36 protein-coding genes and 3 pseudogenes are annotated in these 54,023 nt (G+C 39.9%); 16 read left to right on the top strand and 23 right to left on the bottom strand.

Going from position 1 to position 54,023, the window contains the following annotated elements; translation table 11 throughout:
• Window positions 1-9,487, bottom strand: a 9,487-nt coding sequence (locus AACV00_RS14680) for a hemagglutinin repeat-containing protein (protein ID WP_161737338.1), incomplete at its 3' end; no start/stop codon positions are given.
• Between the two features lie 75 nt (window positions 9,488-9,562).
• Window positions 9,563-11,323 carry a ShlB/FhaC/HecB family hemolysin secretion/activation protein gene (locus tag AACV00_RS14685; protein WP_226889021.1) on the bottom strand — a complete coding sequence of 587 codons (1,761 nt, stop codon included), beginning with the start codon at window positions 11,321-11,323 and terminating at the stop codon, window positions 9,563-9,565.
• A 696-nt stretch (window positions 11,324-12,019) separates the two neighbouring features.
• Here AACV00_RS14685 and AACV00_RS14690 point away from each other — a divergent pair.
• On the top strand, window positions 12,020-14,878 hold the full coding sequence (locus tag AACV00_RS14690) for a tetratricopeptide repeat protein (protein ID WP_070486922.1): 2,859 nt from the start codon (window positions 12,020-12,022) through the stop codon (window positions 14,876-14,878).
• Between the two features lie 116 nt (window positions 14,879-14,994).
• Here AACV00_RS14690 and AACV00_RS14695 read toward each other — a convergent pair whose 3' ends face one another.
• Entirely contained in the window at window positions 14,995-15,702 is a 708-nt protein-coding gene (locus tag AACV00_RS14695; RefSeq protein ID WP_161680405.1) for a fimbrial protein, read from the bottom strand.
• Window positions 15,703-16,207: 505 nt separating this feature from the next.
• On the opposite strand from AACV00_RS14695, the gene AACV00_RS14700 reads away from it, so the two are divergent.
• Window positions 16,208-17,242, top strand: coding sequence for a hypothetical protein (locus AACV00_RS14700; protein WP_226888985.1), 1,035 nt, complete (start codon window positions 16,208-16,210; stop codon window positions 17,240-17,242).
• A gap of 204 nt (window positions 17,243-17,446) precedes the next feature.
• On the opposite strand, the gene AACV00_RS14705 is transcribed toward AACV00_RS14700, so the two are convergent.
• Together AACV00_RS14705 and AACV00_RS14710 are read right to left on the bottom strand one after the other, a co-directional pair.
• A complete protein-coding gene (locus AACV00_RS14705; RefSeq protein WP_012368155.1) occupies window positions 17,447-18,142 on the bottom strand; it encodes a fimbrial protein in 696 nt (231 codons plus the stop codon).
• 618 nt (window positions 18,143-18,760) lie between these two features.
• On the bottom strand, window positions 18,761-20,095 hold the full coding sequence (locus tag AACV00_RS14710; RefSeq protein WP_004250434.1) for an aminotransferase-like domain-containing protein: 1,335 nt from the start codon (window positions 20,093-20,095) through the stop codon (window positions 18,761-18,763).
• Between the two features lie 104 nt (window positions 20,096-20,199).
• Between AACV00_RS14710 and AACV00_RS14715 the strand changes: the two genes are divergently transcribed.
• The 4 genes from AACV00_RS14715 to AACV00_RS17665 all read left to right on the top strand — a co-directional run bounded on the left by AACV00_RS14715 (window position 20,200) and on the right by AACV00_RS17665 (window position 22,496).
• The gene (locus AACV00_RS14715; RefSeq protein WP_161680407.1) at window positions 20,200-21,090 is read left to right on the top strand and encodes a DMT family transporter; all 891 of its coding nucleotides are present in this window, start codon (window positions 20,200-20,202) and stop codon (window positions 21,088-21,090) included.
• 342 nt (window positions 21,091-21,432) lie between these two features.
• On the top strand, window positions 21,433-21,741 hold the full coding sequence (locus AACV00_RS14720) for a nucleotidyltransferase domain-containing protein (RefSeq protein ID WP_226888986.1): 309 nt from the start codon (window positions 21,433-21,435) through the stop codon (window positions 21,739-21,741).
• A 346-nt stretch (window positions 21,742-22,087) separates the two neighbouring features.
• The gene (locus AACV00_RS14725; protein WP_323131668.1) at window positions 22,088-22,189 is read left to right on the top strand and encodes a hypothetical protein; all 102 of its coding nucleotides are present in this window, start codon (window positions 22,088-22,090) and stop codon (window positions 22,187-22,189) included.
• A gap of 184 nt (window positions 22,190-22,373) precedes the next feature.
• On the top strand, window positions 22,374-22,496 hold the full coding sequence (locus AACV00_RS17665; protein WP_223304315.1) for a bacteriocin immunity protein: 123 nt from the start codon (window positions 22,374-22,376) through the stop codon (window positions 22,494-22,496).
• Between the two features lie 209 nt (window positions 22,497-22,705).
• On the opposite strand, the gene AACV00_RS14735 is transcribed toward AACV00_RS17665, so the two are convergent.
• Genes AACV00_RS14735 through AACV00_RS14760 form a run of 6 tightly spaced genes read right to left on the bottom strand, consistent with a single transcriptional unit; the run spans window position 22,706 to window position 33,817 of the window.
• Complete coding sequence (locus AACV00_RS14735) at window positions 22,706-23,419, bottom strand: M48 family metallopeptidase (protein ID WP_036900449.1); 714 nt, start codon at window positions 23,417-23,419, stop codon at window positions 22,706-22,708.
• A complete protein-coding gene (locus AACV00_RS14740; RefSeq protein WP_110706571.1) occupies window positions 23,419-26,511 on the bottom strand; it encodes a type I restriction endonuclease subunit R in 3,093 nt (1,030 codons plus the stop codon). The genes AACV00_RS14735 and AACV00_RS14740 overlap by 1 nt, the downstream gene beginning before the upstream one ends.
• Window positions 26,504-28,543, bottom strand: a complete 2,040-nt coding sequence (locus AACV00_RS14745) for a DUF262 domain-containing protein (RefSeq protein ID WP_004250445.1) — start codon at window positions 28,541-28,543, stop codon at window positions 26,504-26,506. Before AACV00_RS14745 ends, AACV00_RS14740 begins: the two co-directional genes overlap by 8 nt.
• Window positions 28,536-30,002 (bottom strand): DUF262 domain-containing protein, encoded by a 1,467-nt coding sequence (locus AACV00_RS14750; RefSeq protein ID WP_004250447.1) that lies wholly within the window; start codon window positions 30,000-30,002, stop codon window positions 28,536-28,538. The genes AACV00_RS14745 and AACV00_RS14750 overlap by 8 nt, the downstream gene beginning before the upstream one ends.
• A 12-nt stretch (window positions 30,003-30,014) precedes the next feature.
• Window positions 30,015-31,400, bottom strand: coding sequence for a restriction endonuclease subunit S (locus tag AACV00_RS14755; RefSeq protein WP_110706572.1), 1,386 nt, complete (start codon window positions 31,398-31,400; stop codon window positions 30,015-30,017).
• Complete coding sequence (locus AACV00_RS14760; RefSeq protein WP_110706573.1) at window positions 31,397-33,817, bottom strand: type I restriction-modification system subunit M; 2,421 nt, start codon at window positions 33,815-33,817, stop codon at window positions 31,397-31,399. Before AACV00_RS14760 ends, AACV00_RS14755 begins: the two co-directional genes overlap by 4 nt.
• A 612-nt stretch (window positions 33,818-34,429) precedes the next feature.
• On the opposite strand from AACV00_RS14760, the gene AACV00_RS14765 reads away from it, so the two are divergent.
• A complete protein-coding gene (locus tag AACV00_RS14765; RefSeq protein WP_237731560.1) occupies window positions 34,430-34,510 on the top strand; it encodes a cloacin immunity family protein in 81 nt (26 codons plus the stop codon).
• 304 nt (window positions 34,511-34,814) lie between these two features.
• Here AACV00_RS14765 and AACV00_RS14770 read toward each other — a convergent pair whose 3' ends face one another.
• Complete coding sequence (locus AACV00_RS14770) at window positions 34,815-36,227, bottom strand: hypothetical protein (protein ID WP_104459232.1); 1,413 nt, start codon at window positions 36,225-36,227, stop codon at window positions 34,815-34,817.
• 294 nt (window positions 36,228-36,521) lie between these two features.
• On the opposite strand from AACV00_RS14770, the gene AACV00_RS14775 reads away from it, so the two are divergent.
• Complete coding sequence (locus AACV00_RS14775) at window positions 36,522-36,974, top strand: NUDIX hydrolase (RefSeq protein ID WP_104459233.1); 453 nt, start codon at window positions 36,522-36,524, stop codon at window positions 36,972-36,974.
• A gap of 49 nt (window positions 36,975-37,023) precedes the next feature.
• Here AACV00_RS14775 and AACV00_RS14780 read toward each other — a convergent pair whose 3' ends face one another.
• The 7 genes from AACV00_RS14780 to AACV00_RS14805 form a co-directional block, all read right to left on the bottom strand.
• Complete coding sequence (locus AACV00_RS14780) at window positions 37,024-37,476, bottom strand: AAA family ATPase (protein ID WP_306470705.1); 453 nt, start codon at window positions 37,474-37,476, stop codon at window positions 37,024-37,026.
• 15 nt (window positions 37,477-37,491) lie between these two features.
• Window positions 37,492-37,584: a hypothetical protein gene (locus AACV00_RS17670; RefSeq protein WP_350407533.1), complete on the bottom strand. Its 93-nt coding sequence runs from the start codon at window positions 37,582-37,584 to the stop codon at window positions 37,492-37,494.
• 1,193 nt (window positions 37,585-38,777) lie between these two features.
• Window positions 38,778-39,149: a hypothetical protein gene (locus tag AACV00_RS14785; RefSeq protein WP_161680409.1), complete on the bottom strand. Its 372-nt coding sequence runs from the start codon at window positions 39,147-39,149 to the stop codon at window positions 38,778-38,780.
• A complete protein-coding gene (locus tag AACV00_RS14790) occupies window positions 39,146-39,514 on the bottom strand; it encodes a hypothetical protein (RefSeq protein ID WP_237584964.1) in 369 nt (122 codons plus the stop codon). Before AACV00_RS14790 ends, AACV00_RS14785 begins: the two co-directional genes overlap by 4 nt.
• 16 nt (window positions 39,515-39,530) lie before the next feature.
• On the bottom strand, window positions 39,531-40,394 hold the full coding sequence (locus AACV00_RS14795) for a hypothetical protein (RefSeq protein ID WP_161680411.1): 864 nt from the start codon (window positions 40,392-40,394) through the stop codon (window positions 39,531-39,533).
• Window positions 40,395-40,535: 141 nt separating this feature from the next.
• Complete coding sequence (locus tag AACV00_RS14800) at window positions 40,536-41,270, bottom strand: outer membrane protein (protein ID WP_150375754.1); 735 nt, start codon at window positions 41,268-41,270, stop codon at window positions 40,536-40,538.
• Between the two features lie 627 nt (window positions 41,271-41,897).
• Entirely contained in the window at window positions 41,898-42,692 is a 795-nt protein-coding gene (locus tag AACV00_RS14805; protein ID WP_442956601.1) for a DUF932 domain-containing protein, read from the bottom strand.
• Window positions 42,693-43,183: 491 nt separating this feature from the next.
• Between AACV00_RS14805 and ltrA the strand changes: the two genes are divergently transcribed.
• Window positions 43,184-44,884, top strand: coding sequence for a group II intron reverse transcriptase/maturase (gene ltrA / locus AACV00_RS14810; protein ID WP_161680413.1), 1,701 nt, complete (start codon window positions 43,184-43,186; stop codon window positions 44,882-44,884).
• Between the two features lie 81 nt (window positions 44,885-44,965).
• Here ltrA and AACV00_RS14815 read toward each other — a convergent pair.
• From AACV00_RS14815 to AACV00_RS14830, 4 genes and pseudogenes are all read right to left on the bottom strand, one after another.
• Window positions 44,966-45,097 (bottom strand): annotated as a pseudogene (locus tag AACV00_RS14815) (DUF932 domain-containing protein); the annotation flags it as partial.
• A gap of 59 nt (window positions 45,098-45,156) precedes the next feature.
• Window positions 45,157-45,582: an antirestriction protein gene (locus tag AACV00_RS14820; protein WP_161680415.1), complete on the bottom strand. Its 426-nt coding sequence runs from the start codon at window positions 45,580-45,582 to the stop codon at window positions 45,157-45,159.
• A gap of 91 nt (window positions 45,583-45,673) precedes the next feature.
• Window positions 45,674-46,546, bottom strand: a complete 873-nt coding sequence (locus AACV00_RS14825; protein WP_161680417.1) for a GTPase family protein — start codon at window positions 46,544-46,546, stop codon at window positions 45,674-45,676.
• Window positions 46,547-46,776: 230 nt separating this feature from the next.
• Window positions 46,777-47,015 (bottom strand): annotated as a pseudogene (locus AACV00_RS14830) (IS6 family transposase); the annotation flags it as partial.
• 560 nt (window positions 47,016-47,575) lie between these two features.
• On the opposite strand from AACV00_RS14830, the gene AACV00_RS14835 reads away from it, so the two are divergent.
• The 7 genes and pseudogenes from AACV00_RS14835 to AACV00_RS14865 all read left to right on the top strand — a co-directional run.
• A complete protein-coding gene (locus AACV00_RS14835; protein WP_237584967.1) occupies window positions 47,576-47,860 on the top strand; it encodes a helix-turn-helix domain-containing protein in 285 nt (94 codons plus the stop codon).
• A 430-nt stretch (window positions 47,861-48,290) separates the two neighbouring features.
• Window positions 48,291-49,067, top strand: a complete 777-nt coding sequence (locus AACV00_RS14840; protein WP_161680419.1) for a fimbria/pilus periplasmic chaperone — start codon at window positions 48,291-48,293, stop codon at window positions 49,065-49,067.
• 5 nt (window positions 49,068-49,072) lie between these two features.
• Window positions 49,073-51,568, top strand: coding sequence for a fimbria/pilus outer membrane usher protein (locus AACV00_RS14845; protein WP_237584968.1), 2,496 nt, complete (start codon window positions 49,073-49,075; stop codon window positions 51,566-51,568).
• 8 nt (window positions 51,569-51,576) lie between these two features.
• Complete coding sequence (gene afaD, locus AACV00_RS14850; RefSeq protein WP_161680422.1) at window positions 51,577-51,993, top strand: AfaD family invasin; 417 nt, start codon at window positions 51,577-51,579, stop codon at window positions 51,991-51,993.
• Window positions 51,994-52,068: 75 nt separating this feature from the next.
• Entirely contained in the window at window positions 52,069-52,587 is a 519-nt protein-coding gene (locus AACV00_RS14855) for a hypothetical protein (RefSeq protein WP_161680424.1), read from the top strand.
• A 37-nt stretch (window positions 52,588-52,624) separates the two neighbouring features.
• Window positions 52,625-53,143 (top strand): hypothetical protein, encoded by a 519-nt coding sequence (locus AACV00_RS14860; RefSeq protein ID WP_161680426.1) that lies wholly within the window; start codon window positions 52,625-52,627, stop codon window positions 53,141-53,143.
• 222 nt (window positions 53,144-53,365) lie between these two features.
• Window positions 53,366-54,023: pseudogene (locus tag AACV00_RS14865) on the top strand (IS5 family transposase); the annotation flags it as partial.

Genomic DNA, 54,023 nt, shown 5'->3' on the forward strand with positions numbered 1-54,023 from the left:
CGGTTGGTGTTTTACCCGCCGTTTCTAGTTGTTTTTTGGCGATGGCTAACGCATCGGGGTCTTTTTGTGCTTTTAGACCCGCAATATCCCCTTCGGTGCGGATGATATCCATCGCCTGATTACCGATTTCACCAATCAACTGGGCTTGTTTTAAGCGGTTTTGCTCTTTTTCTTTATCGAATATCGGGTTAATACTGCCGTTATTGGCGTGCTCAGTATCACGGTTGAGCTCGTTAACATCCTGTTTTTGTTTGTCTTCATTGCGAACAATGACAGTGCCTTCACTGACCGCCGATTGCGTGGTGCCTTCGGCGTGGCCACTGTTATTGGCATTAGAGAGTAACCCGCCTGCGGCATTGGTGAGAAGTTGGCCTCCAATTGGGCCACCCGTTCCCATCGAACCGCCCGTGTGCTCTGCGGTAAAGTCGGCTTTGTTGTCGATATCTTTCCAGCCTAATGTGCCCGTATCAAGGCGGTTTTTATCTTTTTCCGCAGTGGAGGCAATCACCGCACCATCAAGCTGAGTGTGCTCTTTGACGTTGACATCAAAGCCGCCTTTGCCGGCAAAAATACCGGTTTGCTCTTTCACACTGTCGTAGTTACTGTGTATCTTGTTCTTGCTGGCACTGATATTGATGTTTGGCGTACCACCTATCGTGTAACCGCCACCGACGCTGACCTCTTGCTGTTTGGCGTCATAGCGGTCACTGTCTTGCTCACTTTGTAAAGTGAGGTCACGACCGACATTGATGGTGACTTGTTCACCACTAACTTGAGCGCCTTTGAGGGTGGTATCTTGTCCACTGTTTAAGGTGAGTTTATTACCTGCATCCAGAGTGGTTTCAGTGTGGGTGAGGCCATTGCCTTTTTCATGGCCTTTACCTTGGTTGACGGAGGCTGAGATATTGACCCCGTAGCCACCTGCACCCACGCCTACGCCAACCCCGACACTGCTACCTTTACTGCTGTTTTGGCTGGTAGTTTGCTCGGTGTTTTGGGCAGAAACAAGGTTGATATCTTGCGTGGCAGACAGTGATAAGTCTTTACCCGCTTTGAGTTCACTGCCGACGACTGTGATATTACCGCTGTCTGGGTTGCTGTCTTTATTTTTACCCGTTGCGGTAATCGACAGATTTTGTCCGGCATTTAAGGTACTGCCTTGGGATTGGCGACTGTCGGTATGGGTTTCGCTTTTCGACGATTGGCTGCCGTAAGACACGCTGACACCAACTGTATTGGTGGCGCCTTCTTGATAGTCTTTATCGCCCGGTTTGAGGTTGTCGGCAAGGTTGTGCGCATTGGCTGCATCGGTTTTCAGCCCATCTAACTCAACCGCTTGCTGAGCTTGGACGCCGGATAATACTGCCTTGGTGTTTTGCAGAGCACTTAAACGACCGTCACTTTCTTTGCGAGCTTGTTGTGCGGTGCTGACGGCAGTATTGAGGGCGCTACCTGCACTGCCAGAGAGTGCAACACTAAACCCACTTTGTTTGGTTTCAAAGGTTTCAGTGTGAGTCCGTTCATCATAGCCTGGGTCGATTTGGACGCTGTCACCGGTGAGGTTTAAGTCTTTTTGGGCAATCAGGTCAGCGCCACCCACATGCAGTTTGTTGCCAGCGGTGATGTTGACATTACCTTGTGTGCTGCCAATAGTGCTGACACTTTGGCTTTGGGTGGTACCTTTTTCATCCACTTCATGGCGGGAGGATTGTTTACCCACCGTAAAACCGATCCCCCCATCACTAAAGAGACCACTGCGTTTTTTCTCTTCTAATAAATAATGAGAATCTGTTTCTGTGGCCGCTGTAATAGAGACGTTATTACCTGCGTGTAATGACACATCATTTTCAGCAACAACCGAAGAGCCTGTAACTTGAATATCTTTACCCGCTTGAATATTGACTAGCTCTCCACTGACGACGCTACCTTGCTCTCGTGTCACATGATCATTTTGGAGAGTATGAGTCTGACTAGAACTTAAAAATCCTTTACTCTTTGAATGTTCTTCTAAAAACTCCGTATGGGTTTCTGTCGCGGTATTGAGATTAATATTTTGTGTGGCGCTTAAATCAACAGCCCCTTTTTCACTGTGTAAAGTGCTACCTGTTAAATTAATATCACCCTCACGGGCGGTAATCGCAACACCTTGCTGTCCGCTAAAGGTACTTCCAACCACGTTTTCTTGGGCAGTATCCACAAGACGACTGTAACTTTTACGTCCTCCGCCTGAATGCTGATAGTCACTGTCTTCAACCTGTTGTGTGACGGATTGGATATCTACATCTTGAGCACGAACGGTGGTTTTACCTTCGGTGCTATTTACTTGAGCACCTTGTGCTGTCAAGGTATGCCCCACATTTAGGCTGACGCCTTTATCGCCACTCAGTGTACTTAATTGCAAACGCTCTTCTTCACGAGTATTGCTCACAGAGGTGCTTTTACTATTGGCATCAAGGTGGCTTTTGGTTGTGGTACTATCAGCGAGGATATTGAGGTTCTCGCCTGCATTTACGGTCAGTTGTTGATCCGCTTTGACTTGACTGCCTTGCAGTGTGACATCTTTCCCCGCGGTGAGATTAAGGTTACCGCCGGCGTTCAACTCGCTTCCTTGTGCACGTTGCCATTCACCACTGAGATGTGCAAGGCGATGTTCACCTGGTTCTTCTATAAAATTTTCAGTCCGACTACCCATTGAACCCGATATCACATCAAATTCACCAGAATGGGTACTTTTTGCTGTAGTAATAGTTAAATTATCACGTGCATTTAGATTAATGTCTTTTAAGGCATCCAGTTTTGCCCCTTGCAGTTGAATATTATGCCCTTGTAAGGTGATATCTGTTCCACTCATTGTGGCTTGACGCAAGGCATCTTGTAGGTTGGTGCTTAAATGAATGCTATCGGCTTGAACTGTGATATTTTGTGCATGAATATCTCCGCCTTGATGTGTGAATTGGTTGGCCTCAATCTCTAGTCCTTTATTCGCCAATAGTTGCCCTGCATTATCAATGCTTTCTGCGGAAAGATGTAAATTATTACCGCTAACGAGTGCGCCATGGCTTAATAAATCTAACGTTTTATTCGCTAAATAAACTTTTGGTACCAATACCGTTTGAGGGCCTTGGGCGGTTTCTACCGTTTCGCTGACTAACCAAACAATATCTTGTTCTAATGCTGCAATTTGTTCAGGCGTTAAGGCCACGCCAGGACGTAACTGAAAATCACTCGCGACTTTCACACCATTGTTCATAAGATATTGATACTGTGCCATGGCATCGCCTTCATAAAGTGAAGGGCGCCCCGTCAGTTTTAATACTTGCTCACGCACAAGACGTTGTTCGTAGAACCCATCCCCTAAGCGTTTATGCACTTGCGCCGGATCATAACCTACACGATCGAGTAAATAGTCACTGCTAATAAATTTATTACGGTTGGTAAAGCGTTCATCAGTGACAATTAAAAACGGATTATCAGGGGATAAATTTTGTCGAAAGAGGCCGTTATCAGGAAGTTCGGTGATCACATTGCCTAAATGTTGTTTTTCAGTCAGTGCGATTTCAGAAGGTAAAAGCGGACGCGTTAAAGGGGAGGTCGCATCGGTCAGGGGTACATCTGTTTTATCACTGGTTTTTATTTCGGTATTGACGGTTTGTTTCTCCACTCCATCAATATTAAATCCCAGCGGATTACGCTCGAACTCAGCGCGCTCTGCCTTAACTGCGTTTAATGCGGCTTCAATTTCATTAATTTGTGCCGCATTCACCGTGGTATTAGTGATCGATGTTCCGTTGATCGCCACATCGCCATTACCTGAAATAATACTATCAATGGTGGCTAATGCGATGGTTTCATCGTTATCAAAACTTGGATACCAATGTTTAGTATCCTTATCATAGTGATCAACAATATACTCTCGACGGCGTTCATTAATGGAATAGGCGTTATTCTCTATTTTAGCTTTTCCATCAATGGATTGATTTCCCATTGAGGTGATCACACTGGCATCATTAAGCAATAGTCCTGAAATATTAAGGTTCATATTGCCACCTGAAAGGATACGTGCGCCAACTCCTTCAGAAATCAATTTATCCCGAGTCAATGATCCTGAGACTGTTCGTTCACGGAAATTACTATAATCGCTTATGAATTTTAAATCATAACTACTGACATGGATCTCTGGATCCCATTGCTCAATTCGAGGCTGGCCCGTAAATTCTCGCCATACTGTATTATGATAAGGAGTAGGTACACCACCTATCTGTTCAAATCCTGTCGTCTGATAAAAAGTCATATTATAGGTGCCGTCACTATTTGGGATCAGTGATTCGTAATGCACCCATAAGCGCATTGGTGTGTTGTCATTGATGTTTTTAACTAGGACTTGCACCTTTTTGTTAGAAGCATCAATAGCGGTTAATGTGCCGTATTTATTATTAATTGCCTCATTATCATCATTAAATGTTAACTTCTGAGTGGTCGGCGCAAAAGGGGTAGCGTCGGTAATCACATTTGAATTATAAGAACGCCAAAAATAATGGTAACGATGCCAACGATAATCCTTTTTCTCAGCATCTCGCTCAATCTCTAGTCCTTCACGTAAATTACGAAGTTGATCAGCTTTAATAGCCACATCGCCTTCAGCTTCAATAAAACTGGCTTTATTTTCAATCTCTGGGCTGGTAAGCGATAATTTATCACCACTATAAATCAAGGCTCCGTTATGATTTATCAGGTTATTGTTCGCGGTTAAATCGAGTGATTGCGTCATCGCAATAACGGCATTTTTACTGTTGTTATCGATTGATTGTGCGTGAATAACCGCATTATCGCCCATAATAGCGGCGGTATTATCTAGACTTGTGAGATTAAACGTAAAATCATCGGCTTCAAGGCGACCGCGGTTTTTTAATAAGCCTGTATTGAAATTTAATGTACGGCTGACTAACGAACCTGAGTTGATCACATTTTGGCTTTTTATCGTCAGTGAAGCAGGTAATAACCAGTCAGCTAAATTCGTAAATACACCAGAAATAGAAAGGGAAACGGATTGATTGCTACTTAATATATCGCCATTACGTTGAGTATGATCTTGTTTTGCGGTAAGCGTTAAAGCATTTTGGCTTTGTAACGTGCCTCCTTGGTTATTGAAAGTCTGAGTATTAAGTGTGAGTTTATCACCACTTTGAATAACGCCACGCTGATTCAATAATATTAAGGTCGAGGCAAGAGGGGCGTCTTTCGCATTTATCGCAATCGCCCCATTAGCTAAAATATGACCTTTTTGGTTATCTAGTGACGTTAGATTATCTAAGGTCAATGCGCCATGGCTCTGTAAATAGCCTTGGGTATTATCGATATTTTTTGCTGAAATCACATTTTGCGTCGTGCCCCAAATTAAACCATTATCACGGTTATTAAGGTTAGTCGTGATGAGATTTAAACCCGCTTGGCTACTTAAAACACCTTGATTGTGATTATCTAATTGCGTTGTATTGATAGTCAGTGATTGTGTTGAAACCAGTTGACCTTGTTGATTTTGCAGTGTGTCTGCTGTTACGGTTAACCCCTGACCGCTGTGTATTTTACCGCTCTGGTTATTGATTCGCTCAAGGTGGTAATCACTGTTTTGTTGGCTAATCAACAGACCTTGGTCATTATCAAGCTGTGTGGCGTTGACAGTAAGTTCACTTTGGCTACTGATATGACCTTGATGATTTTGAATATCTGAGGCTTGGATGGTCTGATGTTGGTTACTTCTTATTTTACCTGACGTGTTATCCAATAAGTTAGATAAACGCAAATTAATAGCCTGTAGGCTGTCGATTAATCCTGATTGATTTTGCAGTGATTGGGCAGTTAAGGCGAGGTTATCCCCACTTTGGATATTACCTTGTTGGTTATTCAGCTCATTTTTGACAACAAGTTGCATCTGCTTTTGACTATACAGTAACCCTTTTTGTGAGTTATCAATATTCAAAGCGAATAGTTTTAATGTATTCCCCGCTAACCACTGACCTTCATTGTTTTTGATGAGATCTGTTGATTGATTAGAATGAAGACCTTGAGAATAAATTTCTTTTTGTGCGCTGATTTTACCTTGGGTGTTATCAATGCTATTTGCAATATGCAATATAATATTATTACTTGATTGGAAAAGGCCTTTCTCATTATTAAAGGTATTTGTTGTTAAATGTGCGTCTTTTTGACTCTGGATTTGCCCCATTTGATTATTGAATATATTTGTTTTTGCAGACCAAGATCCTAGACTTCCCATCCAACCAGATTCATTTAGAATATCGTTCGCATTTAAATTCTGTGAATATTGACCAAAAAGACGACCATTACGATTATCTAACTGATTAATTAATTGAATATCCAAATTATTTAATGCGTTTATTTCTCCTTGTGTATTAATCAGATTGTTCGTTTTAATCAAAGTGTTTTCATTACTGGTCAGCTTACCGTCTTGATTGAGCAAATCGCCTCTTAATAAGAGTTGTAATGTTTTTTGACTAAATATATTACCTTGCTGTTGATTCGCTAATTGACCGCCATTTAGCGTTAAGGTGCCATTACTCTGTACTTTACCGTTGCGGTTATTAAATTGGCTCGATCCCGTACCTTGCCAATACAAAGCGTTTTGTGCGGCTATTTTTCCCAGTGTATTAATAACATTATGTGTTGTACTGAAAACTAACTCACCACCTGATTGTAATTGTCCTTTTGTATTATCAATGTTTTTTGCGCTGACAGTCATTGATAAACCTGCTTGTGTAACACCTTGTTGGTTGTCCCAATCACGTTGTGTTGTGGCTATGAACTTCTGACCAGCTTCAACTAGACCTTGTCTGTTATTAATAGTTTGATTTGACGTTATATCAAGATCCTTAGTGGCAATAATATTGCCTTGCTGATTATTTAATTTATCAGCAGTGATTGTTAATAATTCCGCATTTATTTCACCTTGCATGTTATCAAGTTTATTTTTGCTATTTATTGTAAATTGTTGGCCTGCAACAATTTTTCCTTGTTCGTTGTGTATGTTTTCTAATGCGACAGTGGAATTTTCACTACTTTGCAAAATACCTTTCTGATTATGAATATCACCCTGCCCAGATACAGTAAGAGTATTATTCGTGAGCAGTTTACCGCGGGTATTATTCAGTAAATTATTAAGGGCGATAGTGAGTTTATCTTGGCCAATTATTTTACCTTCAATATTATTTATTGTATCAGCCTGAATATTGACATTTTTAGCGCTCACATTGCCTTTTTCTGAATATAATGCATTGGTTGTGAGTAAAATGTCTTTTCCAGCCAACAGTTGGCCTTTGTTATTATCAATTTCTTTCGCATGAATATTTGATTGTGTCTCACTTTGCACCGTCCCTTGTTGGCTGTTAACCAAATTTTGCGTAGCGAGAGTGAGTTTATCACCTGAACCAATAAAACCGTTGGCATTATTCACTTGCTGCTGAGCCACAATATCGAGGGTTGTTTGGCTAATCAGTTTACCCAGTGCATTATTGAGATTGTCCGTGGTGACAGCAACTTGCTGGCTATTAATTGTCCCCGATTGGTTGTTCAGCGATTTGCCTGCTTGCAGGTTGACGGCATTTCCCGCCACAAGGTTACCTGCGCTATTATCAATTTGCTCTTTGGCATTCAAAGCCAGTTTAGTTTGGCTTTTAATGGTGCCCGATTGATTATCAATTGAGTTTGCGGTAAGAGTTAAATCGCCATTTGCCCCAACTTCACCTTGTTGATTATTAATGCTATTTTTTATCTGCCAATCTTGTTGGCTTTTGCTTAACGCAACTAATCGGCCTGCTTGGTTATTCAGTGAATCGGCATTGAGCTTAAGGCGGTGGGTTTCAATCGCACCGCCTTGATTATTTAGTTGCCCTTTGAGGGAAAATTGGCTCTCATTCTGCCCTGTTTGTACCCAAGTTCCATTTTGATTAAACAGGTTATTGGCGTTGATATTCCATTGTTGGGCTTGAATTTGAATTTGCTGAGTATGAATATCACGTACACTACTGAGTTTGGCATCACTCACATCAATTTTTGCTTGAGTAAGGGCGATATCCCCTTGTTTAGATGTCAGCGCCAAGTTTGATGCCGCGATTTGTGTTTGGCTTAAATCCAGTGATTTTGCTGTTGCAGTGATATTTTGCTTACTTAGCAATGTGCCACGAGTATCAATTTTTCCCTCACTGGTTAATATGATATTGGCGTTATTAATAATCTTACTTTTATTATCACTGCCCGCGAGCACGTTACCTTGACTGTGGATATCGCCTTTCGCATTGATATTAACGTCTTTGAGGGCAGCAAGTGTCCCCGAGTTGTCCACTGAACCTGTTTGACTTTCTACGTTTAAGACGCCACCACTGTGTAATTTACCTTGATGTATAAGGTTGTCTTTGGCTAATAAGGTAATATCCCCGTTGGCTTGGGTAACGGCTTCTTGTGTTTTTGCTGATTGCCAGACTAACTGCCCATTACTTTTCACCGTTAAGGTTTTATCCGCTTGTATGTGCCCACCTTGATTGCGAACGCCCACACCTTTTTCGGTGCCCACCATGTGGATATAACCGCTGTACATACCACCCATTTGGCCCATGTCGATGGCAAATTCAGGTTGTGCAGTTTGGCTCTTTATCGGAGTGGCTTTATTTTGCGTATCGACCTTATTTTTACCCGCAACGATCGCTATTTTTTCTTTCGCCCACACACCAGAATTGATTTCAACGGCACGGGCGAGCAGATCAACATACTGCGTATCGTGGCGACTATCGGCATTTAATCCTCCACCTTCAACACGAATAACCCCGCGTTCTACTTGATATCCTGCAAGGCTACCGTCTTGATTAAATTGGGGTTTCCCTGTGGTAAGGGTCATACGACCTGCATTGATAGTGCCACAGCCATTACAAATAATTCCCGATGGGTTAGCGACAATCACTTGCGCTTTACCGCCTGCAACTTCCAGAAAGCCTTTAATTTGGCTTGGGTTATTGCTGTTGACTTCATTCAGAATCACGCGCGCAGGAGCTTTGTTTGGGTCAAGATTCGGGTTACCTTGGATCATCCCTGCGGTTTGTGTTGAAGTCATCACCGCCGAGTTATTGAGAATGGCGCCACGGTTATCGACATCAAATTGTTTATATTGGTTATGAGAAATACCGGAGCCATTTGGTGCCGCAATATTGACTTGTGGAAGCCCATTTTGCGTATTGATCACCTCCGGGCGTTGGTTTTGTGGTGCATTGTTATCGGCAATAATGCTGCTCGCCATGGCTGAGGTACCCCACAAGGCTAACCACAGCAGTAATGAGGTGCGGCGTAGAGTGACCCATAGACGATTACCATTTACGCCTCGTGTTTGGCCTGAATCGGTGCTACAGCTTTTCGCCAGTTCCGATACAACACGTAATTCCCCATGAGTGCGGCTAAAAATTAAACGATAACAATGCTTATTCATAATAGAGTTCCTTCAAAAAACAGGGCAAACATGGGTAAAACTAAAAATGTCTATCGGCTATCAAATTAATGGCGATTAAATTTCAAGGTTGAGGCTAAAACCTGCCGTCGCTCCTGACGTATCGAATTTTTTCGGCTTATATAATGGCACGCCAACAAACAGGTCATAGCTCAAACGAGAGAAGAGTGAGCCACGAAGTCCTAATGCGGTACCGGCAAGTTGATGTCCCACAAGGTATTGGGTACTTTGGCCTTCAACACGCCCGTAATCAGCGGCTAAATACAGTTCTTGCCCTTTAGAAAAAACATTCCATGCCAGTTCGTTGCGCCATAACAGGCCTTTTTCACCCGACAGTACTTGCTCTCCGTCAAAACCACGCACGGTATAGCGTCCGCCAATGGACATGCGCTCTTGTGGTGTTAGGGCATGCTGAGTCCATTGACCCCGTAAAGTGGTATTCCAGCGCCAAGACTGTTCGCCCAACGTGAAGGGTTGATTGAAACTGATGTCCCCAAGAAAAATGCCCACGCGGGCACTGCCGCTGTGGGTATCTTCTTCAGGGGCACGGCGTGCGCCGTAGGCGCCTGTACCGCGACGCCAGTTAATATTGGCATCGAGTGTGGCATTGCCTAAGAAGCTGCGCTGATTAAGGCCGATTTCCCACCCTGCGGTACGGCGGCGTTGTTGTTCAATATCAATGTCATTAACGGCGTTACTGGCGGTTTTTCGGTAAGTACGCAGATTAAGGGTGGTTTTGTGGATTTGGTCGCGAAACAGTAACCGTGATAGGGTAAATTGTGCGGTATCGCTCTTACCGCTATAACGTAACACTTCGTTGGCATTGGGAATATTCTGGTGATAATTATATTCATTGTAATTGGCGGCAAAGCCCCAATTGCCAATAGGAATGAAATAGTTCAGGGTGTAAGAACGGTTACCAAAAGGGCCTTTATCAAACAAGTCTTTACTGATATTGGCGTAAAACATATCGTTTTGGGCAAACGGCGCATCAATGGCTAGCGTCGCAGAGCCTAAATAGCGCCCGGTGCTTTTTGAGCCACTATCATCAAGACTGAAGCTTAATCGCACAGGACGCTTTTCTTGCCAACTGACCACTAAGTCACTGGTACCATCAATTGGGCCGGGTTCGATACGAATATCGGCAGTGACATTGGGTACGCGTTTAAAGTTTTCTAGCCCTTGCTCAATATCACGCAGATTCAGAATATCGCCTGAGGCAGCAGGAATGGCATTCCATAAACGCCCACGCCATGAAGTGCCTTCATCAAAACGAATGGCATTAATCCGTCCCGGTTGAAGCGTGAGGACTAACTCACCTTGGTTCAAATCTTGCTCTTGTGCCATCACGCGGGTGGTGACATAACCTTTTTCTAAAATGGCATTTTGGACTTTATTGAGGACTAACAAAATCCCTTGGCTACCCAAGCACTGGCCTTTGGCGTCGTTAACGGCTTTTAATGCCCATTGAAAATCGGCAGCGGACTCACCGTCAAGACGGATAGTGGAAATGGTAAAGCAGGGTTGTTCATTTTGCGGATAATCAGGCAGCGTTAAATCAGGCTGTTGAATACGCGTATCCACAACGGGGTTGTTCTGCTGTTGTAACATGCGCTCTCGTTCTTGCTGGCGTTGTTGCTCGCGGGCATCGATAGAGAGTGCTTGATTGACGGGATCAGCCAATAAGGGGACAGAGATAAAATATAAGCTGAGTAAGCTCCATTTTAATAAACGATGTTGTTTGTCAGTATGATGTGATGTAAGGGAGAATTGTTTTTCTTGCATATTTTTGCCTAATTCATCAATCAATAATTGCATGTGTCTAACTCAATGAATTAAGGCGATGTCAGTAATGAAATATAGATCCGGACATCCTTACTAATGCAGTCACAAATCCGTTGTTACGCAGGTTAAATATAAGTTTAGGGTACGGAATTTAGCGATTAGTTGACTTTCATTGAGAATATTATCTTAAGTCAAATTTGGTGCTGATGTTTACATAAACTGACAAATGAGGCAATAAGTTAAAATCGCATTTTGGATAAATAAGATTTAATACCAATTTGTAAATCATTAATAGACATTTTCTAGTGATTTAAAATGATTTTTTTTATTTTCACGGGATTTAAATTTGATAAAGATTAAATTAATTATGGTTTGTTATAATTATAAATAATAACCTTTTTAGAACCTCTGATTATTATTCAAAAAATGATTAAATATTAATCATATATATTAGTATAGTAAGGTATTTAATTTTGTCAGATGAAAGATTGTAATATTAAAAAGCTTATTTTAGTGATATTTAGACGTGAAGTAGTCAAACTATTTGCTGAATAATACGACACAACGAGGGCTGATTATAGAGTGGAGTATTGAATGTCAATCAATTTTTATAACAAATCTAAATAAATTAATATAAAAATATAAATAAAAGAATAGCAATTATATTGATTTTAATTTTTACTATTGTGCTATATTTATATAAAAATAATGAGCTTTAAAAGGAATGTTATGTCTCGTAAAATTAAAAATATACTTATCTCCATTTTTTTAGTATTTATTGCCTTGGGGCTTTATCTCAATAAAAATCAAATCCAACCAGAGTTAAAGCCAAATGGTTATAGTTATTATCAAAAAGGTGACTATAAAGAGGCGTTTAATTATTTTTCACAACATGCGCAAAGTGATCCGCAAGCGGCATTTAGTTTAGCAATGATGTATTGGGATGGCATAGGGGTTGATAAAAATGCCTTAGCTTCACAAAAATGGTTAATAAAATCAGCAAACTTACAAAATAGAAATGCACTTTATAATTTAGGATATTTACGTAACAAAGGATTAATCCAAAGTCCTACTGATGATGCTCAAGGATTAACGTCATTAACTAAAGCTGCTGATTTAGGCTCTTCAATAGCGAAAGATTTTTTACATGACCTTAATTTTCCTGTGATTTATTATGATCAAAAAGAATATACGCTACTCCCTATTTATGGTGAGCAATCTTGGTCTGAAAAAAAAAGAACACTTGAAGAATTAGAAAAATTAGCAGAAGAAGGTAATAAAGAAGCTGTATATCAATATTTAGAGAATAAGGATTCAGTAAAACAATCAAAAAAGACTAAAAATATGATACGTCCTTTTATTGAAGAAAAAGATCCTAAAATGATGTATTTAAAATATAAGTTAATAAGTCAAGATATTAACTTACTTTTTGATTCAGCATATTTGAACTATCCTGAGGCAACATATCTTCTGTATCAAATCTACAAGGGTGATAAGAAAAACTATCCCCTTCAAGAAAATTCTTTTTTAGCTAATATATATTTAAAAAAATCTGCTGATTTAGCGCATCATGATGGATTAATTAAAATAATAGAGAAATTAAATAATAGTGATACATTATCATCAAATTATTTTAGAAACTTGCTTGAAAAATATATTAATACATTATTATTGAAATATCCAAACTCTCCACAAGCCATGCTAGCGCTCGCTAATGTCTATTTAAAACCAAATAGTAGTTTTTATAATTTTGAAAAAGCACTTAAGCTGGTAGAGAGAGCATATAACATACAGCCATCTCCTGAAAGCAAATTATTATTGGCTAAATTATATTCTAATAGTGAGGGGGTTCATCAGAATATTAGAAAAGCAGTTAGTTTTCTGAAAGAAAACATAACTAATGATAAATTGACAGGTAAAAGCCAAAGAGAATTAGTAAAAATATATTTTGATTTTGGTGCTTCTGATTATCTTAAAAAAGAAGAGATTGTGAATATTTTAAGAGAGAGTGTAATTAAAAATAAATCAGCTGGTACATTTAATCAAAACTATAGCTTAGCTCATTTTTATGCAGATCTTCTTTTAGAAGAAGATGTCGCCAATAATGAAGAATATGCTTTTTCATTATATCAAAAAGCACGAGGTTATGCCTATGAAGCTACTTTTCATCAAGCAATTGCGACTATTAAATATAAAAATATAATAGATGATCAAGCTCTTATTAATATTGTTTCAGAATTGAAAGATGATTTAGAAAGCAGAAGGTTGACAGAAAAAAAACGACAGGAAGGATATAGTATTCTTTTCCGATATGGAATGGATTCACAGTATGTAATTGATTTTATTGTGGAACGTTCGCTATATGATGATAAAATAAGAAAGGCTATTCAACCATTATTAAGTCAAAATACAAATCTTGCATTTCAATATACAATAAAGAATATAATACATGAGAACTCAGCTAACAATATTAATGAAGATAATTTAAAAAAATATTATAAGGATATATTTAAATTAGCTGAAATAGGTTCTATTGATGCAATTAAATTTATTATTACAAAAGAGTATAAAGATAAGAATGCTCGCGATGAAATTTATCAAGACTATTCTTTTGATAAGTTAACTAATATCACTATTAAGGAGCGTTTGGCTTGGCGAAGAAAATGTGCAGATTTAGGTGATTTTATTTGCTTAAAAGAATTAGCTATAATTTATCGAGACGGTAAAGAGGGGGTTAGAAAGAACATTGCGAAAGCATCTGAATATGAACGACGTATTAGCATCAATTCGTCTCACTTTGAGCTGGAATCAGAAAAATATGAAATAGATAGAAGATGGAAGGAAAAAAGAGATAATACACTTGATTATTTACTAAACCAAAAAGAGAGTAGTAAACAACAACTAGAATTAGCAAGATTTTATAGTATTGAAGATAGTGGAAGAAGTTTAATTTATGCCAAAAAAGCATATGATTTAGGAAATAAAGAAGCGGCTGAGTTAATTTATTGGTACTATATGCAAAATATCTGTGAAGATAAAGATAATATCAATAAAGCAGACTACTATCTTAAAGAATGGCTAACAACAGGAGAAGAACCTAGTAAATACAGCTCTTCTAATGAATACAAATATTCTAGTATTAGTATCATTGCTGATTATTATTTAGAGTCACCGTGTTTAGTTGAACGAAACCTTGATAAGGCTATTGAGTGGTATCAATTATCGTTAGATTATCCATATGAAATAAATGATTTTTTGTATTCTGAATTAAATAATATGTATACTAATGCACCAAAATACATAAGTAAGGATCCTTTCGTGAATGTGTATTTATCTACACTAAAAAATCATAACGATTATATTTTAGATATGAATATTCGATTAGGAAAAATGAATTTTGCAATATCTTCTTTTGACAAACTTTATGAAGCACTTCTACTCAAAGGTGATGTGAAAGAAGCATATTATTATGGTTTACTATTAAATTATGATGTGAATAATGTCGCTATGTTTTATTCTTTATCTGACATTGAGCGTAAAAATATTGAATATCGTGTTGCTGATTATTTAAAAGAAATACAAAAATAATTTTATGTTATATGAGAAGTCCTTAATTATATTAAATTTTGAGGGGTTCTTATTGATAGCAAAAGATAATCACAATATAAATTTTAATTATATTGTGATTATCAATTACTTTAAAATTAGACACCAAAGTTAAAAGTGAGAACAGCTTCACCCATAAAATCTAATCCATTAGATAAATCTATTCCTTTTTTACTTAATTCATCTCTAGATAAAATAAAGGTTTGAGTAGGATTACTTTCAATTCCCTGTCTGAAATTTGCTTGGAAAATTTCACCTGAAATTAGAGCCAGAGAGCCTTTATCAACCGATTCTGTCTGTTGTTTTGATGTCCAACCATTGGTTGGCCCTTTATATAGGACATTATAGTAGTTAGTCCCTGTGATAGCAGCATCGTTTGCTCGTGAAATATACGCAGGTTTGCCATCAACAGTCACATTATCCCATGCAAAATAAGCTGCCCCAACCGCAGTTTCAGGATTTGCTTTATCTACTAAATGAAACCAGTCTGACGTATTATTAACGCTTAATTCTGTATTATCATAAGTATCAGACGCAACAAAGGTTAAATATGTTTTTGCATCACATTCAACTGTAACTGTATTTTGAACCATACTGGCAGGATAAGAATAAATTTTCGATTGAGGGATAAGTGTTGGGCTTATGACTCCGTAATCAAAAATAACATCACGCTGTGTCGCCCCATTAATAGTACAAGTTGGTGGCTTAATATCACCGTTGATTTTTAAGTTAGCTACAGGGGATTTAGCCAACACTGGCGTAGATATTATCGCCAGCATAGTAAGGCTAAGTAATAATTTTTTCATATCATTATTCCTTTTTAGAGGATAAATAACAAAGCAATATTATATAATACACCTTTTGTTTATTTATTTAATGATATCTGAATATATTTTTAATATATCTAATTTAGACTTTCTTAAACTGAGTTATTTTAATATCTAATATTATCTAAAAGAGATAATTAAAAATAGACCTTTTATATTGCTAATAGCTGCTTTATTTTTTGTTCTAAGCGCATTTGTGTACAAGTTTTTTCAGAACAATCAATCTATAAGGTGAGAATGCGTGAAATGGAAGAAGCACAGAAAGTGAAAAAAGAACGTAGGATAAAAATCTTAAAATGATGTTTGTTAACAATTCTTAAGATATTATTTTGCTAAAAATAACGAGAGTGATTCTTTTTTGGAATGTTTTTCTTTACTTTATTTTTATTTTAATTCTTATGGTTAGAGATAAAAATCACTAATAGTCATATAATAAATAGTATATATAGATGGTTCTATTTGTCATTATGGTCGGTGGTGAAAATTGAAAACGATAACTATTAAAATCAGTCTTTTTGTATTGTCACTGTTTTTCCCTCTCCTAACAAAAGCACTTGTTATTCCAGATAATGGAACGGGGTATATAGGTGAATTAACACCTCCTCAATCATATATGTCACTTAGTAGTAGTGGTAATACCTATGGAGCGGCTGTAGGTGTTAATAATGTTGTAGATTATTGTAGTAAAAACAGTGCACAATGGCAGAGTTTTTTATTCCCATTCCCAGGAAGTCAAGAGGGGGAGTACGGATTAAAATTATATAATAAAAATGCAAGTGAAGCGGAAAATAGGGAAAATTATTTAGTTGCAGCTATCAATGGAATAGTATCTATCGATGCGGTGTATTATCAGAATGGATTACCTTCCCCGACAAAAATTACTCTGCGTCGAGGAAAAGAGGTTTCTAGAACAGCTGAGTATGCGGATCAATTTGTCTATCGTCACCCAATGTGCTGGTATGGTTATATATCACGTGTAAACAATACTAGTTTGAGAATAAGCTCTTATTCTATTTATGCAGTAGGTCATGTTAAACCTGGTATTTACGATTTTGTAGCTCCGATATATTTTACTACAGCTCAAACTGCAACTGATGCTCCTCCAGATCTATCTTCAGTTCCTTTTTCATTTGGTAATGGTCCTATTCACGTCTTAAAAACATGTAATGTTTCTCCTGCTAGCTCAACAAACATACAATTTGCTATTCAACTAGCACAAAATTTTAAGTCAGCCAAGTTACTTGAGCAAAGTGTCGCTAGTATGCTTGTCTCTTGTCCTCATTCAGGAAATATGTATGTGACATTAAAACCCTATAATGAGCTAGTCAATGGGAGTAAAACTGGGATGACAATGTCTCCAAGTATCCCTTTGAAAAATAAAGAAGTTGCACCTTATATCACGGTATCTGATGCAACTAAAACAATAACTAATGCAGTATGTAATAACAATTCCTCCGAAGCTTTAGAGTTTTATGCAGGACAACCTTCAGGCAAATATAATGGGGGGATCTGTTTATAAGTCATTATCATTCAACCTTTGTGCCAATGGAAATATACCTACGAATACTTATAAAGGAAGTATTGATGTATCGTTCCTGATTGAATGATGTGCTAATTTGATATTCAGAACATTAATAGCGCGCCAAGCACTGTTAAACTTTTAACGTAAAGATAATCACAATATAAAAGTTAATGATATTGTGATTATCAGTTATTTTAAAAATTAGACACCAAAGTTAAAAGTGAGAACAGCTTCACCCATAAAATCTAAGCCATTAGATAAATCTATTCCTTTTTTATTTAATGCATCTTTGGATAAAAGAAAAGAAGGAATTTTATATACATCTTTAAAAACTGCTTGGAAAACTTCACCTGGAATTAGTGCCAGAGATTCTTTACTAACATTGCCTTTTTGTTGTTCTGATGTCCAACCATTGGTTGCGCCTTTGTATAGAACGTTATAGTAATTTGTCTCTGTGATAGTAACATCATTTGCTCGTGAAATGTACGCTGGTTTACTATCAACAGTCACATCCTCCCACAAAAAAGAGGCTGCTCCAACTGCGGTTTCAGGATTTTCTTTATCAACTAAATGAAACTGTGCTAGCGTATTATTAGCTAATTCCGCACTGTCATAAGTGTCAGATGCAACAAAGGTTAAATATGTTTTAGCATCACATTCAATCGTAACTGTATTTTGGACTATACCGTTAGGATATTCGTAGTTTTTCGATTGAGGGATAAGCGTTGGGCTTATGACTCGGTAATCAAAAATCATATCACTTTGTGTCGCCCCATTAATAGTACAAGTTGGTGGCTTAATATCACCATTGATTTTTAAGTTAGCTACAGGAGCTTTAGCCAATACCGGCGTTGATATTACACTCAGCATAGCAAGACTGAGTAATACTTTTTTCATATCATTATTCCTTTATTCTTTTTTAGAGGATAAATAACAAAGCAATATTATATATTACACCTTTTGTTTATTTATTTAATGATAATTGAATATATTTTTAATATATCTAATTTAGACTTTCTTAAACTGATTATATTTTAATATTAGATGTTATCTAAAAAAGATAATTTAAAATGGAGTTTTAATTTTAATTTTAATTTTAATTTTAATTTTAATTTTAATTTTAATTTTTAATAGATATGTAATATTTATATTTAATGGTTGAAATTTATAATGTGATACTCTTATTTAGAGTGTTTTGTGTTTCAATATAAAAACGATAAGATAATAAACGCATTAAAACGCTTTAGTATTTAGGATACGTTTTATACTCTGGAATTAGGTTAGCTAAACCAAGCTTATTAGTCTTCAAAAAATTCTTTTTAATATTTTTAGTGACTCCATCATTCTTGTATTTGGAGTGAGGATACTCAGGCTGACAGCCGTATAGGGGATGGAGCAATCCACAGTAGGAGCTGTTGGTTTATAATTATCGTACCAAGTGTGAAGATCTCATTGCCGATTTTCGTACTGTCAGCCCAGAGCAAAAAACGCATATATCATTAAATGTATAACGGGTTAACGATACTGTTCATACTCCACAGCTTCTCGGACTTTTATCAACGCTTTTTGTAAGCTCTCTATTGTGACAGATCCAAGAGCAATTCTAAGAGCTTGTGGGACAACGAGTGAAGTACAGAAAGGTTCTGCTGTTGAAACGGAAATATTACAGTCCATCAGTTTCTTGGCGACTCGGTCGGCTCTTGTATCATCTGGTAAAGGGAACCAGGCAAAATAAGAGGCAGGATGCGTAATACAGGGCATATCCCCGAGTGTGGATCTTAATACCGCCTGTCGCTGGCGAGCGTCCCGCCGTTTCAGTGTTTCAAAACGGGCAACTGTGCCATCTTGTATCCAATTACATACCAGTGCTGTCATTACAGAGGGGGTATTCCAGGTGGTTGCTCTCACCGCCCTTTCTAGTGCAGGCCGGTATGATTCAGGGCAAACAACAGCCCCTACCCTCAAGCCAGTCGCCACGCTTTTTGAGAATCCAGTGATATAAATGGTACGTTCAGGTGCATAAAATGCAATAGGTGAGGGAGGTCTGTGGATCAGGTAGCTGTATGTGGTGTCTTCTATAACGAGAAGATCATAAGTTCTCGCAATTTCGGCTATTTTTTTTCGCTGACTGTGGCTGAGCACCCAGCCAAGGGGATTATGTAATGTTGGTATGGTATAGACAGCTTTGACATGTCTTTTCTGGCATAACTCTTCCAGCACAGATAAATCTGGGCCACTGGTTAAAGCGGGTATGGCGACGAGCTCCAGATGATATAGCTCTGCCAGTACTTTAAAACCCGAATAGGTGAATGCATCAACTGCCACTACATCTCCTGGGCGTAGCATACCCATCACAGTGATAGTTAGTCCGTGTTGTGCACCATTCACAATAACCACGTTTTCAGCGTCAGGTTGAAATCCCGGGGTCGCGATATGATCTGCAATAATCTTTCTCTCTGTCATCCTGCCTGCGTGTGGTTGGTAACGGAGGTGGGATTCTATATCCCCGGAGACCGCAATCTTTTGGAGGGCATCACGGAGTTGTTCCCCCTGACCAAGTAACGACGGATAGTTAAAATTCAGATCAAACACATCAGTGGCCACAGCATGTTGGTCAATTCCATGACCGTAGGGCAACGCTATTTCTCTGACAAATGTTCCTCTTCCGGTTTCACCACTGACCAGCCCCATAGCTTCTAGTTCGCTGTAAACCCGAGTTGCTGTAGCTAGAGAGATATGTTCCTGCGTGGAGAGTGCTCTGTGTGTTGGTAAACGTGTACCGGAAGGGATATCTCCGCTTCGGATCCTATTTGCGAACATATCCACGATGGATTTATAGCGTGCTTTCATCAAATGTATCCATGACAATAATTTGATTGTATTGAATTATTGAGTGTACCATCTGCCGTTCAAGTGCTCAAGCCTGCGGGCAACAATAGAAAGTGAGGTTGATAATGGTGAATACAGTGGTAAATAAAACAGATCCTAGAGCTGTTTCTGGATGGATCAACGGGCTGTTGGGGGTCATCATTTTTAGTGGTTCGCTACCTGCTACTCGCGTAGCCGTCCTTGATATGGATCCCTTTTTCCTGACATTTCTAAGGGCATCGATAGCGGGTGTGTTGGTCATTATGCTGATTTATGGTTTTCGTGAAAAATATCCGCAAGTTTCGCAGATAAAGTCACTCATAATTGTGTCACTGGGCGTCATTATCGGTTTTCCGTTGCTGACGGCTATGGCGTTACAACATGTGACCTCTGCTCATTCAATCGTTTTTCTTGGTCTTCTGCCGCTGACCACTGCGATTTTTGGCGTCCTACGTGGTGGCGAACGCCCCAGAATGGCCTTCTGGATTTTTTCTGTGCTTGGTAGTTTGCTCGTTATGGGGTTTGCTCTCTCACAAAGCACGATCGTCTCACCTACTGGTGATCTTCTCATGCTTGCAGCGGTGGTGGTTTGTGGTTTGGGTTATGCCGAAGGTGCAAAGTTAACCCGTATTCTGGGGGGATGGCAGGTCATCAGTTGGTCGTTGGTCCTCTCGTTACCATTCATGCTGATAGCGTCATTTATAACAATGCCAGCCTCATTTACCAGTATTGGATCATCTGCATGGATAGCACTAGGTTATGTCTCCCTATTTAGTATGCTAATTGGTTTTATTTTCTGGTATAAGGGGCTTGCAACGGGGGGGATTGCTGCTGTCGGTCAGTTGCAACTTCTTCAGCCTTTCTTCGGGCTGGGGTTGTCGGCTATACTGTTGCATGAGACCATAAGTCCTCTAATGGTATTCATTACGCTTGGCGTCGTCCTGTGCGTTATGGGCTCTCGTAAATTTTCTCGATAATTTTTCTGCCAGTCTACTACTAGCAATTGCGGTAACTTAAGCGGTGTAAATTAGAATTAATTTATGCGAAAGCTTACCATGTCAGGGACAATCCGTCGCAACTGTTAAACGTCACCAACCTTGAAGCGACTGTGGTTGACAAAACTTAGCCACAATTAGCCACTATATGTAAGGTTTCTAGAACCACTAAACTTCCACTTCTGGTACGAAGCTAGCCACCTAACGCGTAGGGGGCTACTGTAAGAGAGGAGTGGATATTAAGGCATAATAGTTTGGATACAACAATTTCAGGTTCAAAATGCCTGTTATCAGGAAAAATAACATTAGCAAACAAGAGAAAAGATGGCCGTCGATCATAATGATTTTATTTCCCAGCCAAGACGCGCGGAAATTCAACCTGAATTCTCACATATAATTGAATGTGTTGTGACAAATCTAACCCGTTGCTTTCCTAAGCTTATACACAGTCTATATGTATACGGAAGTGTAGCTGAAGGCAGGGCAGAAGTAGGTAAGTCTGATCTGGATATGACAGTTATTTTCAAATATGAACCTGATCAGACTATTAAAGAGCAATTTGCAACTGTTAGTCTGTTCTTGAAAAAAACAATCCCGTTATCAGTAAAATTGATTTTGATTGTGGTCTGTTAGAACAGGTTCTCGATCCAGATAATGTACTTAGTTGGGGATACTGGATTAAACATCACTGTCACTGCGTTTATGGCGAGGACTTAAGCCATCGCTTTCAAGCTTTCAAACCTTCAAAAGCTATTGCAGTGGCCGTGAATGGGCTATGGAATTTGCCCGCTGGCTTAGCTGCGAATTTAATAGCCAAAAAGTCTAACCAGATAGTCTTGTTAATAATTGTTCTTTGCAACTAAATCAAGCCACTTTTCTTAAGGAATTTTGTTCATATTCAATGGGGGGGCAGATCACCATTGGCAGTATGAAGCCTTTCTAAAAAGTTAGTTAAAGAAAACAAAGTAATAGAACTCGAATGCGAAATGGTTTGGCTCCTAGGGCTAGATATAAAGATAGTGTTGGAGGGAGACGTTCCTTTGAGTCTCACCATGATAAACCGCGGAGAGGTTTATTATAGATAATATTCGAGTTGTTACTCCGAAACGTCACATTGATATTCACAAAGGAAAATAATTATGAAACTGAAAAATAGCATTAATGATTATACAGAAGCTAAATTTAAACAATTTATTGAAGCTATAATTAATTATGAAAGTGACGAAAAAACACAAGATGATAATTTATAATATTTTATTAAAATCATTGATCATCCTGAAGGTTCAGATCTGATTTATTATCCAGAAGGTAATAATGATGGGAGCGCTACTGCTATTATTAAAGAAGTTAAAGAATGGCGGGCTAAAAACGGTAAGCCTGGATTTTAAAAAGGTTAATTATTACTCTTGTTTGACTAGCCTTGATATAAGTTGACAACTTTTCAGGTATAAAACGCTCGATGAACTTCATCGGGCGTTTTATAGTTTATCTTTAGTACCGCTCCAGTACTGTATCTACATGTTTTTTGTTTACCACCTATTTGCCACTAAAAAGTAGTTAAGATTGAGTTGAGCTCTCTATTCTATAAGGACAAAAGTTAGTATAACCAATGACTGTAAGCCAATGGTGCTTTATTCAGCAAGTCTTTGCGTTCTTGCCAATCAGGAAGTAGCTTATCCATGTGGGCTTTAAATCGTTCATTATGCTTACGTTCAAGTAGGTGAACTAACTCATGAACTAGGATGTATTCTAAACATTCTGGTGGCTTTTTGGCGAGTTCTAAGTTCAACCAAATGCGTTTTGCTTGCGTATTGCAACTGCCCCATTTGGTTTTCATTTTTCTTACGCCCCAAGCGTCGACAGTGACACCTATTTTGCTTTCCCAAATAGGCAATAAGTCAGCTATTCGCTGTTTAAGTGCTTCACGGTAGTATTCAGTGAGAACTAAAGCCTTTTGCTCAGCAGTTGCAGTATGGCTAACATACAAATGTAATCGTCCACGGCCTAATTTGGCTTCATGCTTTCCTACATGTGGCACAACATTGAGACGATAGCGTCGACCCCACAAGTAATGGCATTCGCCACTGACCATTTCTCGTTCTGATTGGCGGGGTTGTTTTATGAAATTATTCTGCTGCTGTTTAATCCAAGGGATACGACGGATCACCGCCATACGAATAGCCGTTTCCGTCATAGATACAGGCGCAGATACACGTACACGTCCATCAGGCGGCAACACGCTAATATGTAAGTTTTTGATGGCTTTACGATTCAATTGTATTGTCATTGAGCCAATTTCAATCATCGTCATCATTGATACTCTTTTTGAGCTTTAGCGAGTTCCATTACGTCCTGAATATCCACCTCATAGCCCGCCGTTTCTTCTCGTACTGCATTGGCAATTTCTCGTTCCTTAAAACGATCTCCTACCCAATCCGCTTTTTTGGTATAACGAATGGCACTATCAATTTTGGTGGCAAGCCATTCATCTTTGCCAAAGTTATCATAAAAAGCACGTTTGGGATTAGTATCCATTGATGCAGGGTAGCTAGATGATGTTCGCTCAGGACGTACGACTTTAGCAGCGAGTTCGCGGATTTTCTCGAGGTAATCTTGATATTCAATCGCCTTTTGTCGACGAAGTTCGATTAGTTCATTGAGTAACACTGACATCTGTTCATAGTATTTAGGGTTAACCGGATTTTCATCGACAATGATTTTGCGAACGTTATTTTCAATGGTCTCAGCCATTGCTCCCGGATTTTTACGGAGATCCTCGGGCAGGGTATCGATAGCACTGACGCCTTTTTCGACGATTAATTCAATCAAGCCAAGCTCTTCAAAGTCCATAAGGACTTCACTATCATCGGCACGAATATACATATCTAGCAGATGACGCATTGCAGGCTCAAAGCGCTTCATTTCGACGAGATCACCACTTGCAAGCTTCACTTCATCGCGAACTTTTTCATAGTGACAAACTTCAGATCTAATAGAGTTTATATCATGAGTAGAATAACCTGCATCTGGCATTTCGTTGGCGATATTTGCGAATGCTCGCAGTAACTTGGCAACACTCTGATATAAGGTTAAACGAAGTGCCTCTTTTTCGGTTAACTCATCTTGATTTAAGCCTGATTCGCCACAAAAATAATGGATATAATCCTCTGTATTTCGTGGTGCTTTTACTGGCTCACATAATGCTCGAACCATTTCCAGCGCACTATCTAAATTTAGTCTTGCTTGCTCTAATCGGTCTTTTAGTAAACCAACCACATCTTCCTTGTCATAACCTTCAAAAGCACCTTGAGTATAATCAGAAATTGCTTTATCTAATGAGCGGAATAAATCTTTATAGTCGATGATATAACCGTATTCTTTATCATCACCATCGAGACGGTTGACGCGACAAATTGCCTGAAACAGGCTGTGATCTGCCATTTGCTTATCAATATACAAATAAGTGGCAGAAGGCGCATCAAAGCCAGTTAACAATTTATCGACCACAATCAGCAGGCGCATTTGCCCAGGTTCATTAACGAAACGCTTTTTAACTTCCTTTTCAAAGTCCTCAACTTTATTAGCTGCTTTGTCTTCAGGTAGTTCAAAGTAGTCTGCTAACATTTTACGATAAATATCGTATTTAAAGAGTTTTTCCGTTAAACCTTCACCAGTCTCCTCACCTTTAATACTTGCAGGTGTTGGTTGAAAACTAGTAACTATAGCAACTTTACCTGCTAAATCGGTCTGACTAAACATTTCATAGGCTTTACAGGCCTGATAAACGCTGGAGCAGACTAACATCGCATTACCATGACCATCCATCAGACGTGGCCGAGTATCCATATCTAACAAGATATCATTCACAATCTGTTGCAAGCGTGATTTACTGGATAGCACCTTTTGCATGGTGCCCCATTTTAGTTTGAGCTGCGTTTTAGCTATTCGAGATAATCCGCGCGTTTTTGCCTCGAACCACTCATCAACTTTCTTTTGGGAGGTAATGTGTTGGTCTATATCTCTTGCTTCATAGCGTAAATCCAATACTACGCCATCAGCGACAGCCTCATCGAATTTATAGGTATGAATATAAGGACCAAAGACTTCAACTGATTTCTTTTTGTCTTTTTTCATCAGGGGAGTCCCTGTGAAACCGACAAACATGGCTTCAGGTAAAATGGTCTTCATTGCGTTGTGCAACTTACCAGATTGAGTACGATGGCACTCATCGACAAAGACAAACAATGTTCCTTTAGCTCTGAAATTCGATGACAGTGATTTTTTCAGTTCTTCAATAAATTCATCGGTTGCGGCATCATTTTCAGAATCAGACTGCCTTCCAAATTTATGCACTAATGAGCAGATCAACCAAGGGTTAGGCTGATTTAACGTGGCCACAAGATCTGCACCACTTTTGGTACGATAAATTTCTTCGTCAACACCTGTAAACACTTTTTCAATCTGTTCGTCAAGTTCAGTTCGGTCAGTCACTATCAGCACGCGAGCATCAGTAACATTTTCCCGTATCCATTTAGCTAGCCACACCATAGTTAAGCTTTTACCTGAACCTTGGGTATGCCAGATTATACCCCCCTCACGCTTTGTGATATGAGCCTTAGCCGCTTCAACACCGAAAAACTGGTTATGGCGACAGGTTTTCTTGGTTCCAGCATCAAAGACAATAAAATCATGGATGATTTGCAAAAAGCGAGACTTATTACATATACGGCTTAGGTGAAAATCGAGTTTATAGTCATAAGTATTTTCAAGCGGTTCCTTCCACTCAAGATAAAATTTTTCGGGTGTTTCAATTGTGCCGTAACGTAGTCCCTGAGTATCATTACCCGCCATCACCAATTGCATTGTGGTAAAGAAATTACGAATAAAATCTTTCTTTTGGTTATCCAGATTTTGGCGAATACCTTCAGAAACAGAGACAGATGAACGTTTAAGCTCTATCACACCCAGCGCAATACCGTTTACATACAACACGATGTCTGGGCGTTTTTTGTTCTCGCCCTTGATAGAGACTTCTTCAGCAATGGCAAAATCGTTTGCTTCTGGGTTTTTCCAGTCAATCAGCCACACGGTTTCATTAAGATGGCCAGCACCTTCTTTATCTTTCACGCCGTAACGTAGTAGGCGATAAACCTCTTTGTTGGCGTAATAGAGCATTTTACCTTCGCCCAGCGCTGCTGCCGTATCCAATTGGCGAATAGCTCGATTGATCAACGCCTTGCTGACACCGCGTTTTTTTAGCCAATTAACGAGGATATCCACTTCAATATTTTTATTATTAGCGCGATCCTGCCAATCGCCTAAATAGCGATAGCCTAAGTCAGTTTGAAAAAACTGAACGATACGATTTTGGGTTATACGTTCGCGTTGACCGACATTACTCATAGCTAAAACCCTTATTCAAGTCCTTAGAAAACACCATTAACATGGCTTGTTCATGCGTAGCTATTTGAGTTTCTGTCCATTCTCCATCAGCATTCATCAACTTAATCATTTCATACAGTTTTAGGGTATCAATACTTTTATCTGCGATGGCCGCTTTAAAATGATCACGCTTAGCGGTGGGTTGTAAGTTACTTAATTTTGAATTTTTGCTATGGCTAATCAAGCACAAATTACCAAAGCGATGCAAATCAGCATCCGGCAGTACATAATGCCCATCAAGTGGGTGCTGCGGATAAAAGTGTTCAACAGAGCTTCGGAAGGTAAACTCAAACTGAGTAATCACATCATCCGTTTTGTTTAGTTTTCCCTCACACCACAACAAGTAATCGAGATAGTTAAACACTAAGTTATTTTCAATTACGCCATAACGCAGCTTTACTAATACTTGCTGATTATTTGGATCAAATGCTGAATATTCTTTGTTTTGAAAAATCATTTGGTAGTAATCAGCAGGAGATGCACTTAAAAAACGACCATATACAAATTGACGAGATAAATATTCAAGCTTCTGCAAATAAAGACGAGGCGTAATTTCATCCATAGCAAACAAATGGAACAATGCACCATTTAACCAGTGCTTATAAGCCAGTGTCGGTGTGGAAACATGCAAAGCACTTAACAGCATTAAAATCTGACGATTTATCCCTTCAAAGCCATCTTCATTATCCTGTTCTTCGCTGCCACCAAAAGTATTAATGTAGCTCTGACTCTTAGCGTTATAAAAATGCAGCTTTTTCAAGCTCCACCTATCTTTGCCATCACTAAATTCCCGCTTAATGATGTACTGGTCAAAAAGATATTTGCACTTGAGTAGCGCGAATACAAAGTCTTTAACTGCGTTAATTTTGTTACTGCCATTTTCTTTCAAGTAGGCGTCGAACTGCTCTAACAAACGCTTATCGTCCAACGCGATATCCTGTTTTGTTAACACTCGTAAAACATGCAGTAAGAAGTTAGAGAAATTAATGACGCTATTAAAGCGCTCTGGTGTAAACATTATATCAGCGCTAGAAGAGGACTGAGGTGGCTTTGCCAATATCTCATTGAGCGTCAGCGAAATGGTTTGAGTGTTTTCGCTCTTTTGAGTAGTTGCTTCGCAAATGCTTGTAGCTAAATCAGCGTAGCACGTTGGTTTAAATTGTCCCCAATCGTCTTTACCAAAAATATTATGCCTTTCATCGAGGTTAAAGCCGTATTGAACGTAACGTTCCATATTAGCTGTTGCGTCCCACACTTTTCCTAGCAGCTGTATACTCTGCTCACGCTCATAGGGGTCAGTGATTTCATTTAACACCGACATTAACCTTGCTTTAACGACTTCGTGCTTTTCTAGCTGCTCACCGCGATTATTCATTACCTCAAAATAATGATTTAAATCGGTATCTTTGGGCACAGATACTCGGGTTATTTCTACCTTTTCGTAAAGGTATTGGCAAAATCCTTCAAGCTTATCCCCCAAAGCTAATAAGCCCTTTTCTAGCAAAGAGAAACCATTCACCACATCGAGGTTGTAGTCATCGGTTTTTAAGTGTTCTAGTGCAACGCCTTGAATTAGGCAGGCAAAGGTATCCGATGATTTTTGGCGGCTTTCAAAATTGAGATTAGGAGTAGTGTACCAGCCCATATCGACAGTCACTTTGCCTGCAGCATATAAGCGTTTGAGAGCAAAGGTTAATAAGGTAAGTGTGGTAAAACGTTGTTGCCCATCAATCACTTCAAAGCTGCCATCGTTACGCTCAAACACGACCAACGTGCCAATGTAGTAGGTTTGATCTGGTTTACTATGTTGATAATCCAATACGTCTTGGATCAGTTGGTTGATTTCACCCTCACCCCACGCATAGTTCCGTTGATACATAGGGACGACATATTGGCTTGCATCACAAAGTAATTTTTTAACCTTAAAGCTGGCAATTGCTTTACCATCAGCCCCATCATTGTATTTCGTGTATGGCATCCGAACATTACTCATAGTACTTCATTTCCTTAAACAGCTCGGTAATTTCACTAAGATTGGTTCCCTTACAATCAGACTTTTTAAGTGTGGCTAACGGCCAATTTAAAACATCAGCTGGTTGCACCGCTTGCTTTATACGTTCAAAGACATTATGTGTCAGAGCGTGTTTATCCATGCGCTCTATACCGACGACTTGCATTTCTAATCGGCAGCTATATGCCCAAATAAACAGCTTCTCTATCGCTTGCGAAAGCTGATGTGCGCCAAACTTATCTAGATAAAAGATCACCGCACAATCAAACAGTGTGCGCACATAGCCATCCCCTGTGCGGGTTCGAGAGCGGTAGGTATTTATGGTATGTAAAATCTTACAAGCTAAGGGCTCTAGCTCATGGCCGAGTATGCGAATGCTCTGTTTTTCTTCACTAACCTTGGCCTTATCTTTTCCACTTCGTTCATCGCTTACGATCTCAGCTATTTTTTGTTGGTAATGGCTGGTCATTTCAAAAAAACGCCTACCATTTATGATCATCTGATCAAGGTGAAAAGGGAAACTCATGTGTTGGTGATCAATATGGCGCTGGTACTGGCCGTTATAGTCATCAACAAAATGGTGAGCGATTCGAAGCGGCTCCACATAAGGGTAAAGCCCTACCTGATCAAGATTGACTCCTTTAAATAAACCCACTTTTGATTTAGTAAAATACTGTGCCGATTTACCTTGTGCCCAGTTGCGAATACGAAACAAATAGTTGGAAAACAGTCGCGCCAACTGTTCACTTTCCAGGCTTTCCCAATGGCGCACCGAGTCAGCTTTAAGTTCAGTTTCACTTTCTGAAAACTCACGCAGATGAAACGCTTTTAACAAATCATGAGGATCTAAATCTCGGCCTCTGGCGTTTTGCGAGTCAAAAAACTGGAAAGCCTCTGACACATCATCAAGCACAAAGGTAACCACTTCACAGCGGTTTAGTAAAAAATCGATATCGGCCTCGGTAAAGTCACTGCGAGCAACAGCTCGTTTTGCCGCCATAAAGTTTTGATGCAAATTTCGGTGCGAAATATCACTATTAAAGGTTTGTCGATTTAAAAATGCATCAATCGGCACAGCAAGTGAGGCGAGTGTGTCTTTAACATCTTGCCGCTTTAGGTCATCCAAGCGCTCATCTAACAACGCCTTAACCAGAAGTACTAAGGTTAAAGTGCGCTGTTGTCCGTCAACAATATCGAGCGTTTTTAGTTTACTTTCTGAGTCTGAGTACCTATGAAACACCACAGAACCCAAGCGATAAGCCGATTTATCCCGATATACTTTTAAGTCGCTCAACAAGTCAACTAGATTTGCATGTGTCCATTTATAAGGCCGTTGATAGGCTGGAATAGAGATGTTCGGTAAAGAAACTAACGTCTTCACCTGTATTACTTGTTTATCCAGCGTATTTTTTTGTTTTAGTTGCTCCGCAACAAAGGCCATAGCAGCCACTCCTTATTCCTTGTCATAAGGCAGCCGAGTCTTGCCCGTCAGCAGCTCTTGCATCATGCCTTGTTTGATTTGGCGGGTTTTGCCAAGGCGTTGTTCCAGTGCCTGAATCTCGTCGTCCATATCAGAGAGAATGGTGGCGATGGCGGTTTGCTCTTCTTGAGAGTTGGATATAAGCAAGTTAAACCCTAATACATCATCAGTATTCACATAAATCTGAGTACCAGGCTTGGCCATCCCAACGATTCTCTTGTGCACCGAATCAGAATTGAGAAGAAAGTGTAAATATTTAGATTTCACACTACCTTTGGGTGCAAGCCTCATTGTTCGCTGATTCATGACATAAGTTTCATCCGCCTCAATTAGTAGTACTCTGCCGATAATCGTACCAATAGCAGTTTTATCGTTAAGAATCATTGCTAGATCGCCACGACTAAGTACAAATCGTCCAACCTCATTTTTAAATTTCTCGTCGATATAACTACCCGTGTCTATGTATCTACCGGATTCTGAATAATTACCTATTGAAACTACCTTGTAGCCGCCATTCGAATTGAAATACTGCTCTTGGGCCTTACCATTTTGGTAATTACACAGATCCCCTAGGGAATGAACCTCCCAATCCTCCGGTATTTCTCCCAACTCACTTGGCTTGGTGCCTTTTGGTGCGCCATCTTCACGCAATGCAAACTGCGGCAGGCGGGTGCGGCCGGTGAGGAGTTGTTGCATAGTGGCGGTTTTGATAGCCTGTTTTTTGGCGATCAGATTTTCTAATTCACTAATCAGCGCATCAACATCGGATAGCGCATTAGCGATGGCAGTTTGTTCTTTTTTAGAAGGTAATGCAAGTAGATAGTTTTTAACGTCGTTACTCGTAATGTTTGGATCTTTTCTACTGCTGCTTGCAACCCCTTTCCAATATTCGACATTATAATTTAAGTTAAAGAGTAGGTATTCTGAAACTAACTTGCTATTTTTCGGTATAATTGCAATTAATGCCTGATTAATAGCTGCGTCAACCTTTATAACTCCAGTGCGACCAATTTGGTTAAAGCCGCCATACATTGCGATTAATACTGAACCTGCAGGATGTTTCTTTAAGCTCGTTTCAACGAGTGCCGCATTAGTGACATATTCCTCAGTTACCAAAATTAAACTATTGTTTAGATCGAGAGTTTTTACCCAAGGGTGTAAACCAGAAACATAGTATTTTTCATGGAATTTTCTTGGTGGCGTAGTTCCTCCACCGAAAATAGCAATATCTCGTAAATTTGTTATTTCCCAATCTACAGGAATAAATCCAATTTCAGTTTGTTTATACCCAGTATTAATTTGGTTCGAAGAGGTTCCTGTTACATATATTAGATTCTTTTCCACTACCCCGTTACTCATAGCTCCCACTCCAACCCCATCGCTTTTAAATGGCCTGCGACTTTCTCATTCAGGTCTTCTACCGATTTAGTAATAGCCGGTAATGGCTCATTGTAGCGCTCTTCCAACTCTTTAACGCGATTAGCCAGCTGCTGAGTCACGCGCTCAATTTCTGCCTCGATATTACTTTGCAACGTCGCCAGCCATTTATCATCCACTATCAAATTTTTGATTTCGTCGATACTCAGTTTCGGGTATTGTTTAAACACCGCTAAATCGAGGGCATCTTGGGCTTTTTTCAGCGCTTTTTTAGCATTGGCTTCATTATCAAACAGCTTTTGGGCTTGTTTTAATGCCGATTTTTCATCGGGGTCAGTGGCAATTTTCAAACGTGCCGTGACTGTGGCTTTGGTGACTTTGTCTTTATCATTCAATGCCTCATTAAGTAGGCCGTCGTCACCGCTATTTTCCTCAAGATAGGTTTCTAACTCTTGACTGGCACTATCAAGTTTGCTTTGCAAGGTATCGATTTTGGTTTGTTCATCGGCAAAATAGCGTGCCACGATAAGAGCAGGGGGGATCAACTCAGCTTTATACTTTGTTTTACCAATCACTAAGTCAGGCGTTTCTCTCAGTTTTTCACCTTTTTTGACTTCTAACTCACGCAATACTTTACCTGTAGACCAACCATCTTGTACCAGTACGTACACATCGTCTTGCATCGTATCACTCCAGTAATCCATCAGGATCTGGTAGATATCGTATTTGCTCAGCAATGGTGTTTGTGAATAGCTTTGCAACAAACTTTCGCTGATTTCAGCGATTAACGCTTTAGGCTGATCACCTACACTGATCTCAGCTAAATTAGATGCGCGAGCCCAAACGTGATAATGCTGCAAGCTATTCGTCGCAAACTGTTTAAATTCATCATGGTTTAGAATGGTATTCTTCACTTCAGAGGCTTTAACTAAAGCTTCACTATAACCTTCACGTGCTGGTTTGAATAAGGCCGCACGAATACTCGGGAATATCTGCCAGTAGCGTTCTAAGGCATCGATATCACGATTGGGAATACCACCTTGTAGATGGGCACTGAGGTCGTGCAAGTCTTCTGGTTCACTGGAATCAATATAACGCGGTATATTTAGGTTGTAGTCATTAGCCACTATTTCGCTTAATGGCACCATCCGGCTAAAGCGAGGTTGTTCTAATTGCTTGGTAAATACCTCAACAATTTTATAAATATCCTGACTACGCAGGCGGTTTTTATTGCCATCTTTGATAAAGCCTTTGCTGGCATCGACCATAAAAATACTTTCTCTCGCCTGTGCGTGTTCTTTGTCGATCACGATAATACAGGCAGGAATACCCGTGCCGTAGAACAGGTTGGCGGGTAAACCGATAATTCCTTTGATATAACCTTGTTTAATTAGGTTTTCACGAATACGCGCTTCAGCATTACCTCGGAATAATACACCGTGGGGGAGAATGACGGCACCTTTACCCGTGCTTTTTAAACTTTTGATAATATGCAACAAGAAGGTGTAATCACCATTTTTTTCGGGGGGAATACCCCAGCTAAAACGATCAAATTCATCTTCTTTAGGATTAATGCCGTTAGTCCAGTTTTTATTGGAGAAGGGGGGATTAGCGACAGCAAAGTCGAATGTTTTTAGTTGCCCGTTGGCTTCTTTCCATTGTGGATCCGAAATGGTGTTGCCTTTCCAGATCTTCGCGGTGGCGTTGTTGTGTAGGATCATATTCATACGAGCCAAGGCGCTGGTGGCGTTATCCATTTCTTGGCCAAAAATACTCAAGCCACGGGGGGCTTCATCACTGGCTTTTAATAATAATGAACCTGAACCACAAGTTGGGTCATAAACGGTAGCGTCTTGCGGGGTGTTTTTATTAATACCAATCACTTTCGAGAGAATGCGTGAAACTTCGGATGGGGTATAAAACTGGCCTTTGGATTTACCAGACTCAGTTGCAAAGTGACGCATAAGGTACTCATAAGCATCACCCAATAAATCGTCACCATCAGCACGGTTGGAAGAGAGATCAAGCCCTTCAAATATCCCTATCAGCTTGGAAAGACGGTCAATCATCTCTTTGCCTTTGCCGAGCTTATCTTCGTCGTTAAAATCGGCGACATCAATGACACTTTTCAGGTCATTTTCTTCAGCTAACGCACTGATAATTTTGTTTATTTTATCGCCTATTTCTTTATCGCCTTTAAGTGCAACCATATCATCAAAGCTGGCACCTTGGGGTATAACAATCATACCGTACGGATCACCTTTATACTTATCGGATACATACTTCATAAATAGCATGGTCAGTACATAATCTTTGTACTGGCTGGCATCCATCCCACCGCGTAACTCATCGCAACTGGCCCATAGTGAGGAGTATAGTTCGTTTTTCTTAATGGCCATTTGGGTTCCTTAATTTTTAGATACTAGATTGCAGCCTATATATTACAGTGATGAACTCAGAACAATAACTAAATACTTCGTCTCTCTTATTTATTTAGTTCTTCTAAATGGAAAACAACGACTAGGTGGAAGCCATTGGTGTTCTTACTCTGTGTTTTTTTATTATAAGAGGAAAACTTTTAATGATTTGATTTTCATTGGTTTTTTATTTTTTAATTTAATATATCAATATTGCTTATACTACCATTGCTAAGATGGTTTCTCAAAATATTCGAAGAGGAATTAAAGGCAGTTAAAGAGAAATTAACCCTATGCATTAGTTTCCTTTGAAGTCAGCCAATGCGTTCTATTAGATAGACATGATCCAAAAACAGAGAAACAGCGGAAGCCTGCTGACTTCAAACATAATACTAAAAAATATCTGTAAGTAGATAATAACATCATGAGATTGAAACTACATACCCAGTGGTTTAATAGAAAACGGAAGAAATTGAGGAATACTCTAAAGATTACGGTGACGATGACTTTATTATTGAAGAAACAATTGATCCAAAAAATGAGAATGTCATCAATAATGGTTAGTTTGATCTAAAAAAAGAATGGATTAATGCTATTCAAAAATATGTAACTTACAAAATTAATCCGGCTAAATATACTTATTTCATTGCGTTTGATTACCGAGATAAGTGGTAATTAAAATTTTTCAGAGATGAAATAAAAACGAATACCTGTTGTTTGCGGATGAATGGTGTGCATTCATTCACAACAAAATAAATGTGAAATGGAAAAAGAGCAGAAGGCGGAAGAGGAGCGCAGACAAACAATTCGAGCTAGGTGAAATGACGTATTACCATAGTGAGTTATTCCGTCTTCATATTTTAGTTCTTTAGCTTCAGCAAGACAGATATCTAAAGCTTTAGCTAATATACTTAGTGTTAATTAATAGATAGGCAGTCATAAAAGGCTCACTAGATAAACCTGTGAGCCTGTTTGTTTATTAACGTATTACATTAACATGTTCCAGTTTGACTGGACTTTCAGGTTTATCGCCCACTTGCATAGCGACTGGGACAAAAATGTTGAAATCTTGCAACCAAGCGAGTTTAGTACCGCTATTCGGCTGCCCTTTAGTCGTCATACGACATTCAACTAATAAATATTTTCCGCTAAATTTGGCGGCAATACTTTGAGCATCTCCTTCTCCGGTAACATCACAGAATAATGATGACGCTGTTACCTTCTTATTAGTGTCAATATTTTCCCATTGCGCCTGATATCGTTGACCTATTGCTAACGGAAAATGCAGATCTGTCTGTAACTTGCTAAGCAGTGAGGTATCATTGCTGATAGACATGGCGAACTTCAATTGTAACTGATTTGCCAGTGTTAAACGTTGTACTGTCCAAATGTCATAATCTTCTAGCTTGCGTATATAGCCATCCGGTTGTGCATCAAGCTGTATATTGACCTTACCGAAATCGCTGACTTCCGTATAGTTAATCTGTTTAAAACGAGGAGGCATCAAAGGTTTGATCAATAACTGCGCTTGGCTCTCAATCGAAGAGGAAAGCGGAAATTTATTCAGCCACTGCGGATTATTATTACTCAGATTAGGCATTGAAGGCCCCATCAGTGTTGATGCAGGCTTATTCTTAGCAGGCACAAATAGCCCTTTTGCTGTGAACGATTTTCCTTCTGGTAACTCGCAAAGTTGATCGAAGAGCTGTGTCATTTGAGTATCAATTTTGAAACTGCTCTTGCGGCGAATAATATCCGCAGTGATCAGTGAGTCTGTCACGCGACCCTCGCTATCAAAATTCATTGCAGCCACAGCATTACCTTGATGTGTTTTACAGTTATATAAATAGTGCTCGACCTTTAATTCTAGTGGTGCATCGTAAGGTGGCTCCCAAGTAATCTCTGAGATATCATATCCCATTCGTACCGATAAAGTGTCACCAGTGACATGAATACTATTAATATCAACAAGATTAGTTATAATATCTTGAGATGTCGTCGATAATTTTTCCCACCGCATCTCTTTTATAGGTAACTGGCAGACAGCACGGATTTCCTCTTCTGTCATCTGCTTATCAATTTGTGCGGGCGCATAGCGGGCATAACTTTTCCCATAATAACGAGCACTAGTTACTCCATCATCATTAAGAAAATCTTTGTATAGAAGCTCAGCCTTGCCTTGTTTACAATCAATTGATCGCCAGTGCTGAACTGTTTTTCCGTTATTATTGGTAACCGACAACATATAATTCAAACGGTCATCTATTCGGGTTACAGACAATGGATTAATCCCATTCTCTACCAATTCAGGCTTATCGGCAGCTTGAACGAAAGAAAAAGGTAAGAAAGATAGAAGCAACAACGAATTTATTAAAGAACGAGGGTAGGACATATATATTCCTTTATAAATAATCAATAAAGAGATGACTATCTAAATATAAACCATTCATCTAACTTGATATGCACATTTATAAATAAATGTAGCATTAAGTCAACAATACTTACTTTTGGCATTTAACAGCTAAACGGAAATTAAAACAAGTCTGCAATGAGCTAGGAACGGACGAGATGATGAATATAGTTAACGTGGCAAGAAATAACATTTTCGATATTCGCTTACAGACAACAATATTATTTTTATGTGAAAATCCAAAATGAAGATTTAAATATATTAAAAAGGGAATATATGCGTAGTCGTCCAGCCTCTCGTTTGATAGTCCTTTCACCTGAAAGCCATGTACTACTCTTTAAGTTCTGCCATAAATATGATGCTTTAGAGGGAAAAACATATTGGGCTACACCAGGAGGACAACTTGAGTGCAACGAATCTTTTGAGCAGGCAGCGTTACGTGAATTATTTGAAGAAACGGGCCTGACAAGAAAAACTACGGGACCACAAATAGCCTCCAGAACCTTCCCTATGATACTGCCAAGTGGTGAGAATGTTATTGCTGAAGAACGTTTCTTTATAATTAATGCAGATAAATCAGATATCGACTGCTCTGGTTGGAGTAACAACGAAAAAGAAGTCATTCACGATCACTACTGGTGGACCTTAGAAGAGCTTAGACAAACCAATGAGATCATTTTTCCACTCGATTTGATAATTAATATACTTGAAGGTTTCCCCAGTACTTAACTCACTGAAACAGCTGAAATATTTTCTATTGGCACGAAGCGAACTTTCACTAATTTCCTTCGTTTGATGGGGTCTCAAGTGTTGAACATTGGGAAAGGACGTCAATAATCCGCGAGACACATTCATCACTGGATAAACTGTATGAGTCTAAAATAAGGTGTTCTCTGTTCCATGGTTCATAAACTAAGTCTGTAACTTGTTTCCAGTCAGGCAAGGTTAATCCCTCGACTTCAGACACTCTGGTTTCAACTCGTTTACGATGCTCAATTATATCGGAACATATGATCTCAATTTCTAAATAACCAGTTCTTGTGGATAAAGCTATTTCTCTATAAGCATCACGGGTTAATGCCAATGGATTCACTGAGTCAGCAATAACTGTCGCCCCTAATTGTAGATTCTCTCTGGCAAGCGAGTAAGCGACAAAATAACCAGCAGGCCCCATTTCATAGTTATCTTCATCGGCTTTGCGTATAGCTTGCTCAATCGTATCGATTCTCAAGTAAAGAGCATTTAACTACTTTGCCAAAGCCTGAGCGATAGTACTTTTCCCACTTCCTGGTAAACCACTGAAGATGATTAGTATAATCTGTCCTTTAAATAATGAAATCTAACTGTATTGAAATGCTTTGAATTGTTGGGGTTCCTGAGCCTATTATGACAAGCGATATGGCAAGAGTCGAAGAGTATTACTGAAACGGACCACTAGAGTTTGCATCAAGTAATAGAACACCTCAGTGATAGGAATATAGCCATCATAGTTTGTAGAAATTCTTAAAGCCTTATGGTGAATTTATTGCTAAAGCCAGATTAGATATAAATAATTCAAATTTTATATAATTACTAAATTAGTTAACTTCTATGAGAAGGTAATTATCTTAAATTAATACTAATCACTCTGTTTTCAAATACTGCACCGAGTTTCCATCTGGCAGTTTCACCATTATCTCAAACTAAGATAGATAATAAAAAGGCTCACCGAAGTGAGCCTTTTTGAACTTTAAATAATCCGCGTACGATTTGCGTATGATTTAGAGTACTATCTGTGTCAGTGTGTAGTCTTAATGATTTCGCTAACCTCTTGTTTTTGAAACCGTTGTCCTATCACTGACCCACCAAATTTGGTGGGCTGGCGGAGTCTGAACTGAGATTGTATTGCATTGATTTTAAATCAATATAATTCAATTCAACTTTTAATTTGGGCCTATTGTTGGGCCTAAAGTTTATTTTACGGTTTTTTTGATCTAGATTAAAAAGTAGATTGCCATTTTAATATAATTGGTTGATGAAACGGAAACGACCAATAAAATTATGTAGATTGTCTTGTGCCATAAGCATACATTGTTGATTGTAGATTATGATACTCATTTTTTTCTAATTCATTGTACGCTAGGATATTTGCCATCTTCATTAATTAAAAAAATCTGAGACAGATACCGGTTATTGTTTTGCTTGACCAAATGATATTCATAAATCGGGGAATAGTATAACTGTGTTACTTTAGTCGTAAGACTGGCAATATTCTCGATAATTTCTGTAGCTATAATTTTTCTTGTTCAGGATCATGAGATGATTCAGATCCAAAAGAAATAGGTCTCCATTAAAATCTGGTTTTGTGTTCATTCCAACTTTTTTGTGCAAGTAACGTAGTATCTTTAGCTTCACGACTTTGTCTATGCTGAAATGTTTGGTTGTTCCAGATTTTGTCTTCGCTCCGATTGTACTCAATACAAATATATAGTGAACTCTAATTAAGATGGACAATAATGAAGGTGAGGTTACCCACCTTCGATTATTATTTTATCATAAGTTTTGATTCTTAGTCATGCACTCAAATATCCCCAATGTGTTTATATTCGTGGTACTAACCCATCCGAGTTTAGCTGATTCAGGTAAATCATCAAAAAGTGTTATGGCATGGTAGAGTTGTACCCATTGTTCATCAGCTGTTCGTTTAGCGACCCAGAATTGTTCTTTTCCTGATGTGGGCTGATAGTTGATAGACTTGGAAGCTCTATCGGGTTGATCATAAACCTGAAGCGTATTGGCAGGAGATGAGCTGAACTCAACACAATCTCGATAGGTTGGCTTAGGTTGTTTGCCGAAATAAATCCCCAATGTGACGACTGCGATAATTCCCACAAAAGGAAGGCTATTTAATGTGCGATTTTTCATTGAAAGATAACCTCCACATGGTCAATGTGTTTTCCTTGACTGTAAGCATCCAGCCACACTTTTTTGTTAATACGGGATAAGCGGTAATAGGTATCGAGAGGGCCGTCTTCACAATCGCCAGTTGATGTACTAAATAGTTGGTTGGTTTGACTATCAATCACTTCGGCAATTACGAAGGCACATTTAGCGCCCAGATTCACTGTGCTCGTGACGACATAACGTCCCTCGAGGTAATCGTCAACACGACAATTCTTATCGGCAATCGCTTGGTTATTACACATTGGTGTAAAACCACTTTTATCGATGGCGGTATCAAATACATTCGTGTTAAAGGCGCTCGCGGTAAAATTGAGGCAAAACACCATGAAAATAACTACGTATTTAGTCATGATTTATCCTCATTGTTGAACCGTCTTTCTGATGGTTGTTTTTCTGATAGGTGAGTCGACCTAATGTGATTGCAATAGCCAGTTCGATAAAAAATAGCAGGAATAATCCGAACATATTTAATCGGTTAGGCAATAGAACGTTAAGGAGTGCCAGTAGCGCTAAGATAACAAGGGAAATGATTGTTGACAGGGTTATCCTGAGTTTCCGAGAACGCGTTGCCGTGTATTGTTGTAGGAAGCCATATCCCCAATACCCCACATAACCTGCGATAGTACCCGCTAGAATCACCATGATATTGAGATTGATTTGGTTGCCAATGCCTATCGCTAAGGCATTCATAATGACAAGGTATAGCGCTAAGAATGTCATTAAACGGAAAATAGGATGCGGGTATTGAAATGGATGGGATACGTTTTTAACGGTATGGATATAGACAATAACGCCAGCGCTCAGTCCGATAAGGCAGGCGAAAAGGAGGAAAATAAAAAAGTATTCATAAAGTATAAAAATTAAAGCATGGTCAAAAACCATAAAAGGAATAATCCCGATGAGCAATAAGTAGATAACACATAAAGAAGCGATGAAAGCGAAGACGAATGCCAAAATTTTTCGCGTTAGCATTAAACGGAAAGGGATACCCTTAAACCCATAAATGACCCACAACAATATTTGAGAAATCAAGAGTGGAGCTAACATCGCGATAAGGTAATACAGTAGATACATTAAGGGCTTACCAATAAATAAGTCGACCTTATAGTGATTGGCGATGATGACTGTAAAACCGAATACTAGCACTAAGCTAATGATGAAAAAAATTCGTTCAACGCCTAAACGAATATGATTAATTGAATTCATTTTTACCTCTTTTTATTACAATTTTTTTGTGGTTAAAATTTAACCGTGGTTATTTTTTGTTTAATCAATAAAATAGCCAACATCAAAAAGGCATGTTGGCTAGGTAAGTTGAGGGTAATCTATAAGGCTGAATGCCAGAGATTAGAATCGGTAAGTCAAACCAAGCATGATGTCATTGGCCTTCACTTTGATTTTTGAGGTGTTTTCCCCATCGCCTACCGCTGTCGTGATGTCGGCTTTTCCAGCATCTAAATAGCGATAACTTAGTCCCATATCCCAATCGTCATTGATGGCATAGTTCACCCCCGCACCAACACTCCAGGCAAAGTTATTGGCGGTATGCGTGTGAGTATCATGCAAAGAGAGTCCTGGGGTATAAGCATCAGCGCGGGTGGTTTTAAAATCCACGGCCGCATAGCCTAGCCCGACAGAGATATATGGCGTGAAATTTGAGCTATTTTTAATGTCGTAGTACCCATTGACCATTAGCGTATTGAGTTTGATTTGGTTTTTAATATCACGAGTTTGATGTACGCCATTACGCACACGGTCGCGGATATTGTAGGTTGAATTCGCTTTATCACGCGCCATAAATTCCAATTCAGCGCGAACAGGGATATCAAACTGATTGGAAAAGTCATAACCCAACGCAAGTCCACCGCCAAATACGCCAGTACGATGGCTATCTCCATTTTTGGTACCATTATCACCGGCATCAGCATAGCCACTGTAGACAAACTGCTGGCCAGACATTTGCACAATGGATGCGCCCATTTTACCCGTGATATAAAGCCCCGTTTTACTGTCATCCGTGTTAGCGAATGCTGGTAATGAAATGCACCCCATTAGGGCGGGAATAATAAACGCTTTTTTCATGATTGATTTCCTTTTAATCAATATCACATTAAGTATGGTTGAATCGCGTTATATCAGTGGAAGGCATGAGAGATTTGACTCAATCACCTTAATATCACTGACATAAAGACAATTTAGCGTGAGACAGTTTAACTTAATCGATCTGTTTTACCTATCAATAATTAAAATACGATCGGTAATATCGATCGTATCTATCAATAAACGGTTATCGATCGGCATAATCGATCAACTGTTGTTTTGGTGCTTAAATAAGAAAAAGAGTTGATGAGAGAGTGAGTCAAAATGGAAGGGAATAAAATGATGTTTAAAGAATGCTCTCCTTTCTTGAATAGATTAGTGTGCTCGATATTATCAAGTACCAAAATACGGGATAAGTCTTTATGTTAGCGCTAACGCTCTATAAGCAACGCCGTTTACTCATGTTATAGATATGAAAACCGAACTCCGTTAAGACCCAATGGTTTGATGTATGCCGGTGGATTAAGCCTTTCTTCTCCAGCGAGTTGAGTGTCCTTTTGTTGCAGAGTGAGCCATAATTGAGTTTCACATTACTCAAGGTTTTTAGTTGCCGTTCTGATAATTTCATCGCGTTCACCGTAAGATCCAATTATTTAACGTATACTGTGGCTATAGTTGTTCGCGTCCAGCAAAGTGCGCATGCATTTGTTCTGTCAGTACCCACAACGCTTTATTGAGCTTAATATCCCCATCAATTCCATTCACTGAACGCGTGCGAGCGCGTTTACCTTTGGCATTTCTGCCTGATAATCCTCCCTTGATTAAATTTTCCTGTAATCGTTGGTACACTGTCCAAAGATCGTCTTTCTTATCCTCAAAACGGCGAGGTTGTAAGACTTGAGCTTCAGTTATTGGTTGATGTTCCTCACCAAAGCGATAGGTTAAAGCCGCATGCGCCAAGGCCTGCTTTGCTGGTGGCGGTAATAGTAAGGACTGCATTTGCTCACGTTTTTCAGCGATAGCATCAAACGTATCTAACACTTCGTAAGCCCCTTCAATCACTTTATCGACGACATTACCTTTATGGGGAACTCTGACCTCCCCAAAGGTATCGCCACAAACCAGTCCATTTTGACAAACATAGCGAAAAAAGCCCGGTAACATCTGATAGCTACTGGAGCCATCATGGCTATTAAGTAAGATGATTTCAGGCACTTGGCTACCCGTAATTTGGTCATGACGTCGGAGCCGTAACATATGCTTAGTATGATCACGACGGCTGTCATCTCGCACACGAGTTTGGCATGCAAAGAACGGATAAAAGCCTTCTTTTTGCAGGCTATCCAATAAAGTAATCGTAGGAATATAAGTATACGTGCGACATGAAGTCGCTCGAAGAATTGCTGCACCCGCAAAGTATCGCGGGGACAAAGCCCGCTGTTCCGTCAGCGGTAGCCTACTGATCCATGCTCGACGGGTAACTGTTGGGTCTGAAGCGGTCGGGACAACGTAGCAAGGGCTGCAAGTACCAACGCGGCTTGAGCGCTAGGCTTGATGGTATGGTTAACAGAAGTGAACTGCTCTTAAACGTCGTCAATATTAAGCAGCCAAAGGTACTGAAAGGCTGTAGCCAAAAGGCAAAGTAGCTGGATATTCCTTTTTATACTGGGGATACGCGGACAACAGAGCTACCGGCGGAGAGGCAGAACCTAACCCATCGTGTTCTTCGAACGGAACATGGTAAGTCCGTATCGTTGCCCATTCGGGCAGGGGCCCCGTAAGGGAAACTGTTGGCGGTGCGGATAGAGGAGGACTGAGAAAGCGAAGGCCATTCTGTAATCGAATGGATAGAGGTTGCGTCGCTGGGCAACATTACCTCACGCGAAAGCGGGCAAACTTCAGTCTGGTCTTTCATCATGAGAGAGTCTGGCGAACCTTTAAAGGAGGGAAAGCAAATGACGGCGCAGCTAAATAGCTCTGGTGCACCCTCCGATCAGGCGACGCACTGGCACAGTATTGACTGGGCAAGATGCCACCGCGAGATCAGAAGGCTTCAGGCATGTATCGTGAAGGCAACACAGGAAGGCAGACATGGCAGAGTAAAAGCACTGCAATGGCTGCTTACCCACTCGTTCAGCGGCAAAGCTCTCGCCGTAAAACGAGTGACAGAGAATCGCGGCAAACGAACTTCTGGCGTGGATGGAATTACGTGGTCTACGCCGAAGATCAAGCTCAAAGCAGTATTATCACTCAGGCGAAGGGGCTATCGTCCTCAGCCTCTGAGGCGGATTTACATCCCAAAAGCTAACGGGAAGCAGCGGGCACTGGGCATTCCCTGCATGATCGACAGGGCGCAGCAGGCACTGCATTTGCTCGCTTTGGAACCGATAGCCGAAACAACCGCAGATCCGAACTCATATGGGTTCAGGTCTGCCCGATCAACGGCTGATGCAATTGAACAGTGTTTCAAGGCTCTTTCACACACCGATTGTGCGAAATGGATCCTTGAAGCTGACATCCGTAGCTGCTTTGACGAAATATCGCACGACTGGCTGGTCGCCAATATCCCGATGGACAAGGCGATCTTACGAATGTGGCTGAAAGCTGGCTACTTCCACCATAATGTCCTTTATCCAACAGCGGCGGGCACACCCCAAGGGGGAATCATATCGCCAACGTTGATGAATATGACTCTCGATGGATTAGAACACCTGCTGCGACTTAAATATCGCAGGAGCACTCGCAATCCGTCGAAGGTCAATATCGTTCGATATGCGGACGACTTCATCATAACCGGTATGACAAGTGAAATGCTGGCAGAAGAAGTTATCCCTATGGTCGGGCAGTTTCTGGCGGAACGGGGTCTCTCGATGTCGCCAGAAAAGACCAGGATCACGCATATCAGCGATGGATTCGACTTCCTCGGCATGAACGTACGCAAATATGGGGGCAAACTGTTAATCAAGCCAGCTCCTGTAAGTGTCCAACGTTTCATGCGCAAAGTAAGGGGAGTGATTAAAGGTAATGCAATGGTGCGGCACGACACACTGATAAAGAAACTCAACCCGATGTTACGTGGATGGGCAAATTATTATCGGCATGTTGTGGCGAAACAAACGTTAAGTAAGGTCAGTTGCGCGATATGGCATAGCTTGTGGCGCTGGGTAAAACGTCGGCATCCCCACAAGGGAACTGGGTGGATCAGGAGGAAGTACTTCCGAATCATTGGATCCCGGCACTGGGTCTTTGCCACGGAAACTGGCAGGATACTCCAAACTGGAGTTCCCGAGCTTCTGGAGCTTTACAACATTGACAGTACACCGATCCGGCGGCATAGGAAAATCCGTTCTGATGCCAATCCATTTGATCCTAAATGGGAAATCTACTTCGAAGAGCGATTGACCCTTGCAATGCAGAGGTCAATCAAGGGGCGAACCCGTCTGATTCGAATATGGTTGGCTCAGGAACGGCATTGCCCTATATGCCGACAGATGATCGGAGAATCTACTGGGTGGCGTCTCTTCCACGTGAAACGAACGATTGACGGTGGGCTAGATACCAACAGTAATCTGATAATGTTACATCCGGACTGCTACCAGACAGCCCGCGCACGCCGATTCAAAGTGGTGAAACCGGCTCCTTCAGTGGGGCTTTGAAAGGCTTGAGCCGTGTGCCGGGAAACTTGCACGCACGGTTCTTAGGGGAGGATGCGGTGGTAACACCGTGTCCTTACCCGACTTTTCGCTACGAGAGTCGTGTTTTTCTTTAGAGAACACACTGGGTACGGTGCGAAATAACTCTTCGAGAGTTAACGGGCGGTCACGGCGAATGCTATTCGCCGCACCAAAGCGGGACGCTAAGCGAGTCATAATGAATTTCCTTTAAAATAAAGTAGATAGTTAATACGAAGGCGTAAATAAGGACGTGGTTAATCGATTAGATGGAAAATGGCGGAACGTTCTGGGTGTTGCGCCGCATAATCACGCAATTGATAAAAGCGATCGACGAGGATGTCACTTTCCGTTTGAAATGACCATAAGCTGTACATCATCAAACACACGGCAATGCCTGCGGCTTCACAACTGACGTTGGCTTCGTTACCGTTATGTGGGTTGAACAGCGTCAGTGTCTCTTGAGGTAAATCGGGATAAATAAAGGCGCCACCATTGGATAAGGTACAATATTCCCAATACCCGCCGTGGTAGTCATCACAAAACTGCCCCATAGTGGTAAAGATGGCCACTTCAAAGGTGGTCCAGCCTTTCACACTCCCGAAGTGGTTGAGCCAAAAATCCAGGCGTTGTTCATTGGGGACGAGTGTCATTGCAATAGCGGATTCAGTTGTATTATTCATCAGTTGATACTCCAAGAAAAAGAAATAAAAAAGCGTCAATCCCGTTAAGGACTGGCGCTTGATGTCATCAATGTTGTATTAATGTAAGAAGCTAAAAGAATATGCTCCACAGGGATTTAGCAACGGATACGATGCTATTTTTGACTGTATTCATCGTTCCTTTTATTAATGCAGGCAGGGGAAGGATATCTATCAGAGTATCGACGATATCACTGATGCATTGCCCAAAATCGTTACGTGCGGCGTTCTCCACGGATTGCGTCCGGTAAGCGCTGTTCAGTTGCCTAGCTACCCCGCTACTGGCTTGCGCCGGTAACGCCTGTATGAGTTGCTCTGCTAATTCAGTGAGTTGATAGTTTTCGACCGCAGAAACTGTTATCACAGGATGATGTGGCTTAAAGGCGGTTATGACGGCTTGTTGCTTTAATTTTAAGTTATAGGTCTGCTCTGAGGATGGTTGATGCTTGTATTCATCCCACTGGCGACAAGGCTCTATTTTATCGGCTTGGTTCAAGACAAATAGAAATTGATTAGGTTGGTAACCGCATTTCTTCGTGAGAAAGCGATAACACTGTTCATCAGAAGACCATGCTCGGTCATCGGCCTTGAGTACCCAAATGATTAAATCCAGTTCTGGTAATAAGTTACGATATAGCTGGTGGTACTCTTTATCTCGCTCAAGGCTTTCCCCCACACCGGGTAAATCAATAAAGGTGAGTGTATGGTTGTTCACCGTCATACTGAAGCGTTGCGCTTGGCGTGTGCAGCCGGAGACATCACTCACAGGCGATAGTTGGGATTGGAACAGCGCATTTAGCAGACTGGATTTTCCAGCCCCTGTTTTACCCATTAGACCAATGGTAGGGGAGTAATTGATGAGCTGACTGAGTTGGTTAAAAAATGATGTTTTAAATGAAAAGGGAAAGGCTGCGAGAGCCTTCTCCAGTTCAATATGTTGATTCATACAAACTCCTTGAAAATAAAATTATCATTATTCAAGGTGATAATATATATTTGAAATTATTTTAAATTTTTCTTTTTAACTAACAGTATGAGTTCTTCAATGGGATCCCGTGGTAGATCAATTTGATCAATCATCGCCTCGATAATTTCGTTAATATTTTTATTATGATTTTTGGGTCATGTATTCAATCCGGTTGTTGAGAGTTTTGATTTGCCGTTGTTCCAAGTTATACCGTTAACTTTGACGTAGGTTTCATCGAGCTGCCAAGAGGAAACCGATCGAATGAATTGATATTTTTTGCATTTTTTACGGAGAATGGGGGCATACTCAATAAATCAACGATAAATCGTTGAGCGGTGAGCGTATCACTGACGTTGGCATAGCCTAATGTCGTAGAGCCATACCAACGCAAGCACCAAATGATGATCGGGGGAGCAAAATGTTTCCATTTAAGCTCATTCGATGGCATGGCCTATTTCTAATAAGACATAATCAATACTGTGAGTGTTTCTCACTTAGGTCATTTTTGCAACAAGCCCGTTTTAAGACACTATCAGACAAACCGTTCTTTAAGTCAAAATACCCCGTATTCCTCTGTGGAGCCATTTCATTTTGCTTTTTTTAATTCAGTTGAAACTAAGATTATTTTTATCTAAGAAAATGGTTGGTTAGATTTAAAGTGTAACAAAATGAAAAAAATAAAGACGTTTTATCACAAAATACAGGGAACGGTATTTTTAGAAGATTTCACCAATAAAAAAATCAATTACGCGCCATGCGGGAAAAATACTTGTGGATCAATCGGTTGAATACTCTCTGTGTGTGGGGGGGGGTTGACTTTTGATCGATAAAATCGATCATTTATCAGTTGTCGATAGTTGAAACCTATCAAATTTGACTTATTTGATCGTTATAATCGTTTTTACAATTGTTCAGAGTCTATTTATATTCAATTCACATTAATCGCAGCTGTTAAATAATTTTTAGCCTTGTTATCACTGAGTAACCAATAATGAATGGAGTTAATGTATGCGCTCTGAAAATGAAATTAACTGCACTCAGGATTTAAATAAAAAACTGGGGCTTTTTTTAAGAGAAAATAGATTAAAGGTGAATTTGACAGGCAAAGAACTGGGGCGGCTGATGCATGTTAGTCAGCAACAAGTTTCTCGGTATGAAGCCGGTGTGACCAATTTGACAATCTCGCAATTAAATCAATATTTGATGGTGCTAGGTATTTCTTGGCAAGATCTTATTCGGAATGTGATTGAGGAAGATAATTGGGAATTCATTTTTAATCGTCTTTTACCCTGAATCACTAATTAATTTAAATATCGTTAATCACGCATGGTCATTAGGTCAACAATAGAACGTTTTAATCTATTGTTGGTGGTTGTTATTTTTAAATGACGGAACGAAAATAAGAAAAAGAAAGTTTATAGAAATGCACTTTTCTATCTTTGCCTGATTTCAATTAAATAATTAAATAATTAAATAATTAAATAATTAAATAATTAAATAATTAAATAATTAAACCGATATCGAGGGTGTTCTTACGTGTTTTTGTTGTGTGTTCACGCAGCCCGCCAAATGCGAATGAATACACAATGATGAAACAGCGATAAGTAGTAATCAATAAGGTTGTATAACTCTTTAAGTGGGAGTGCGTTTTATACAACGGTATTTTAATAAAATACGGGTCTATTAAATTAGGCTGCTTAGTTTTTAAATGGGGTAATGTTTAATGAGTCATAAAAAGGTTAATAAAATTGTCATGTTATGGGTGGCTTTGTGTGTAACTCAGACATCTGTAGCAAATTCATCCCCAACTAATTTAGTTCATGAAACGCAAAAGTTCTCTGTGGAAACGGGCGCAACAAGAGTTATTTTTACGCCGAATTCTCAAGGTTCAACTTTAACGGTAACTAATCCGCAAACATACCCGATTTTAGTACAGTCGGAAGTGTTACAAGCAGATAAAGAAACAAAATCGTCTTTTGTTGTCACCCCACCGTTATTTAGATTGGATGGTGAGCAAAGTAATCGTATACGTATAATCAATACTGAAAAATTAGGTCCTGATGATAGGGAGTCATTGTATTGGTTATGTATAACGGGTATCCCACCAGAAATTGATTCGGATTGGGTGACCGAAGATGAAAAATCAAAACAATTGGACTCTGCCACGTTATTAACTCAGATGAGAATAAAATCGTGCATTAAGTTAATCGTTAGGCCTAAATCGATTGCTAATAAAACAGCACTAGATGTTACATCATCAATTGAATGGATAAAAGAGGGTGAGCGTTTAAAAATACATAATCCAACACCTTATATTTTTAATTTTAAAGATATTAGTATTAATAATAAAAAAGTTAGCCTTCCTGACTCTGGGTATATCCTACCTTATAGCGATGCCGCTGTGAGCGTTAAAGCTGTGGGTGATAGTACCGTTTCATGGCATTTAATTACCGATTTTGGTGGTGAAAGTAGAAAGTTTGAATCAAAAATAAAAGGGTAGTAATGATGAAATTTAAATTAAGCATATTCGCTTTAGCTATTTTATCATTTTCGTCATTTAATTATGCCCAGCAATATACATTTAATTCAAAATTAATAGAGGGGGTTGATGGTGACTCTATTGACCTCTCTTTATTTGAAGGTGGAGGGCAGTTGCCAGGGACTTACTTGGTTGATGTCCTGATTAATGGCAGGCAAGTTGGCACATCATATATCCGTTTTTCAAAATTGGATGAGGATGACGAAAAATCGCTCTTGGTTCCCTGTTTATCAAGTCTTCAGCTGGTGCAGTATGGTGTTGATATTCAGGAAACAGAATCCCAAGTTGAGCAAACGGAAGATGCATGCTTTGATATTGCCTCGTTATCTGGTGCTAATGCCCATTTTAATTTTAACGCCCTGACCCTTGAGTTAAGCGTTCCTCAAATTTATTTAAAGAAATCCACAAAAGGGATAGCGAATCCTGAATTATGGAATGAGGGAATAACGGCGTTTATTTTAAATTATAAAGCTACAACAACACATACTACGTATAAATCAAATGTTCGTGAATCAAATAATTCAACGTGGGTTCAACTTAATTCGGGATTGAACCTTGGTGCTTGGCGTATCAGGAATAACTCCACATGGAAAAATACAAAAAGTGATACCAATCAATGGGAGAATATTGCTTTATATGCGGAGCGTGGATTATATAGCTTAAAGAGTCGCTTAACGTTGGGCGAACGTTATACCTCAGGTGATGTGTTTGATAGTGTTCCATTTCGAGGGGGCATGCTGGCTACGGATGATAAAATGTCACCCTCTAGTCAGTATCAATATTCCCCAGTAGTGAGAGGTGTTGCACGAACGCAAGCGCGTGTGGAAGTGAAACAAAATGGTTACACCATTTATGATGGTGTTGTGGCACCGGGTCCATTTGAGTTAAATGATTTATCGGTGAGTGGGGCCTCGGGCGATATCACGGTGACGGTTTGGGAAACGGACGGTGCTCCTCAGGAGTTTGTTATCCCCTATCAAGCACCTGCGGTTTCAGTTAAGGAAGGCTACCTTCGTTATAGTGTCATGTCAGGTCAATACCGGCCGAGTGATGACAATATAAAAAAGCAAGCGTTGGCTCAAGGGACCGCAATTTATGGTTTGCCTTGGGATATGACGGTTTTTACCGGAATACAGTTAGCGGAGCATTACCAATCACTGTTGTTAGGTGTTGGTAAGACGTTAGGGAATTTTGGTGCTTTGTCGGTTGATATCACCCAAAATCACAGCCAACGTTGGGGCCATGACACTCAAGATGGTCATTCTTTACAATTTCGTTACAACAAAGAATTTGACAGTAATACTCAGCTATCTTTAGCCAGTTACCAATATGACAGCAAAGGGTTCGACTCATTATCAGATACCTTAAATACATATACAAAAAACGGTTGGAAAAACAATGAATCTTCTAGCTATAAACAAAAAAGCCGTTTTGCGGTCACCTTGAATCAAGGGTTAGCTGAGTGGGGAAATATTTCGGCATCAGGTTATCGAGATGATTATTGGGATCGTTCTGGCTCCGATAATACTTATAATATAAGCTATTCTGTTTTAATCCGAAATGTAACAGCGTCACTGAATTGGCAGAAAACGCAATATACGAGAGAAAATGGACGTTCTAGTAATGATAATATCATCAGTGTTTGGCTAAGTGTGCCATTAGATGAATGGGTCGGCGGGAGTACCCGAGTATCTTATCGTTACACGGAACCGTCCAATGGTGGGGATACCCATGCGGTAGGGTTATCAGGTAATGCTTATGAGCAACGCTTGAATTGGAATATAAGCCAACAATACAAAACTAATTCGGCAGAAAACTCAAATAATGGAACGTTGAATCTTCAATGGCGAGGAGCATCAGGGCAGATAAATTCCAATTACAGCTACAGCAATCACTATAATCAAACGGGGATTGGTGTCAGTGGCAGTGTGGTGGCACATAGGGATGGTATTACATTGTCTCAACCATTTGAAGGGACGGCTGCGCTCATTGAAGCACCGGGGGCCGCAAATGTTAAAGCCAGTAGTTTACCTGGGATTGAAACGGACGGAAGAGGTTATGCGATCCAGCCATATTTAATTCCTTATCAGGAAAATACGATTACGCTTAACCCTGCGAGTTTTTCGTCGGACATTGATGTTAAAAATACCAATACTAAAGTGGTACCAACGGAGGGGGCGGTTATCCCTGCCAAATTTATAACCCAAATTGGTGCTAAGGCTTTATTTAATTTGAAATTTAAAAATGGCAAAGTCGTTCCCTTTGGGACGCTAGTGACAGTTGATAATCGTTTGGGGATCAATGGTATTGTCGGGGAACAAGGTAATTTGTATTTATCGGGTATTCCTGAAGAAGGTCTATTACAGATTAAATTAAAAAATGAGGTATGTTCAGTTAAGTATCAATTACCGCCTAAGAAGAACAATGATATTTATTATCAGTTAAGTGCAATTTGTCAGTAAGGAAAAAGATGAAAATAAATAAAATTATCCTGTCCTTCGTTCTCCTAGGATGGGGGGGAGCAACAAGTGCTTTATCCTTAAATATTAGACCTGTTGATGGATTAAAATCAGGGGTTATTACCGATGGGACGTTACTGGCGAAAGGCGAGATTTCTGATAATGGCGATTATTGTGGATTTAAAATATGGAGTTATGCTCCATTAAATAATGGCAGGTCACAACGCTATCGTTTATTTTCATCAGGTAAGCAATTGAATATACGTTTAAGTGCCCCAGAATTAATTCATGATGAATTAAATAAAATTAGCATTATAAAGAGCAAAAATAAAACGGAACTCTTTGAGATTGTCTCTGATGGAACACAAAAAATATCGTCTGCATCATGGGAAATTATATTAAACGGTTCTGTATTGAAGTGTCAGTAATATTTTAGTTTTTTTGTACCTATCGCACATTATTCTATTTTGGAATGGTGCATATATAAATAAAGGAAAGTAGAAATGAAATTGAAAAAAGTCAATGGGGTTAAATTATTATTAGGTGTTGCGGCAATCGCAATGAGTTCACAGGCGGCATTAGCAGCGGGTATCGCGAGTGATATCTTCACTGGAACAGCCAATGCGACTTATGCGTTGGGGCAAGGGCCACAACTCACTATTACCCCTGTAAACAATCTAAGAGCTGGGGAATGGACAACACCTGATACTCCTATTGCTAGCTTCAGCGTTTCAAATCTAGATGGGCACGATCACTATGCCATTAGATGGACACCGGGAACATTTACTTCAGCGGGAGCAGACGTTTCTAAGAATGCAGCTATTCTCTCTGGAAAAAATAATCCAAATAATAAACTTCTAGCTTTCTTTAATGCGGGCGACGGTTCTTGGTCAAATTCTGCGCCAGAGTGGTTCGTTTATCCATCATCAGTGACCACTGATACTATTGGAGCTTTAATAGGCCAGGAGATTAATGCGGACACTTATGTTGTGTCATTAGATGCTGCATTTTGGGCTTTATAAGTTATTACAATTAATTTGAATATTTAAGAGAGTATGTATGAAAAAGTTAAAAGTCGCTTTATTGGCATCTATTATTGCATTTGTATCAACAGGTTCAGCTATTGCAGATGAAATCGATTCTGAGGTTGTAACAGCAACGGCCGATGTGATTTTTACAGCTAGGGGAACGGCTTCAGTTACATTAACCGCGAGTGATGATCTTGTTGCTGGTCCGCAAACTGCAGGTACACAGGTTGCGACGGGCTTAGCTGAAGCGACAGAAAGTTCAGTGGCGATCCGCTGGACTCCGGCATCTGGTACAGTAACGTCAGAAAAAGAAAATGAGTTAAGCACAATCATTCAAGTTAAGGGAACGAATAATCCGACTCATATTGCTAACTTTGTGTTAGTACCAGACGCTTCGGCAGGACAAATGAGTAATGGTAACAACGGTTGGATTGTTCCTACAACTGCAAATACATCAACATTGAACTTCACCATTCAACAACATGATACAGCAGTTGTCGCGGGGGATACTTATGTATTGTCTGTTGACGCAGCTGTGTGGGCATATTAATACTCTAATATAAATAGATTAATTTAAATTAGACAGGTGTTAGTTTGAATTGTTGTGATTTAAGCTAACACCATTCTTATTTTTTAGCCTAATTAAATAACAAAAAGAAGGCCTGTTTTAATTGTTTTCTCATGTTTTTTGGGCTTGTTGCAAAAATGACTTAGAACCTATCCCAAAAGGAATTGTCAGGTAATACATAATGATAATTTCTGAGGGCGAAGCATGGTGGGCAACAAGTGGCAGATCAGTGATGGGCCCTGGGAGAAAATGGCTCCACTGATTCCGGAGCATAAAACTCACCATCCTCTGGGTACGCACCGCAAGCGGGTTGATAATCGCGCTGCAATGAACGCCATTTTCTTCGTACTCAGGACGGGTTGCCAGTGGAATGCGCTAAATGCCACCGGTATATGCTCGTCAAGCTCTGCTCATCGCCGATTTCAGGAATGGCGGGATGCTGGAGTATTTGAACGCTTCTGGCAAAACGGGTTGCTTGCTTGCGAACAGTTGGACGCTATTGACTGGTCGTGGCTGTCGATGGATGGTTGTATGACCAAATCACCGCTGGCAGGCTCAAAAAAACAGGCAAGAACCCAACAGACCGGGGGAAACGGGGCGTAAAGCGCAGTCTGATGACCGATGCGAACGGATTGCCTCTCTCTGTGGTGGTCGCTGGAGCAAATACGCACGACATAAAGCTGGTTGCGGATACGCTCGATGCCCTCCAGACGGGCAGACCGGGCAAGAGGCTCCGGTTGTGCATGGACAAAGGGTATGAAGCGGAATGGTTGGGATCGTATCTGAAAAGTCGTCGCTATGAACCTCATATCCAGTCACGGAAGGATGAGTCAGAAGCCATCAAAAACACGGATTTTAAGGC

The organism is Proteus sp. G3927, assembly GCF_963894685.1.
GTDB lineage: Bacteria > Pseudomonadota > Gammaproteobacteria > Enterobacterales > Enterobacteriaceae > Proteus > Proteus mirabilis.

Coding starts and splice junctions, on each gene's coding strand:
- AACV00_RS14685 (WP_226889021.1), bottom strand. CDS start 11,323: ATGCAATTATTGATTGATGAATTAGGCAAAAATATGCAAGAAAAACAA.
- AACV00_RS14690 (WP_070486922.1), top strand. CDS start 12,020: ATGTCTCGTAAAATTAAAAATATACTTATCTCCATTTTTTTAGTATTT.
- AACV00_RS14695 (WP_161680405.1), bottom strand. CDS start 15,702: ATGAAAAAATTATTACTTAGCCTTACTATGCTGGCGATAATATCTACG.
- AACV00_RS14705 (WP_012368155.1), bottom strand. CDS start 18,142: ATGAAAAAAGTATTACTCAGTCTTGCTATGCTGAGTGTAATATCAACG.
- AACV00_RS14710 (WP_004250434.1), bottom strand. CDS start 20,095: ATGAAAGCACGCTATAAATCCATCGTGGATATGTTCGCAAATAGGATC.
- AACV00_RS14715 (WP_161680407.1), top strand. CDS start 20,200: ATGGTGAATACAGTGGTAAATAAAACAGATCCTAGAGCTGTTTCTGGA.
- AACV00_RS14720 (WP_226888986.1), top strand. CDS start 21,433: ATGGCCGTCGATCATAATGATTTTATTTCCCAGCCAAGACGCGCGGAA.
- AACV00_RS14725 (WP_323131668.1), top strand. CDS start 22,088: ATGCGAAATGGTTTGGCTCCTAGGGCTAGATATAAAGATAGTGTTGGA.
- AACV00_RS14735 (WP_036900449.1), bottom strand. CDS start 23,419: ATGACGATGATTGAAATTGGCTCAATGACAATACAATTGAATCGTAAA.
- AACV00_RS14740 (WP_110706571.1), bottom strand. CDS start 26,511: ATGAGTAATGTCGGTCAACGCGAACGTATAACCCAAAATCGTATCGTT.
- AACV00_RS14745 (WP_004250445.1), bottom strand. CDS start 28,543: ATGAGTAATGTTCGGATGCCATACACGAAATACAATGATGGGGCTGAT.
- AACV00_RS14750 (WP_004250447.1), bottom strand. CDS start 30,002: ATGGCCTTTGTTGCGGAGCAACTAAAACAAAAAAATACGCTGGATAAA.
- AACV00_RS14755 (WP_110706572.1), bottom strand. CDS start 31,400: ATGAGTAACGGGGTAGTGGAAAAGAATCTAATATATGTAACAGGAACC.
- AACV00_RS14760 (WP_110706573.1), bottom strand. CDS start 33,817: ATGGCCATTAAGAAAAACGAACTATACTCCTCACTATGGGCCAGTTGC.
- AACV00_RS14770 (WP_104459232.1), bottom strand. CDS start 36,227: ATGTCCTACCCTCGTTCTTTAATAAATTCGTTGTTGCTTCTATCTTTC.
- AACV00_RS14775 (WP_104459233.1), top strand. CDS start 36,522: ATGCGTAGTCGTCCAGCCTCTCGTTTGATAGTCCTTTCACCTGAAAGC.
- AACV00_RS14785 (WP_161680409.1), bottom strand. CDS start 39,149: ATGAAAAATCGCACATTAAATAGCCTTCCTTTTGTGGGAATTATCGCA.
- AACV00_RS14790 (WP_237584964.1), bottom strand. CDS start 39,514: ATGGTGTTTTGCCTCAATTTTACCGCGAGCGCCTTTAACACGAATGTA.
- AACV00_RS14795 (WP_161680411.1), bottom strand. CDS start 40,394: ATGAATTCAATTAATCATATTCGTTTAGGCGTTGAACGAATTTTTTTC.
- AACV00_RS14800 (WP_150375754.1), bottom strand. CDS start 41,270: ATGAAAAAAGCGTTTATTATTCCCGCCCTAATGGGGTGCATTTCATTA.
- ltrA (WP_161680413.1), top strand. CDS start 43,184: ATGACGGCGCAGCTAAATAGCTCTGGTGCACCCTCCGATCAGGCGACG.
- AACV00_RS14820 (WP_161680415.1), bottom strand. CDS start 45,582: ATGAATAATACAACTGAATCCGCTATTGCAATGACACTCGTCCCCAAT.
- AACV00_RS14825 (WP_161680417.1), bottom strand. CDS start 46,546: ATGAATCAACATATTGAACTGGAGAAGGCTCTCGCAGCCTTTCCCTTT.
- AACV00_RS14835 (WP_237584967.1), top strand. CDS start 47,576: ATGCGCTCTGAAAATGAAATTAACTGCACTCAGGATTTAAATAAAAAA.
- AACV00_RS14840 (WP_161680419.1), top strand. CDS start 48,291: ATGAGTCATAAAAAGGTTAATAAAATTGTCATGTTATGGGTGGCTTTG.
- AACV00_RS14845 (WP_237584968.1), top strand. CDS start 49,073: ATGAAATTTAAATTAAGCATATTCGCTTTAGCTATTTTATCATTTTCG.
- afaD (WP_161680422.1), top strand. CDS start 51,577: ATGAAAATAAATAAAATTATCCTGTCCTTCGTTCTCCTAGGATGGGGG.
- AACV00_RS14855 (WP_161680424.1), top strand. CDS start 52,069: ATGAAATTGAAAAAAGTCAATGGGGTTAAATTATTATTAGGTGTTGCG.
- AACV00_RS14860 (WP_161680426.1), top strand. CDS start 52,625: ATGAAAAAGTTAAAAGTCGCTTTATTGGCATCTATTATTGCATTTGTA.